The 57,671-nt window shown below is 59.1% G+C and carries 41 protein-coding genes and 2 pseudogenes (1 of these 43 running past the window's edge); 17 read left to right on the forward strand and 26 right to left on the reverse strand.

The genetic code is table 11. The features are described from left to right. The first annotated feature begins 605 nt into the window (after window positions 1-605). Window positions 606-1,058, forward strand: coding sequence for a DUF7832 domain-containing protein (locus AAC645_RS15570; protein WP_340317347.1), 453 nt, complete (start codon window positions 606-608; stop codon window positions 1,056-1,058). Between the two features lie 108 nt (window positions 1,059-1,166). On the opposite strand, the gene AAC645_RS15575 is transcribed toward AAC645_RS15570, so the two are convergent. The 12 genes from AAC645_RS15575 to AAC645_RS15630 all read right to left on the reverse strand — a co-directional run bounded on the left by AAC645_RS15575 (window position 1,167) and on the right by AAC645_RS15630 (window position 15,171). Continuing rightward, complete coding sequence (locus tag AAC645_RS15575) at window positions 1,167-1,577, reverse strand: hypothetical protein (protein WP_340317348.1); 411 nt, start codon at window positions 1,575-1,577, stop codon at window positions 1,167-1,169. Between the two features lie 918 nt (window positions 1,578-2,495). Continuing rightward, window positions 2,496-2,795 carry a putative quinol monooxygenase gene (locus tag AAC645_RS15580; RefSeq protein WP_340317350.1) on the reverse strand — a complete coding sequence of 100 codons (300 nt, stop codon included), beginning with the start codon at window positions 2,793-2,795 and terminating at the stop codon, window positions 2,496-2,498. A gap of 55 nt (window positions 2,796-2,850) precedes the next feature. Continuing rightward, window positions 2,851-3,243 (reverse strand): EthD domain-containing protein, encoded by a 393-nt coding sequence (locus tag AAC645_RS15585; RefSeq protein ID WP_340317351.1) that lies wholly within the window; start codon window positions 3,241-3,243, stop codon window positions 2,851-2,853. A gap of 51 nt (window positions 3,244-3,294) precedes the next feature. Further along, a complete protein-coding gene (locus AAC645_RS15590) occupies window positions 3,295-4,521 on the reverse strand; it encodes an aromatic ring-hydroxylating oxygenase subunit alpha (protein ID WP_340317352.1) in 1,227 nt (408 codons plus the stop codon). A 197-nt stretch (window positions 4,522-4,718) separates the two neighbouring features. After that, the gene (locus tag AAC645_RS15595; protein ID WP_340317353.1) at window positions 4,719-5,771 is read right to left on the reverse strand and encodes an NAD(P)-dependent alcohol dehydrogenase; all 1,053 of its coding nucleotides are present in this window, start codon (window positions 5,769-5,771) and stop codon (window positions 4,719-4,721) included. Window positions 5,772-5,862: 91 nt separating this feature from the next. Continuing rightward, the gene (locus AAC645_RS15600; RefSeq protein WP_340317354.1) at window positions 5,863-8,109 is read right to left on the reverse strand and encodes a TonB-dependent receptor; all 2,247 of its coding nucleotides are present in this window, start codon (window positions 8,107-8,109) and stop codon (window positions 5,863-5,865) included. Window positions 8,110-8,263: 154 nt separating this feature from the next. Further along, window positions 8,264-9,727 (reverse strand): acyl-CoA reductase, encoded by a 1,464-nt coding sequence (locus tag AAC645_RS15605; protein WP_340317356.1) that lies wholly within the window; start codon window positions 9,725-9,727, stop codon window positions 8,264-8,266. A 1-nt stretch (window position 9,728) separates the two neighbouring features. Further along, on the reverse strand, window positions 9,729-10,994 hold the full coding sequence (locus tag AAC645_RS15610) for a phenylacetate--CoA ligase family protein (protein ID WP_340317357.1): 1,266 nt from the start codon (window positions 10,992-10,994) through the stop codon (window positions 9,729-9,731). Between the two features lie 295 nt (window positions 10,995-11,289). Next, the gene (locus AAC645_RS15615) at window positions 11,290-12,222 is read right to left on the reverse strand and encodes a GlxA family transcriptional regulator (protein WP_340317358.1); all 933 of its coding nucleotides are present in this window, start codon (window positions 12,220-12,222) and stop codon (window positions 11,290-11,292) included. A gap of 130 nt (window positions 12,223-12,352) precedes the next feature. After that, the gene (locus AAC645_RS15620) at window positions 12,353-12,487 is read right to left on the reverse strand and encodes a hypothetical protein (RefSeq protein ID WP_340317359.1); all 135 of its coding nucleotides are present in this window, start codon (window positions 12,485-12,487) and stop codon (window positions 12,353-12,355) included. A gap of 293 nt (window positions 12,488-12,780) precedes the next feature. Then, entirely contained in the window at window positions 12,781-13,299 is a 519-nt protein-coding gene (locus AAC645_RS15625; protein WP_340317360.1) for a hypothetical protein, read from the reverse strand. 93 nt (window positions 13,300-13,392) lie between these two features. Beyond that, the gene (locus AAC645_RS15630; protein ID WP_340317361.1) at window positions 13,393-15,171 is read right to left on the reverse strand and encodes a chloride channel protein; all 1,779 of its coding nucleotides are present in this window, start codon (window positions 15,169-15,171) and stop codon (window positions 13,393-13,395) included. A 130-nt stretch (window positions 15,172-15,301) separates the two neighbouring features. On the opposite strand from AAC645_RS15630, the gene AAC645_RS15635 reads away from it, so the two are divergent. The 5 genes and pseudogenes from AAC645_RS15635 (at window position 15,302) to AAC645_RS15655 (ending at window position 19,015) form a co-directional block, all read left to right on the forward strand. Continuing rightward, on the forward strand, window positions 15,302-15,766 hold the full coding sequence (locus AAC645_RS15635) for a MarR family winged helix-turn-helix transcriptional regulator (RefSeq protein ID WP_340317362.1): 465 nt from the start codon (window positions 15,302-15,304) through the stop codon (window positions 15,764-15,766). A gap of 244 nt (window positions 15,767-16,010) precedes the next feature. Then, window positions 16,011-16,208 (forward strand): annotated as a pseudogene (locus AAC645_RS15640) (glutaredoxin); the annotation flags it as partial. A gap of 57 nt (window positions 16,209-16,265) precedes the next feature. Continuing rightward, window positions 16,266-16,730, forward strand: a complete 465-nt coding sequence (locus tag AAC645_RS15645; RefSeq protein ID WP_340317364.1) for a four-helix bundle copper-binding protein — start codon at window positions 16,266-16,268, stop codon at window positions 16,728-16,730. 145 nt (window positions 16,731-16,875) lie between these two features. After that, entirely contained in the window at window positions 16,876-17,745 is an 870-nt protein-coding gene (locus tag AAC645_RS15650; RefSeq protein WP_340317365.1) for a mechanosensitive ion channel family protein, read from the forward strand. A gap of 82 nt (window positions 17,746-17,827) precedes the next feature. Continuing rightward, window positions 17,828-19,015, forward strand: a complete 1,188-nt coding sequence (locus AAC645_RS15655) for a cation:proton antiporter (protein ID WP_340317366.1) — start codon at window positions 17,828-17,830, stop codon at window positions 19,013-19,015. Here the strand turns inward: AAC645_RS15655 and AAC645_RS15660 are convergent. After that, a complete protein-coding gene (locus tag AAC645_RS15660; protein ID WP_340317369.1) occupies window positions 18,999-20,345 on the reverse strand; it encodes a chloride channel protein in 1,347 nt (448 codons plus the stop codon). The two genes, AAC645_RS15655 and AAC645_RS15660, sit on opposite strands and share 17 nt — an antisense overlap. A 713-nt stretch (window positions 20,346-21,058) precedes the next feature. On the opposite strand from AAC645_RS15660, the gene AAC645_RS15665 reads away from it, so the two are divergent. Further along, entirely contained in the window at window positions 21,059-21,691 is a 633-nt protein-coding gene (locus AAC645_RS15665) for a tyrosine-type recombinase/integrase (RefSeq protein WP_340317370.1), read from the forward strand. 440 nt (window positions 21,692-22,131) lie between these two features. Beyond that, a complete protein-coding gene (locus tag AAC645_RS15670; RefSeq protein ID WP_340317371.1) occupies window positions 22,132-22,899 on the forward strand; it encodes a glutathione S-transferase N-terminal domain-containing protein in 768 nt (255 codons plus the stop codon). A gap of 665 nt (window positions 22,900-23,564) precedes the next feature. Here AAC645_RS15670 and AAC645_RS15675 read toward each other — a convergent pair. The 5 genes from AAC645_RS15675 to AAC645_RS15695 form a co-directional block, all read right to left on the reverse strand. Continuing rightward, on the reverse strand, window positions 23,565-24,311 hold the full coding sequence (locus tag AAC645_RS15675) for a TetR/AcrR family transcriptional regulator (protein ID WP_340317372.1): 747 nt from the start codon (window positions 24,309-24,311) through the stop codon (window positions 23,565-23,567). Between the two features lie 30 nt (window positions 24,312-24,341). Beyond that, window positions 24,342-25,142, reverse strand: a complete 801-nt coding sequence (locus AAC645_RS15680; protein ID WP_340317373.1) for an SDR family NAD(P)-dependent oxidoreductase — start codon at window positions 25,140-25,142, stop codon at window positions 24,342-24,344. A 23-nt stretch (window positions 25,143-25,165) separates the two neighbouring features. Further along, window positions 25,166-25,675, reverse strand: a complete 510-nt coding sequence (locus AAC645_RS15685) for a nuclear transport factor 2 family protein (RefSeq protein ID WP_340317375.1) — start codon at window positions 25,673-25,675, stop codon at window positions 25,166-25,168. Between the two features lie 21 nt (window positions 25,676-25,696). Then, window positions 25,697-27,874, reverse strand: coding sequence for a TonB-dependent receptor (locus tag AAC645_RS15690; protein WP_340317377.1), 2,178 nt, complete (start codon window positions 27,872-27,874; stop codon window positions 25,697-25,699). 79 nt (window positions 27,875-27,953) lie between these two features. Beyond that, on the reverse strand, window positions 27,954-29,114 hold the full coding sequence (locus AAC645_RS15695; RefSeq protein WP_340317379.1) for a Gfo/Idh/MocA family protein: 1,161 nt from the start codon (window positions 29,112-29,114) through the stop codon (window positions 27,954-27,956). An 817-nt stretch (window positions 29,115-29,931) separates the two neighbouring features. Between AAC645_RS15695 and AAC645_RS15700 the strand changes: the two genes are divergently transcribed. After that, a complete protein-coding gene (locus tag AAC645_RS15700) occupies window positions 29,932-31,962 on the forward strand; it encodes an elongation factor G (protein WP_340317380.1) in 2,031 nt (676 codons plus the stop codon). 1,083 nt (window positions 31,963-33,045) lie between these two features. Here AAC645_RS15700 and AAC645_RS15705 read toward each other — a convergent pair. Continuing rightward, entirely contained in the window at window positions 33,046-33,714 is a 669-nt protein-coding gene (locus AAC645_RS15705; RefSeq protein WP_340317381.1) for a TetR/AcrR family transcriptional regulator, read from the reverse strand. Window positions 33,715-34,410: 696 nt separating this feature from the next. Here AAC645_RS15705 and AAC645_RS15710 point away from each other — a divergent pair. The 3 genes from AAC645_RS15710 (at window position 34,411) to AAC645_RS15720 (ending at window position 40,461) form a co-directional block, all read left to right on the forward strand. Next, window positions 34,411-36,621, forward strand: a complete 2,211-nt coding sequence (locus AAC645_RS15710) for a TonB-dependent receptor (protein WP_340317383.1) — start codon at window positions 34,411-34,413, stop codon at window positions 36,619-36,621. Between the two features lie 319 nt (window positions 36,622-36,940). Next, window positions 36,941-39,202, forward strand: coding sequence for an arylsulfatase (locus tag AAC645_RS15715; RefSeq protein ID WP_422785846.1), 2,262 nt, complete (start codon window positions 36,941-36,943; stop codon window positions 39,200-39,202). A 323-nt stretch (window positions 39,203-39,525) separates the two neighbouring features. Next, entirely contained in the window at window positions 39,526-40,461 is a 936-nt protein-coding gene (locus tag AAC645_RS15720; RefSeq protein ID WP_340317424.1) for a formylglycine-generating enzyme family protein, read from the forward strand. A 189-nt stretch (window positions 40,462-40,650) separates the two neighbouring features. On the opposite strand, the gene AAC645_RS15725 is transcribed toward AAC645_RS15720, so the two are convergent. The 4 genes from AAC645_RS15725 to AAC645_RS15740 all read right to left on the reverse strand — a co-directional run bounded on the left by AAC645_RS15725 (window position 40,651) and on the right by AAC645_RS15740 (window position 48,638). Further along, a complete protein-coding gene (locus tag AAC645_RS15725) occupies window positions 40,651-42,261 on the reverse strand; it encodes an FAD-dependent oxidoreductase (RefSeq protein WP_340317384.1) in 1,611 nt (536 codons plus the stop codon). A 313-nt stretch (window positions 42,262-42,574) separates the two neighbouring features. Then, window positions 42,575-44,005 carry a GH1 family beta-glucosidase gene (locus AAC645_RS15730; RefSeq protein ID WP_340317385.1) on the reverse strand — a complete coding sequence of 477 codons (1,431 nt, stop codon included), beginning with the start codon at window positions 44,003-44,005 and terminating at the stop codon, window positions 42,575-42,577. Then, window positions 44,002-46,026 (reverse strand): glycoside hydrolase family 17 protein, encoded by a 2,025-nt coding sequence (locus AAC645_RS15735; RefSeq protein ID WP_340317386.1) that lies wholly within the window; start codon window positions 46,024-46,026, stop codon window positions 44,002-44,004. The genes AAC645_RS15730 and AAC645_RS15735 overlap by 4 nt, the downstream gene beginning before the upstream one ends. Then, window positions 46,023-48,638, reverse strand: coding sequence for a glycosyltransferase (locus tag AAC645_RS15740; RefSeq protein WP_340317387.1), 2,616 nt, complete (start codon window positions 48,636-48,638; stop codon window positions 46,023-46,025). Before AAC645_RS15740 ends, AAC645_RS15735 begins: the two co-directional genes overlap by 4 nt. Window positions 48,639-49,101: 463 nt before the next feature. Here AAC645_RS15740 and AAC645_RS15745 point away from each other — a divergent pair, with 463 nt between their 5' ends. Further along, on the forward strand, window positions 49,102-49,974 hold the full coding sequence (locus AAC645_RS15745) for a LysR family transcriptional regulator (RefSeq protein WP_340317388.1): 873 nt from the start codon (window positions 49,102-49,104) through the stop codon (window positions 49,972-49,974). 743 nt (window positions 49,975-50,717) lie between these two features. Here the strand turns inward: AAC645_RS15745 and AAC645_RS15750 are convergent. Then, complete coding sequence (locus AAC645_RS15750) at window positions 50,718-50,951, reverse strand: hypothetical protein (protein ID WP_340317390.1); 234 nt, start codon at window positions 50,949-50,951, stop codon at window positions 50,718-50,720. A 487-nt stretch (window positions 50,952-51,438) separates the two neighbouring features. On the opposite strand from AAC645_RS15750, the gene AAC645_RS20490 reads away from it, so the two are divergent. From AAC645_RS20490 to AAC645_RS15765, 4 genes are all read left to right on the forward strand, one after another. Further along, window positions 51,439-51,792 carry an SDR family NAD(P)-dependent oxidoreductase gene (locus AAC645_RS20490; protein ID WP_422785847.1) on the forward strand — a complete coding sequence of 118 codons (354 nt, stop codon included), beginning with the start codon at window positions 51,439-51,441 and terminating at the stop codon, window positions 51,790-51,792. A 185-nt stretch (window positions 51,793-51,977) separates the two neighbouring features. Then, window positions 51,978-53,447 (forward strand): phosphotransferase family protein, encoded by a 1,470-nt coding sequence (locus AAC645_RS15755; RefSeq protein WP_340317392.1) that lies wholly within the window; start codon window positions 51,978-51,980, stop codon window positions 53,445-53,447. A gap of 51 nt (window positions 53,448-53,498) precedes the next feature. Further along, a complete protein-coding gene (locus AAC645_RS15760) occupies window positions 53,499-54,584 on the forward strand; it encodes an aminoglycoside phosphotransferase/choline kinase family protein (protein WP_340317394.1) in 1,086 nt (361 codons plus the stop codon). Then, complete coding sequence (locus AAC645_RS15765; RefSeq protein WP_340317395.1) at window positions 54,581-55,606, forward strand: zinc-dependent alcohol dehydrogenase; 1,026 nt, start codon at window positions 54,581-54,583, stop codon at window positions 55,604-55,606. The genes AAC645_RS15760 and AAC645_RS15765 overlap by 4 nt, the downstream gene beginning before the upstream one ends. Window positions 55,607-55,755: 149 nt before the next feature. On the opposite strand, the gene AAC645_RS15770 is transcribed toward AAC645_RS15765, so the two are convergent. Both AAC645_RS15770 and AAC645_RS20495 read right to left on the reverse strand, forming a co-directional pair. Next, window positions 55,756-56,007 carry a hypothetical protein gene (locus AAC645_RS15770; RefSeq protein ID WP_340317397.1) on the reverse strand — a complete coding sequence of 84 codons (252 nt, stop codon included), beginning with the start codon at window positions 56,005-56,007 and terminating at the stop codon, window positions 55,756-55,758. A gap of 276 nt (window positions 56,008-56,283) precedes the next feature. Then, window positions 56,284-57,671 (reverse strand): annotated as a pseudogene (locus AAC645_RS20495) (DUF3604 domain-containing protein); it runs 483 nt beyond the window's last position.

Genomic DNA, 57,671 nt, shown 5'->3' on the forward strand with positions numbered 1-57,671 from the left:
TGAGCCGGCAGCGACCCGATCGCCTGATCCGCGAGCAACGTCCGATCCTGCCACGAGCCGACTTCTTCAACACAATCGACCCACTTGCAGACGTTTGCCGTTTATGGGAACTTCCGCCATGGCCAGCCTTCTCGGGGTTAATCCACTCCTCTTCTATCCTTCCCTCGCCCTCGTATGTGCGGCGGCAGCCTCATTTCTCCTCGTCCAAATCAAGGATCGAAAGTGGCGGTGGCGCTGCCTTGTGCTCTTGTGCCTACTACCTGTTGCGGCATTTTTTGTAGCTCGCGACTTAAACGGCTGCGCCCCCGGACATACGAATATCGCAATCGAAAAGCGGCAAGAATGTTGGGGAACATATGGCTTCGGCGGCGTCCTGTATTTCACCATTCTACTACCCGCGTGGCTGGTGGCCGTCGGAGTTGGAGTGATCCTCCGCCGCCTATCCGCAACGTGAAGGTCCGCCGTCCATCCTTTCTCACCAGAATGGATGAAACGAAAGCGGTCGACCCAAGCTGGTCGTAACGCGCAGGACTAAGAACTGCTGATTGCAGACGTTCGCGAACGATGGCACGTCGCTCCGACCATATGTGGGAAGGTGGAGACCGGTGCAACTAGGAGATGCTGAAACTGGCCTTTTGGAAGACTGCCACGAGGACTGGCGGGCGCTATGGGAGGTCATTGCCATATTCGTCGCATGGTGCGTGCTGAACGGAATGGCAAGCGAACTACACACCGACGATAGCGCTGAACTTCTGGCCAAGCTGAAGGCTCGCAACATCAGTCCGGCCCAGTGGTTTATTGCCGCCTGTGACGAAAAATTCACCGAGGAAGACTTAACTAAGGAAGGCAATGCGTTCGCGGCTGCCTACTACGGCGCTGGAGGCGATCTGGCATCCGATCCCAATGCCTACCTCGCCGACTACGAGAAGGAATTCTCGGAGACTGAAAGTCTGTACGATGTTTCTGACACTTGGGAGAGTTATGACCGGATCGCTCCAAAAATCGCTTTGAGGCTCAAGAGGCGGCCGAAACCGCCCTGGTGGAAGCGCTGGTTCTAATGTCCGCCATCCACCCTTTAAGACATAACGCACCAGAACGGATCAAACGGCAGGGGCTGACCCATAGCGCGACATTTCGAGGCGCTTCACGCTCTACGGTAATCCACGTCAACTGGGGCCTGGATAGGCCGCCTTGGCCTGTGCTTCGCTTTCCTTCTCTATGTCGGAAGCGTGCTTAGCGAGGGTAGCGGGAAGTGATCCGGCTTGGCCCTTCCACGGGTTCGTGCTGATGCAATAGCCGCTGAAATTGCCGCATTGACGGACTTCGCCGGTGCGGCTGTCGACCACGACGATGATCTCGCTATCGTCACCGAGCGTTGCCGCCTTCGGGTTCTTCTGGCCTGCGTTCGGCGGCTCCTGGCGGACGAGGTGTTCCCATAAGCCGTTGGCCGAGTAGATGCCGATGCCGAAGTAGCGACCTCCCTGGCGTGTGTCGCGCTCGGCGTCGACGACCGCCTCCCTCTGGCATCCGGCGAGCGCAATCGTGGCGAGGACGAGCGCAGCTACAGATTTCTTCATCGATTACCCCTCCCGAGCAGGCTGCATAATAACCGGGCAATGTCCGCTAACCACCCCTTTCAGATATAGCGCACCAGAATGGATGGAACGGCAGCGATCGACCCACAGTCTGACGGTCGGCGTAGCCTCGACGTCACCCGGAAGCGGTCGCTTAGTCGGCAGCGAGATGCTATTTAACCCGCTGAACAGACGGTGCATCCACCGCTCGGCCGAGGGAGTGCGGATATATGCGACTGCGGTCCACGGCTTTGCTATCAGCCGCAATCGGGGCTAGCGTATGCATAATCTTCGAGGCATGGTTTGCGCTCATCGATTTTGGCATTCTGCTTGGCAGCGAAGCTTTTCTTTATTCAAGATTATTTCTTTGGCCAAGCTCCATCGGGTTTCTTGGGACCGCTGCCATCCCGAATTGGTCGGCGGATGTGTTTGAAATTACAGCCATTCTCGCAGCAATCAACGTGGTCATCTATGTTCTGGCCGGACTATCAGTGCATGGACTGATTGCAATGTTCTCGTCCGCAAGGAGGGGGGCTAAGCGGTTCGGTTAGGCAGCTATCCCCTTCCGCGGCCCAAAAGCTGTCTGTCTCAAATCCTGAAGAGTTTCGGACGCCGGCAGGCGTACGAAACTCTTCAGGGAACCTGCCTGTACGCTTTCAGGAAGGCTGATAGCCAAAGCGGACTCCCGTGGACCGGCAGGGTCAATATGCCGGCTTGGCTCTGGGCAATCATATGGCGTCGGGTGGCTTGACCGGACGTGCGGCAGGAAGCGAAGCAGGGCGGCTTCCAGCACCTGCTTCGCCATGATCCGGACGCACCTGTGTATTACTGAAATGAGCTCCGGTGGCGGCTGTCGGTGAGGGTTGGGTGACGAGCCGACAATCCGAAGGAACTGCCTCTGAACTCAGCAGCCGGAGCTCGTCAAACAATCTTGACGGGCCAGCAGTCGACCTGCGGTGGCCCAGCCAAGGTCGCAGCGAACGCCTCGGCGCCCGCCTCGGTCATCCGCCAGGCGACATAGGCCTGGTAATCCTCCTTGCTGTCCCACTCTTCGATAATGATTACTCGGGAAGCATCCTCGGCGTTCCGTCGCACTTTCAGGTCGCGAAATCCTTTGAATTTGCGGGTCGCTTCGACCCCCGCAGGAAAGCCCGAACAGGCAGCGTCGGCGACCTCCGGTTTGAATTGGATGACCATGGTGATGATGACCGGCTCGCTCATAGTGTCTCCTCTTGGTTAATCCGCCGGGATGCCCGGCCTCAGGCCAGCATGTCGTCTAGCTGGCGCCATTTAGTCCCTTCCCTTGAAAAAAGGTCGCAAGCCCATAACGACCCGCGCCGCGATCGGTGAATTTTTCTTCGTCTTCCGATATCTCGCGCGCGAATTCGGGATCCTGCGCCACCTTTATCAACTCGTCCCGTGCGGTCTCGTCCTTAATGGTATATATGCTGACGGCGTCATAGTCGCAGCCTGGGGTGGTTTTAGCGGGATCGGATTCTGCTCCACGTAGAAAATCATATAGATCGCTCGGATAGATACGAATGAAGCCGGACATGAATGGGCCGATCCATTTTTCGTTGAGCGGAATGTGCACATTTTCATAGTGCGCCACGAAGTCTTCGTGGCTCATGCCCCGCTTGCGCTTCATGAAAACAACCATTCGTTGCATGATATGATCTCCTGTGTCGGTTTGGAACCGCTAGGCCCCCTCTCGACAGAGCTATGCCATGTCGTAGGAGCTCTGCCCTTCGCCCAGGGCTTCATCGCCCAAAGCCTTGCGCATAGTCTGGTGGAGGTGATGAATACCTATCTCGTTGCGCCCGAACGTGAGATGCTCCTGTGCGCCTGAGAGCAGCGTCTCTTGCGAACCTTGGACCACGGGATAGTCTTCGTCGCGGACGGTCTGATGAGTCAGCGCCGACCAGTTCCGGGTTTCATCCTCGATGGGCGTGCCGATGAAGGCGGTGCTGACCATCGTGCGCGAGATTGTGATCGATGTCTCCGGGCTGTTGCCGGGCAGGACCTGATTGATGAAGATTCGCTCTACCGGCTCAGCCCCGGCCTCTCGGGCGCCCGAAAAGGCCGTATCGCTCGCAAATGCGAAGAATGTGCTTGGGAAAAAGGTAAAGGCGAGCTGCACATAGCGCTTCAGATCCGCTGTCGATGAGGGATCGCACTTCTCGATCCCCAGGGCCGGCGTCATCGTCCACGTGTGAGGGCCGTATTTCGTCCAGCTCAGAATGTTGGGATATACAAAGCTGCCGAAGCTTTTGGCATGCAGGCTGATGAAATGATAGGATTCCAGATAGCCTTCAAGAGCCAGCTTCCAGTTCGCGGCGGGTAGCTCGATCTGGTTGACGGTCTGCAAGCGGTCGAGACGACATTTCGCCAACAGATTTTGCATCTCCGGTCCCAGATGCTCATCAAGATTGAGCGCCATCCCCGGAGTGAGCATGCCCCAGATCAGACCCGCGCGTTCTTCTACGGCAAGCTCAGTCAGGCCATAACAGCTCTTGTCGACATCGCCGAAGAGCCGGTTCTCAGGCAAGGCGAGGAGCCTACCGTCCAGCCCATATGTCCAGGCATGGTAGATACAGGTGAAGCGCGGTTGCTTGCCCTTGCCTTCCTCGACCACCTTGGCGCCACGGTGCCGGCAGGCATTGATGAACAGTCGCACCTCGCCCGATTTCAATCGCGTCAGGAGCATCGGCACGCCGACGCGGGTCATCGCCCAATAGCTGCCTGGTTCGGGCAGCTCGCCCGACAGTGCGAGCATCAGGGGTGTCGTCCGGAAGAATCTGACTTCCCGCTCCCAGCGGTCACGATCCGTATAGTCCGTCACGGGCACCTTGAGAATGGCGGGCGCAAGCGTCGGCTCATTGCGCCCGATAAGATCCATAAGGTCATCATAGTAAGAGCGTAGCTCTGGGTGATTGAAATCAGTCATGTCCTAACCTCATCATAATGCCTGTGCGTCGCACCGCTGCACACGCCATAAAGGTCTAAAGTATCCACCCATGGCGGTTCGGCGAGTGCATCGGGAGGGATTATCTTCTTGGAAATCCGCTCATCCATAAGCCACCTGCGTATCTTTCGTTCAACTCCTGGAGTTCCAAACCTCGGGCGCCGTGCCCCGAAGAAATATCAAGCCGCGATAGTCGAGTTGTCGATCACGAAGCGATATTTCACGTCGTTCTTCTGCATCCGCTGATAGGCATTCTCGATGTGCTGCATCGGGATAATCTCGACGTCGGCGACGATCTCGCGCTCCGCGCAGAAATCGAGCATCTCCTGCGTCTCGGCAATACCGCCGATCATCGAGCCGGCGATTTGTCGCCGCCTGAAGATGAGGTTCACAACATCGGGCGAGGGGTGCCTGTGCTCGGGGGCGCCGAGCAACGTCAGCGTCCCATCGCGCTTGAGCAGCGATGTATAGGCGTCGAGGTCGTGAGCCGCCGCCACGGTGTCGAGAATGAGGTCGAAGCTGTTCGCGTGCGCCATCATCTCGTCCAAGTTTTGCGACATGACAACTTCGTTGGCGCCGAGCGCGAGCGCATCCTCGCGCTTGCCTTGCGAGGTGGTGAAGGCGACGACGTGGGCGCCCATAGAACGGGCAAGTTTGACGCCCATGTGGCCAAGGCCGCCGATGCCTATGACGCCCACCTTTTTGCCCGGGCCGACATTCCAGCGACGCAGCGGCGACCAGGTTGTGATCCCCGCGCAGAGCAGAGGCGCGACCGCAGCGAGTTGCTCCTCTGGATGGTTGATCCTGAGGACGAACTTGTCGTCAACGACGATCCGCTGCGAATAGCCGCCGAGCGTGTGGCCCGGCGCGTCGGGGGTAGGAAAATTGTAGGTGGCTGTGAACCCGTTCTCGCAATATTGCTCGAGGCCCTCGTCGCACGAATGACAATGCTGGCAGCTGTCGACAAGGCAACCGACGCCGACCGTGTCGCCGACCGCGAAGGCAGTGACCTCCGCGCCGACAGCGCTAACATGACCGACGATCTCATGACCCGGTACGCACGGGTAGAGCGTGTTTCCATGTTCATCGCGCACCTGATGCAGGTCGGTATGGCACACGCCGCAATAGGCGATATCGACCTGAACATCTCGCGGGCCAGGCGCGCGGCGGACAATATCGATCGGCTCTAGCGGCTTGTCACCTGCATGGACCCCATAGGCTTTAGTGACCATGTCTTTCCTCTCTCAATGGCTTATGACCGGCGGGAAATCCGGGGCGCGGAACGAAGACGTTCGCCGCGCCCCGGGGCGATATGCCGAAGGATCAGAAATTGAATCCAACCGACGCACCATAAGTTATGGGTTTTGCGAAGACGCCGCCAAAGCCGAACGCAGTCGCCAACTTGAACATCGGGTGCCGTTCATTCGTCAAGTTATCGCCCCATATCCGGACGAAATATTTATCGCTGGCAAGATGCCACGTCATGGAAGCAGACAGGTTAGACCATGACGAGATGGAGGTTCTCGAAACAAGAGGCTGCGTGTCAAAACCATCATTATAGTAATAAGTTGTGCTCAGCGACAATCGAGATGTGTCCGATATATATATATTGTAATCGGCGCCCAGAGTCAGCGTATATTTAGGAGCGAAGATGACGTTCGCGCCAGACGCGTCGACCAGGCTAGTGGCTGCGCCGCCATTTGGTGCCGGTGCCTGAACGGACGCTCTCTCATATCTGCGATATTTAGCGTGCAGATACGAGCCGGACGCTCGCAGCGATAAATTATCAGTGACTGCGGCCGTGAAGTCGGCATCAAAGCCGTAGTGCCTCGAGCTCGCTGCGTTCGCAATATCCGAAGTCAGGGTGCGCCCGTCGATCGTCGCGACGAGAATATTCTTGTAATCATAATAGAAGGCCGAGATGTTGGCCCGGATCCGCCGGTTGAAGAACTCGCTCTTGATACCGGCTTCGTAAGCATCGAGGACCTCGGGTCGGACCGGTTGGGGCTGACCAGCCGCCGATGCTGGTTTCAGGGGATTGTATCCTCCACTCTTGAACCCTCTATTATAACTTACATATCCGAGAATATCCTCTCCGAACTTGCGATCGTAGGAAAAACGCCAGGTCGGCTTTTTGAACGTCCGCCCTGTATCCGCACTCCGGCCGGCAATTGCCACCTCCTCGCCGGCTTTGTTCACATAATAGGTCTGGTTGGTCAGCGTCTTCTTGTCGACCGTGTAACGAATACCGGCAGTGACTCGGTCGGCATCGCTCAGCTGATATGTGAGCTGGGCAAAGGCGGCGTAGGAAGTGGTGGGGATCCTAGCGTAGAAGCGGGTAACCGATGGCGCGACAAAAGGGATGCCGGAAAGGGTTGCCGGATCAAACACGCTTGAGACCCCGGAGCGCGAGTCAGTCGGGACGCTCCGCGTGACATTGCGATAATAGAACAGGCCGCCGATCCATGAAAACGGCCCGTCTCCTCTCGACATCAGTTGCAGCTCCTGGGAAGCGGCGTGCCCTCTTTCCATTTGGAAAGCGTATGAGAGAGGCGCACTTGATCGATCGCCATCGGCGACCGCCTGCGACTTCGATTTTTGATAGCTGCTGATCGAGACGACATCCACGCCATCCGCCAGTTCGTATTTTATCTTGGCAAACGCCACTTTGGACTCTGCCGACAGCTCCGGCGTAAAATCCCATGAGGACTGATAATCCCCGGTTGCAACGATAGTGCCGGCTGGGAGAGCGACATGTTGACCTTCAAAAAGGTGGACCATGTTCGGCGCATTATTCTCCGTGCGATATTGCAAGTACGTCGCTTCAACGTCAAGCTTGTCGGTTGGAGACCAGATGATCTTTGCAAGGGCTGCATATTGGTTGACGGCGCCCTCGGTGCGGCCACCAACGATATCCTTGATATACCCGTCATCCTTGCGATAGGAACCCGACATCATCACTCGTAGGGTATCCGAAAGCGGATAGGCCACGCTTGCGCGGGCTGCCACCTCGTTATACCGGCCGTAGCCGATCTCTGCCGAATATTCGGGGTTCGCCCCGGGCGCGCGCGTCGACACGCTGATGGCTCCGCCAGTCGCATTGCGGCCAAACAGAGTTCCCTGGGGCCCCTTGATGACCTCAACCCGCTCGATGGCGCCCAGCTCGAACACTGCCGCCGTCTTGGAGGCAAGATAAACACCGTCAAAATAGACTGCCACTGGATTTTCCAGGCCAAATGAAGCGATATTGGAGCCCACACCTCTGATGAAGGGCTGGAACGACGCGACAGTCTGATACGTAACGAGACCTGGTACCACCGTAGATAATTTCATTGTGCTGCTGATATTTGCCCGACTTAAACTTTCCGCTGTCATTGCGGTGATGGCGATGGGCACATCCTGAAGCCGCTCACTTCTCTTCTGCGCGGTGACCACAATGTCTTCCAACCCGCCAATCTCCTGCGCTGCGGCAGGCGCCTGAGCAGTATCCACTGCTTGCGCCGCCGCCGGTGATGCGGTCATGACGGCGACCGCACAAGCCGATCCCAATAGAATGGATTTCCTGTTCATTACATCCCTCCTTTGTTTTTTATTGACTTAATAATTCACAAATCCTGATCAGATTCGTGTGCTATCATTCTGATGATACCGAAACTAACCGGACGTATTCAGCCGCTCCCTGTCCACTAGGGTCAGGTGAATTGGCCTTCGGACCGCTTCGATGTCAGGGCCATTTCTCTGCCGATGCGGCAATGACCTCTTTGATATAGGTTTTTTCTCGAGTTTCTTCCATGATCCAACGGCACATGCGTCGCATTGGCTCAATGCCGTCCTGAGGACCTGAATGAACCACTAGGGCCGCGCCCCCCAACGAGACTATGCGCTGTGCTCCGTGCAGCGAGAGCCGATCACGCAGCTTCTTCTTGAGATTTTCGGGATATATTCCGATTGTCTGGGTGTAATTCGTCACCGCCCGTACCGGGATTTCGATGTCGTCGATCGGAACGATGTTGGCAACGCGATTGTTCAGCATCGGAGCGAAGTCGACTGGCTCGTCTATTTGGGAAACGATCACCCCGCCGTCCGCTCCTCCACCGAAGATCCTGTGCCAATCACTGGTCATGCGAAGAGCGTTCACCTCATCAGCCAGTTTGGGATCGGGCCTGACCGCTGGGCCGCTCAATCTTGGCGGGAGCGCCCGTAGTTGCTCCATCACCATTTCGCCGAAGCGATTGGCCTTGTTCAGCCCTGCGTCGTCTGTGCCGCACTGGGCATAGATGACACGTGCGTTGACACAGCCTTCCTGGTTGAACACGCCAACATCGAGCGCCGCAAGCGTTGCAACATCTCGCATTGTCGCGTCGTCGACAAAGGCTTCTCTGCCGATAATAGTCGAGGATAGCTTGGGATCTAGGGTGATAAGGTCGATGCCGGGCTGCAGATATCCGGAGATGTGGCGGATGGACGCAACACCACCCCAAGCAATGATCTTCTCGATATTGGCAGGCCGATAAAGCCGCTCCTCGAGCGCCTCGTCCCCGCCCTTCCAGTAGGCAACGCTTATATGGCGCGTGATCGGGTGGTCCGGCGCCATGTCGATCATGGTGCGGGCAATTGCCGCTGCAGTCATGGGATCGTTGGACGGCGTCTTGATGATAGCGTCGCTGCGCGTGATCGCATTGCGCGTGATCGTGACCGCCGCGATTTCGGGGACGTTGCCGGCAGTGATATGGATCGCGCGGGCGCCGAATGCCCGGATGGACGCCCCACCCGCATTACCAAGCGACTGATCGACCCATCCTTCAAGATGGTCGATCCCGATTGTCCTGTCGGCAATCTCGGTCAGAAGGTTGCGGTCGAATAGCCTGTGAATCGTCGTATAGCAGTTGCGCAGGATAGCCTCGGACAGGCCAGACGTCCTTATCGACATTTCCAGAGCCTGTTGCATATAGTCATTTTTATCGAGCTGAAGCCTGGCCCCGAGTTCTTCGAGATAATCCAGTATGTCCACAAAGCTGATGGCGTATAGATCAGACATGGCCGACGGCCGACTGAGAACAAGATCATTAGCATATTTATAGGCTGATGGCGTGGTGAACGAAGTCGCCCCGCCGCGACCGCCAAACTCGACATCATAGGCTTCGATCACCTTGCCGCGGATGATCAGGGGAACCTGGAACTCAGCCATCTTAATTCTCTACCGAAGCAAGGAGGTACGCAAGGGCGTTGTCATGTGCTTCAGGGGCGCCAGCGCAACTGATCTTGTCATCACCACCCTCTTCCTCGGTGTATCGCCTGATACTTTCCTTCTGGAGCGCCGGAGTAGTGCGACCGCAGGCGCAGTAATCGTAGGACATGGTGACCTTGTCGCCGCTCAAGAAGCCACCCCAATATGTTGTCGCGCCCAGATCGAACACGCCGAAGCGGCCGGTTTGCATGCCTTCGCGTGGATAGGGAGCACCTGTTTTGGGATCGAGGATAAACGGTATCTGGAACGGGTGGAGGTGGTAATGACCATGTTCGCAAGACCGGACCGCTGCGATACATTCCGTCATGCCATAGCCCATGCGCGGATTATCGACACCGAGAAATTCAGCTATCGCCTCTTCCCAGTTTTCAGGCGGAGTGGCGCCTTTCCACCCGCCGCCGAACATGATGTTGCTATTCGGCGAAAAGACGTGGGTCATGCCCTTGGCCTTCGCGGCCAGTGCAACGTCCAGCAACTGGCCCAGCATCGTGAGCATCGCGACAGACTTGCCGCCATAAGACTGAGCGACGGTGACAATGAAATCCAGCAGCCGAGCGGACGTGTCGGTCATGCTGCGGATCAACTCATCGCGCCGAGCCATCAACTTGGGAGAGATGCGAACTTCTCCCAGTTCACCCTTTTGCCCTCTAAGCTGCAGCCGCCCACCCAGCGCGAGCGCGTCTGCGCTCATCCGGCCGTCGTTCATGGTGACGTATTTTGCCTGGTCCCCGGCGAAGACGGTTTCGACGACGCGATTGAGCATGCGCACCACTGCCATCGCCGAAGTGCGGTAACCCGGATAGATGATGGGCACGTCCTCCACCTTCGGTGCATCGGCCCCCAGTGCGTCGAACGCACCCTCATGGGACAGGCGCCAGCCCTGGACCATCAGATCCATTTCCACCATGCTGCGCGGCAGGAATGACAGCTTGCCGGATGTGCCGGACGAGTGGACGACGCGGATCGACGTCTGCTCGTCGAGCCGGTCGATCCAGTCGTCGATGGTGTCGATCCCCGTGAGGTCGACGCCAGATAGATCGACCGTGGTCAAACCGCTGAGCCATTTCGTCAGCCGATCAAATTGCGCCTTCTCCACGAAACTGGCAGGATAGGATTTGTAAACGGAATGCTGAAAGAGAAGCTTGGCAGCATCATTCACTTCGGCAATTTCTGATACGCCTTGTTCGTTTGCCAGCTTGTCAAGCATAGGCAACTTCGCTCTTAACTCAGCGAACCTCGACCTAATTCCATCGACATGGATCTCTTTTATAGCAGAACGCTCTAATGAATGAAGATCTGACAGCGATCTATAGTACAGACCCGCCCACTGATCGTCCGGATTGACATGCAATCCCCATCGCGCAGCCTGCATCATATTATCGGTCATCGTTGCCTCATCCAGATCTATGTCTCTGGATAAAGATTGATGTTGAAGGGCGCGGTCGTCAACCGGGCAATAAATGTGTTCCTAATTTAAGGGGTATGCCGCCGGAACGCTGGGCCTACTGACCGCGCCTGCCCACAACTGCACGCATCTCCTGCGGCGGAACCCCGAACGCTCGCAAGAAGGCGCGACGCATTCGCTCGCTGGTTACAAAGCCGACCTTTTGAGCAGCAGCGGCCACCGAGACATGAGGATCTGCAAGCAGCGCCAGCGCCTCCTCGACGCGGACTCGCTCGATCGCTTTCGCCGGCGTCTGGCCCAGCGCCAAGGTGAAGGCGGGTATGAAAACGCGCTGCGCCATGCCCATTCGTTCCGCCAGGTCCTCCACGCTGAGGGGACGCTGCAGGTTGACCCGGGCCCACCCCATCAGCGCCTGGAAAGCTTTTATGCTAGCTTCTTCCCTCATGCCGTATCCGGGGCGCTGAAAACTCATCAGCTCTCGGGTTGCGCGCTTGGCGACGTCATGGCCGAAGTCTTCTTCGACGATTCGCGCCGCGATCTCCAATACGGCCGCGCCCGTGATGGAGGTCCAGAACTTGCGATCCCTCACGATCAGCTCGTCACTGCAAACATCGATCGAGGGATAGCGCTCGGCCAGCTCCTTTTTCAGGGACCAGTGCGTCGCAGCACGATGGCCATCCAGCAGGCCAGATGCAGCGAGAACCATCGGGCCGGTAGATACAGCGCAGATGTGTCGGCATTGCGCGCCCTGCGATCTGATGAAGTCAGCGATCAGAGGGGAGCATTCCGCATCGCGGAAACCATACCCCCCCGTGACAAAAAGAATGTCAGATTGCTCCGCCGCGCTGAAGGAAATCGAGCTGACTTCGACCCCCGCAGATGCCCGGACCAGTCCTCCATTCGATGACAGAATTTTTGGATCGTAGCCGGGCACACCGTAGCCGCTACTAGCCTCGAAAATGGATAGCGGCCCCGCGACCTGGTGAAGCTGGAATCTGTCGAACACGACGAAGCCGACCTTGAACAGCATTGGACCACCTACTCAGTTCGATTAGCCTGCGCGGTCATCCAACACTGCACTGTCTAACCGATGCCAAGACTAGCTTTATCAGCCGCCCAGCGCCAGCCTGGCATCTGGATGCGCGTAATGAGCCGGTGACCTAAGCCAATACTGAAGCGGCAGCCATTTCCCACAGGCGCATTGCGCGCTCCAGATCATAGACCTTGGGCGAAAAGATGATCTCGCTGGCACCAAGTTCTTCAAGCGCTTGAATCTCATAAGAATTATTAAGCACGTGTCGACATCGTCGGTAACTAACGTGATCTCCAGCGCGTCCATACGCGGATGCCAAAAAGAGTGTCGGGCCCATTATGTATCGAGGCGCGCTGGCGATCCGGTCTCGCACGCGGCGGAACCCTAGGGACGGGGTGGAGAGTTAAAGGGCTTTGAAGTGGGAGATAAGTCATGGCTGACGGTTCCGGCCTGCGAAATGCCGCCGAAATCGCTCACAACAACGCCCCCATCAGCCGAATGAGAGCGCCGAGTACCGTAAGGCCCGCGAGGCCCTATTGGCCGAGGAGATCGAACTCAACCGCCGCATCGCGCGCGTCGCCGCACAGCGCCGCGCCTTGTCGTGAAGCCGACGGGAAGGTGGCGATGGGCCGCGGCATCGAGCCTTTCTTTGGGATAGGCCTCGCGGCGGATCCGCTTGGCGACACGCAGCAACTGCGCCAGGTCAGGTGCGCGTGCCTCTCCAACACAGGTGACGATCGCCGGGTAACTCCAGCTAGCCTGTGTTCGGCACGAAGACCGCACAGGATCGGCCTTGGTGAATCCCTGCCTGTGGGATTTGCGCCATTCGATGCCCGCAAACCATGCCAGGACAGCTGCCGGCACCATGAAGATCATCACCATGCGGCAGAACTCGCTGACGCGGAGTACTGCGGCGGCAAAAGGCAGCAGCACCAGCAATATCACGGGAATTCCGAGTTCCGGATGACCGACCAGTTTGAATCCGCTCCAGCAGAGCCAGCCGAACAGCGCCGCCACGAAGAGACTGCCCACGACCAGTCCGACGGATTCGAAGATGATAGCGATGAGGTTCATTGTGGCACCCTGGTCAGCGGCGCCCCGCCCGCCGACAGGATATTATATCGTATAACGATATTAATCAAGCTGTCCCGGCTGGTGGGGTGGGATTCAGTCGCTGGGTGCTGCGATATCGCGATGTCCGGCGCCGGGCCGGAAAAAGGCATGGCGGCTGCTCTCGGAATGCGCCACCACCGCTCGGACCTGCAACAGATCCTTGCGCGTTATCAGACCGACAAGGCAACCTGTGTCAGCGTCGGTCACCGGGATACGCCCCCGACCTGTTTCCAGCATGATGTCGACGGCGTCGGCGACCAGATCGCCGGCATGGACGATGGCCAATGCCGCATCGGAAATCCGGTCAGCGAGGCACTCGTCCTCATGGCCACCCTCGGCGCGCCACAGCAAGGCATCGCTGCGAGATACCAGTCCGATAGGTCTGCCCCGGGAGTCTACTACCGGATAGATGCGGTGTCGGCCGGATGCCAATATCGTCACTGCGTCGGGCACGGTCAAATCGGCCGCCAGCGTCTCGACGTCACGCACCATAACCTCCTGGACGCGCGTCATCTGATAGGGATCAATGCCATATTCCCGGGTTATGTGCTGGCCGCGCCGGGCGATCTTCTCGGTCAGGATCGAGCGCTTGAGCAGCAGCACTGTCACCGCGTAGGCGGCCGTCGTGGCGGCGAGCAACGGTGCCAGCATGCCGACGTCGCCGGTAAGTTCGACAGCGAAAATCGCCCCGGTCAGTGGCGCCCGCATGGTTCCACCGAGCATGGCCGCCATGCCCAGCAGGGCCCAGAATCCCGGTGTCCCCGGCAGGGCAAGCCCAACCAGCCAACCCAATGCGCCGCCTATGATCAGCAAGGGTGCCAGCACGCCCCCCGACGTCCCGGATGAAAGCGCGACCAGCCAGATCACCGTTTTGACGAGCAGGATTCCGAGGACCGCCTGCATCATCAGATGGCCGGTCAGAAGATCGTTTATGACGTCATAGCCGACGCCGAGAACCCTTGGTTCGACCAGACCGCCCAAACCTACGATCAACCCACCGATTGCCGGCCACCACATCCAGTGGATCGGCAGTCGTTCGAAGCTGTCCTCCAGGCTGTAGAGCAGCGTCGTCAACAGGCTCGACTGAAGCCCTGCCAGGATGCCGACCGCAGCGCACGCCATCAACCCCCACCAGGGCAGAAGCGAGTCGCCGGAGAAGGCGAAGAGCTGACCTGTGCCAAACAGCATCGGCCGCCAGCAGCTTGCGGTTACCGCCGCCGCGGCCACCGGGATGAAGCTGCGCGGCCGCCATTCAAACAACAATAGTTCCACTGCCAGCAGCACCGCTGCGACGGGTGTAGCGAAGATTGCGGTCATGCCGGCTGCGGCACCTGCCACCAGCAGCGTTTTGCGCTCGGCCGCACTGAGATGAAAGCACTGCGCGAAAAGCGAGCCGATCGCGCCGCCGGTCATGATGATCGGTCCTTCCGTACCAAAGGGGCCTCCGGTGCCGATCGAGAGAGCCGAGGCGATCGGTTTGAGCAGAGCGACCTTGGGCGACATGCGGCTTCCGCCGATCAGGATCGCCTCGATCGCTTCCGGGATGCCATGCCCGCGGATCTTTTCCGAGCCGAAGCGCGCAATAAGGCCTATGATGACCCCGCCCAGTACCGGTGCCACTACCATCCACGGCGTTCGCGCGGCTTGGGCCATGGAGCGTGACACGAGATCAATTCGGCCGAACCAGACGATGTTCGTTACCAGCGCTATCAGCTTGACCAGCATCCAGGCGGCGAAGGCGCCCCCGCTGCCAACGACCAGCGCCATTACTATCAGCGCCAACATCCTGCGATCAGCCACGAAGTCCGAGAGCGGCCGCTTACGCGCGCTCATGCTGGACTTATCTGAGGAATGCATATTGCGAGCCGTTACGCCATTGATCATGAGACTTCCTTCGAGGGCAGCGCCATATATATCGTGACACGATATTATCTAGCCTCGAAATACTTGGGCAGGAGCAGGCATGGCAGAGCAATTTCAGCGGGACGGCACAGGGCTTTCCAGGGCGGATTATTCAGCCATCGCCGCCTTCCGCTATCAGCTGCGCCGTTTTCTGGCCTTCAGCGAAGGGGCTGCCGCGGCCGTAGGCCTCCCGCCTCAGCAACATCAGGCCTTGCTCGCCATTGCGGGGCATGTGGGATCCAGTCCACCAACTATAGGGCTACTTGCCGAGCAGCTTCTGGTCGCCCCTCACACAGCCGCCGAACTGGCAGCCCGAATGGTCGAGTCGGAACTGCTCGCCAAAGTGCCATCGGCGCAGGACCGCAGGAGGATGGAGCTCTCGCTGACACCGAAAGCGCAGAAGTTACTGAGTGAGTTGACGTCGGCTCATGCGGAAGAACTAAAAACGCTCGCCCCCGCGCTCGCACGTGCGTTAGGCGGCCTCGGCACGGCCAAACCCAGCGAGCAGGGCTCGTCACCACACTGATAGGGAGGCTTTTTGCGGACGGTCCGACTGTCGCCGCAATGAGCCCGCTTTTGCGCAGCGGCGACACTGGCCTATCATCGATTTGGCTCCAAACGCCTTTACCTCCTGGCGCGCAACGGGAGTTTTCTCGGGCTTTCTTCGGTTAGAAAAACCCTCATCGCGCCTGATTACCTCAGCGACCTGCCTGTTTCGGCCTGAAGAAGCCTGTTTCTGCAGCCTGCTCCGTGTTCAAGTGATTGGAGAATGGATTTCGATACCGATCGCGATCGCGATCGCGATCGGCACGATAGGGGCCGTGTTCGTGTTCAAAGCCGTCTACATAGACCAACGGGAGCTCAAATGCGCGTGCGTGGGCGGCTCTTCCACCGTGCCGCTCGGCCTCGTGTCGTTGACCGAGAATCTGATGATGGTCGCCATGGCCGCGTGGATGCTGGTGATGTGATCCGTGCGGGTTCGGCCCACGGCAGCCGCTCCCGTCATCGCACCCGTGGAACCTTCGATGGGTCAATCCTTTCATGAGCATGGGCCGGAGGCCTTCCAGACGATGCTGGAGATACCCATGCACCACATCCAGGAGACGATTGCTTCCTACCCGCACGTGAAAGGAAGCACCAATGATGCCCGGATCCGCTGCCTAGAAGAATGCTATTCCTGCGCGCAGACCTGCGCCTCCTGTGCAGACTCCTGTCTAGCAGAGGAAATGGTGCCCCAATTGCGTCAATGCAGCCGCCTGAACCTCGATTGTGCCGATATGTGCCTGGCAGCCGGATCGCTCGCCGCCCGCCGCATCGACAGCAGCGAGCGGGTGATCGTCACTGCGATACAGGCTTGTGCCCTCGCCTGCCGCAGCTGTGCCGAGGAATGCGAGAAGCACGCATCCGCTCATGAACATTGCAGGATTTGCGCCGAGTCCTGTGGCCGTTGCGAAGAAGCCTGCGATGCGGCAGCCAACTCGATTCACTGAACGTTGATCGGTGGTCGGCCCTTCAGTCGCAGGAGTACCAGCTATGCGATCGTCCGGTGCTCTGAAACTCTTTGGCGTAAATCTGGTCGGTGCAACCCCGGAAAACGCTCGGAAGCTGCTTCTTACATTTCTATTCGTGGCCCTCATGCTCGTTCTGGGTTGGCTCGGCCGGAAGGTCGCTGGCGACGGGCGAGCGGGTCATGCAGGAGGGCGGTTCCGGTTCCGGTTCCGGTTCTGGTTAAGGCAGGCGATCAGCATCGCGGTTGCGGCGCTGCTGATTCTCGGCATCGTTTCGATCTGGTTTGACGATCCCACACGGCTCACCACAGCGGTTGGGCTGGTGACTGCCGGCCTGGCGTTTGCGCTGCAGCGCGTGATCACCGCGACCGCCGGCTATTTCGTGATCCTGCGCGGCAAGACGTTCAATGTCGGCGACCGTATCGTCATGGGCGGCGTGCGCGGGGATGTCATCGCGTTGAGCTTCATGCAGACCAAGATCATGGAGATGGGCCAGCCGCCGTCCGTCGACAGTGCGCAACCCGCGATGTGGGTCCACAGTCGCCAGTTCACGGGCCGGATAGTGACCGTGAGCAACGACAAGATTTTCGACGAACCGGTGTACAACTACACCTACCATTTCCCTTATGTCTGGGAAGAGATGCGGCTGCCGATCAGCTATCGGGACGATCGCGCGGCGGCCGAACAGATCCTGCTCTCAGCGGCCCAGCGGCATGCCGTCGACGGTAGACGGATGGGCGCCGACGAGCGCGACCAATTGGAGCGGCGCTACGGCATTCCGATCGGCGACACCTCACCCAAAGTCTATTGGCGGATCACGGACAACTGGCTCGAGCTGACAGTGCGCTTCCTGTCGCCCGATCACGGCACCCGGGAGATCAAGGACGCAATGAGCCGTGAGATCCTGAGCCAACTCGACGCTGCGGGTATCGGGATCGCTTCGGCGACCTATGAAATCACCGGCTTGCCGCCTCTCGAAGTGAAGCAACATGACTGAAAGGTCCCGCTGATGATCTGAGGCCTCGCAGCGCCTCAGGGACAGGCTGGCAGACCGATTCGCCGACGCTGGAGGGAACACAATGACGGAAAGGCCGATCGTGGGGCTGGGCCTGATCCTCCTCGTCGCATCGCTGGTTGCAATCATTTCGCGGCGATTTCGCCTTCCCTACAGCGTTGGATTGGTCACTGCCGGCATCGCGCTAGCGTTCGGCCCGTATAAGCTCGATCTGCGGCTCAGCCGGGACCTTATCTTCATGGTGTTCCTGCCGCCCTTGGTGTTCGAAGCCGCTCTCCAACTAAAATGGAAGCACTTCTGCAGGAATCTTCCGGTAACGCTGCTGCTGGCGTTCCCAGGCGTGGTGATTGCGGCAGCTATCGTCGCGGTTGGAACGCATCTCCTGCTGGGCTGGAGCTGGATGGGAAGCAGTTTGTTTGGCGTGTTGATCGCCGCCACCGACCCGGTTTCGGTCATCGCTGCCTTTAAGGAGATGCAGATAGATCGCCGGCTGAGCATGCTCGTCGAGTCGGAAAGCCTACTGAATGATGGCTCCGCCGCAGTCGGCTTTGGAATGTTGGTGTCGATCGCCGCTGGCGCTGAGGCGACCCCGCTCGCGATCGGCGGAAGCCTGTTTTGGACTGTTATCGGCGGTATCCTGTTCGGGGCACTGGTTGCCGGCCTCCTGCTGCTCGTCGCCGGTCGCACAGAGGACCACATGGTCGAGATCACGCTGACGACGATCGCCGCCTATGGCTCATTCCTCCTGGCTGACCATTTCGAGATGTCGGGCGTACTCGCCTCACTGACCGCTGGGCTGCTTATCGGCAACATGGGGTGGCGCGGGCCCATTTCGGAAAATGGACGGGAGCATGTGAAGGCATTTTGGGAATATGCGGCCTTCCTAGCGAACTCGATCGTATTCATCCTGATCGGCGGTCACGAAGTCCAGCAGCCTTTGTCCGCCTATGGACCCGCGGCGGTATTAGCGATCGCGCTGGTACTGATGGGCCGTGCCGCGGCTATCTACCCTCTATGCGCTCTTGTCGCGCGGGCTAACCACCCGATGGACATGCGCTATAGGCACGTCCTGTTCTGGGGAGGCCTGCGCGGTGCGCTCGCCCTGGCGCTGGCCTTGGCCCTTCCAGCCGCGTTGCCGGAACGCCAGGAGATCATTGTGGTAGCGTTTGCTGTCGTCGCCTTCTCCATCTTCGCGCAAGGGCTGACGATGCCGTGGCTCGTCCGTCGGCTCGGCCTTATGAAGGCTGACTAGCGTACTGATCTTCGCGCGCGAGAAGCGGCTTCAGGAACGGCTTGGCCAATCCGTGATAGAGGCGCTCGGTACAGACCAGCGTACTCACGACATCGGCGATAAGCGCCGTCGCGAACAGCGGGATGATCATGCCGCGGCTGGCGGTTGCTTCACTGATAATGATCACAGCAGTAAGCGGAGCTCTCACCACGCCAACGAAATAGCCCATCATCCCGAGCAGAATGACGGCTCCGGCTGGCTCTCCCGGAAACATCGCGGTGAGCAATTCTCCGACGCCCGCACCGACGGAAAGCGATGGAGCGAATATCCCGCCGGGCGCACCGCTGAGCGTGGTTGCCAATGCAGCGATGAATTTTTCCGGTCCGAACCACATTGAGCCTGCATGTCCTTCGACTAGGGCTTTGGTCGCGCCATAGCCTGTGCCCCATGTCGCGCCCGAACTCGCAATACCGACCACCGCAACGACCACGCCGCACACGGCGGCGAGCCAGACGGGTCTGGCTTTCACCCGCCGCAGCCCGCGCGCGGAGGCAGCGTTGAAGCCCAGCACCAGGCGCGAGAAAAGCCCTCCGGCGAGCCCACCCAATATACCCGCAATCGGTGTGATCATGAGCACGGAGCGCACGGCGAGCGTCTGCCGCATCGCGCCGAAATAGATGTAATCTCCCGCAATGCCGAGGCTCACCAGGCCAGCAATCATCACTGCCGCCATGACGAGTACGGCCACCCGCTGCTCATAGGCCGAGGCCAGTTCTTCGATCGCGAATGCCACGCCCGCCAATGGCGTGTTGAAGGCCGCTGCCACCCCCGCCGCTCCTCCGGCAATCAGCACACCGGCCGTGATCGGCACTCTGAAAAGCCGGTGAACAGCAACCATGATAGCCGCGCCCACCTGTACCGTCGGCCCTTCGCGCCCCACGGAGCCGCCCGCCAAGAGCATCGCGATCGTCAGGCTCAACTTCGTCAGGCCAGTCTTCAACGAGACGAGCGGTCCAGTGCCCGCATGCTTCGGATATCTTGCCGCGGCGATCACCTGGGGGATACCAGAGCCCCGCGCATCAGGCGCCCATCGCTTGGTGATGTACACCACCGCCGCAAAGGTCAGCGGGGTGACCGCAAGAGCGGCGTAAGGAAAACGAGCATCAAATCCGGCAAAGATATGCTGAGCCAGATCGCCGAGCTTCGCAAAGGCAATCGCCGTCAGGCCAAGCAAGATCGCCCCCAAACCGGTGGCTACGCGGCGACGGAACACGTCCAGCGTATTACCATCGGCCCAAGCCTTCTTGTTTGGCTTCACCAATGACGAGAAACGACCGATGACTTTCGCCATGCTCATCAACGCTCCCACATGGCCTGAAGGATGCACCGTCGGGCCTTTAACGGCCCATCCAACGCTTTGCTCTCCCGGCAGAGCACGCCCTAGATAGCCACCTTGCCGCATCGAGCAGAGGCGATGCGCACAGCGGCGCTGATGAACGCCAATAGCCACAAGGGCAACCCCCAGGCGCCGACACTTCCAAACTGCTGACATCAGCTATGCCACCTATCTCTATGGCTACCCGGTCCAGCTGATCATCGCTCGGACGCATCCCGACTATGGCTGGCTGGCCCAGGTGAGTTGCCCTTCTGGTCAGCTCGGCGATGGGATGGCTCGTAGAAAAACCTCTAGACCATTTCGCGGTCAACCGGGGCGTTCTGATCGAGGCATTCTCGCGGGCTGTGGCCGAGGAGAAGCTGCTGCTTGGCGCGCCCGACTTAGAAAGGCGCGCTGTGCTCCAGCGCCAAAAGGTGAGACGTTGCAATTCTCGGTTCGGCTAGACGATGGCGTGCTGACAGGCATGAACAGACGACGGCTTTTGAGGAGGCACGCCTTATGCGGAAACGACCGAAATGAAGGCGTGAGCTGCCGTTTGAACGATCCTTCGGGGAAACGGCAGCTATACCACGGGGACACCCCGAAGCTGCCTGACCGGACACGGCCCACATCCCGCCCCGCAGGGCATAGTCTCTCCTTGAGCCATTTCCGGCTCGAGGAGAGATGTCATGGGAGTTTCAGATTTCGATCCTGCCGCGCGGGAGCGCCGGCCATGGAACGTCGGTAATCAAGTAGGCGCCAAACGGCCGCTCAAGCCGCGTGACGTTTGGGCGATCCGCTTCTTTCTCGACGAACACCGGCGATTGCGCGATCGAGCGCTGTTCGACTTGGCAATCGACAGCAAGCTGCGCGGCTGCGACGTCGTGAAGATGAAGATCGGGGACGTCGTCGCGGGCGGCAGTATCCGAAATCGGGCAACGATCGTTCAGCACAAAACCGGCCGTCCGGTGCAGTTCGAGCTGATGCCTGATTGCCGCAACAGCCTGCTCGCATGGCTGCAGCGCCGAGGTGGTTGCCTGGATAACTTCGTCTTTCCGAGCCGGGTCGACTACCTCGGACACCTGAGCACTCGGCAGTATGCCAGATTGGTAGACGAGTGGGTGGTGGCAATCGGGTTGGACGTCCGCGAGTATGGCACACATTCGTTGCGCCGGACAAAGGCGTCGATGATATACAAAGCGACTGGCAATCTCCGGGCCGTGCAGATCCTGCTGGGCCACAGCAAGATAGAGAATACGATACGCTACCTTGGGGTGGACATCGATGATGCCCTCACGTTGGCTGAGCGTACCGAAATCTGACAAGGCAGCCCCTCGTGCAAAGCGAGGGGCTGATTCTGGGCCGGAAGCTGCCAGGACGTTTTTGGTTGAGATCAAGCGGAAGCAGAACTTCGTTCAGAGTCGCTGACTCTTGTTCGGTAAGCGGCAGCAATCACCGCTGACTAGTCGCTAAGTTCGGCGAGATGTCCGATCATGTTTGCTGATCGACCGGATTCTTTCGTCGACGATGCTCTGAGATAGCAGACGACTACCGTCTTCCAGGACCCGTTCCGACCGGCCAGGACCATGGCTGGGAGTTAGTCCGCCGACATCCGATGCGTCCTCCTTTAACAAGAGCGACGCCCATTAAAGGGAATCAGCTGTTTCCGAGACATCTGCTCTGATATGGAGCTCCAAGGACCACGGTCAACCGGTCGGCGCTCGCGCGTGAGAGCTTTCTGATAGTTTCACGAGGGGATTTTATGTACGAGCTTTATTTCCATAAATCACCAAATACCTACAAGCCCGCAATCATGCTGGAAGAGCTCACGATAGAATATCAGACACGTCTCGTCCAAGTTGGCAGAGGCGAGCAGTTCTCTCCATCTTTCGTCGAGATTTCACCTAACAGCAAGGTACCAGTACTTATTGATAACGAACCTGAAGGAGGTGGAGAGCCGATCGTTCTTTTTGAGTCCTGTGCAATCCTTCTTTACCTTGCCGATAAGCATCGCCGCCTCATCCCGAGCTCACCGCGAGGGCGTGCCGACGTGTTGAAGTGGCTGTTCTGGCATGCTGCGTCACAGAGCCCGATGAATGGCCAATGCGCGCATTTCCGTATGTTCAGCCCCGAAACGACCTATGCAGTCGAACGCTACTCGCGCGAAGTCCGGCGGCTCATGGCAGTCCTGGAAAATCGCCTTCTGCAAAGCCCGTTCGTCGGAGGGGCAGAGTATAGCATCGCCGACATTGCCTGTTATCCGTGGCTGGACAAAGCGCGCCTGGCCCTGGGGCTGGAATCGTTGGACGAATTTCCTAGTGTAGCGATATGGTGTAAGGGGATTTCGGAAAGGCCGGCTATCCAGCGCGCTGTCGATCGATTCGAGCGCGACGAACAGGGCGGTACCAATCTACAGGAATTTGCAAAGAATATGTTCGGCCATAATGCAGAACAGGCCGAACGTGCAGCACGGAACGCACGCGAGACCATCAACCGCATGGGGCTACACTTGGCGGATGATAAAAATTAGACACAATAGATACAATCAATTCGGAGATATCTGTTTTAGCTCCACAGGATTGAACTACTCGGCAATGAGTATAGATCTACGCCAGAAATTTGATCAATGGGATGATAATTTTCTTTGTAGCGCAACCCGTCAATTGGAAGACGCAGCCCTCCGATACCCAGTTGGATGGTTGCGATGCTTTTCCTTCGTGGTATTCGTGCGCGGAGATGCTATTTCGCGGCTTGCCTGGAGGACAGGAAAAACCGACTTAGCATGATCACGATTTCACTTGGTTGTCGCAATGATCATAAACATGGGGTCAACTGAATCACAAGCGTGGTGCTGCGCCGGAATTGGCAACCGGCACGCGCGACGATGCCGGCCACAACGCCCCCGCTCCACATAATGCTGGAGACACCGCTGAACTGTCCATCGGTACGATTGGTACACTGAGCGATCAGTCGTCAATGACGTGGCCTGATCCGAACTCCATCGCCCAAGCGCTCCCCGATCTGTAGTGCTCGATTGCGGTCAGGCCGGTTGGTGTTCGTGCGGGCGCGACCTGAATCGCTTGTTGGCCGGGCTACCCTAAGAGGCCCGTGCGTTTCGCTAATGCGCGATGGCGCATCGTGAACGTGGCCATGTTTGCTGTCACGCAATTCACCTGAAAGGTTTCACTCCCTTTTTTAAGGACCCTTGGTGGTCGCGAGGATCCAATCGCGGAAACGATCGCGATCCTCTGCTCCAACGACCCCCAGCAGAAGAACGCCCGTCGCCATTGCGAGCTGTACCCGGAGGTCACTCATGGAAATGACGTCGTCTGCCCAGTCGCGGATCGTCCCGGTAAGGGATCGCACCATGACATCAGCCAGATTCGAAATCTGCTGTTCCGCTGCGATCATCGTGCGATCATATGGGAGAAGGCGAAGCCACTTTCGGTACGCGCGCGATATGCTGAGGTTGACTTCATTCCACGAAGGATCCTCCGCACAGCCCGCATTTACTATGTGGATAGCCTGACGGTAATAGCCTGGGTCATTTGAGATCGCAGCAAGCGTGACTTCGGTATAGGTAAGAATAGGATCGAGGCAGCGTCGCTTCGCTCGATCTTCCACCACCTCCATCTTGCCCTTTAGCGCTTCGAGAATAGCGGACAGCATCAGATCCCGCCGGCTCCCCACAAGATGATAGACCGTGGGCGGCGTGACGCCGCTGCGCGCCGCCAGTTCTCGAATCTTGATGCAATCCGGCCCGCCTTCGGCGACGATAGAGCGTGTCGCCGCTAGAATTTGGGCGCGCCGGCGCACCTGCGACTGGTAGCGGGTCTGACCTTTTCTCGCGACGAAAACAGGCTCGATGGCACTGCGAGGTGCAAACACCGGAGTCACTGCCTCGGACGCTGTCAATGGCCCCGCCGCGTTGGTCGCTTTCATGGCTTCACTCCCAGGGCCACGTTCTCCAGATCATGCGCTGGTTGGCTTGATCCCCTTCTTAGCAAACTCCTCGCCCCAGTGCGCTGCTAATTTTGATCTCTCGGCAGGTGGCATGGCTTCCATGGCCGCTACCTGGCCAGCGATCTCCTCCGAGACCCACACCGGGCCATCGGCAATCTTGTCGAGCGCGGTTTCCGCAACGTCGGCAGGATCGGCGGCGCCCTCAAGCTTTCCATAGGAGCGTATCATGGTCGGCGTGACGGTCGGCCCTACGACCGGACAGAGCAGGTCGATATTGTGCGCCTTGAGTTCATGCCAAAGCCCTTCGGCCAAGTAACGAGTATAAGCCTTGCTCGCCGAGTAGAGGGCGAAACCGGGGCTCCCGAAATAGCCAGACATCGATCCCATGAGGATGATGCCGCCGCGTCCGCGCGCCACCATCCGGCGGCCGAAATGGTGGGTCAGTTGCGCTTTTACGACGAAATTGCGGTTCATTCGCTGATTTACCCACTCCTCGTCATGCTCGAGGAAAGGGCCGTATGAGGGTTCGGATCCCACATTGAAGATGAACAGCCCGACGTCCAGATCTTCCGTCGCCGACTCGATCGCCTTTGCGGCGGATGGTGACGATAGATCGACCGCCAGCGTCCGGATCATGACCTTCGGATGCTCTTTCTCGATTTCCTGGGCCAGCGATGAAAGTGTTCCCTCATTGCGGGCGATCAGAACAAGGTCGAGCCCGCGCTTGGCTGCCGCTCGGGCAAAAGCGGCACCAATCCCATCCGAACCGCCTGCTATCACCGCGCATGGCCCATAACGTTCGACAAACATCTTCAGCTCTCCTAGATTTCTGTTCAGGCGGCGCCGATGGCGCCAAGTGTGGCATATGAGGGGTCGGTCAGATCTCGTGCACCCCAGCCCATCATGGGAGTCACCGGCTGAGTGAACGCGAAGTCGTGGACATATTGGCGGCGGTCGATCGCCCAACGCCCATCGCGATGGGACCACTCATCCAGATAGCGCCCGCGTCCCGTCGTCAGGACCTGCTGGCCTTCTTCCCGATGCAAGAGTGCGACGGTGACGTAGGTCTCACTGAACGCTCGTTCGCCGTTCCAAGAAATCAGCGTGTTCGCGATCTGGTGCGACTGCCCGTCCATGGGCCGATGATACTCGCAGACCCAGTCGATGAACCCACGGCCGGTGCCCTGGAAAATCGGTCCATAATCAGCCAGCCCGTCTTCGTGCCAAACCGTATAGCCAAGCGGGGCGTCGATACGGTCCATCGAACGGCAGTATCGGCGCAGAACCTGATGCATCTCATGCTCGGCTTCAACTCTGTCGAGGAATTTAGCTGACATGGACATGTACTCTCTCCGTGGTGGCCATCAGAATTTGAATCCCACCGTTACGCTGTAGATGCCAGGTGCGCCCGCCGAATAGAAATCACCTGCGTCGACGGATCCGCCATAAATCTGATATTTCTCACCAAAGATGTTGTCACCGCGAACCGAAACACTCAGGCCCGAATCTTTGGAGTTCCAGGTTAGCGAGGCGTTCACCAGGGTTGCTGCGGGTGCCCGAATGCGCCCAGCCGGCTCCCACGGAAAGCTGTCACGGTAGGAGAGCCGGGCATCCGCGGTGAAATCGCCGGCACTACTGGGCACTACCAGTGTCGCACCGACGTTGCCCGAGAAACGCGGCGAGCGGATCAGTTGCCGGCCGGAAGCGTCGATGCCATAGAGACAATTGCCGCCCGAAGACGGGGCGCCGCTGGTCACACCGGGGCAGAACTGGCCGATAACGGCTGGCCGGTAATCGGGCGCGGCCTTGAACGAGGAGTAATCGGCATGAACATAGGCACCTGCGGCGCTCAACGTCAGGCCCGGCAGAACCTTTGCTGTCAGTTCGCCTTCGACGCCCTTGATACGCGCTGAGGCAGCGTTGATGGTCTTGGTGGTCAGTGCGGATATGATCCGTACCTGCAGGTCCCGATAGTCGTAGTAGAACGCCGACATATTGAACCGCACGCGATCATCCAGGAGATTGGTCTTGATGCCGATTTCGTAAGCATCGATCTTTTCCGGTGCATAAGCGGGCTGGTTTGCGGGCAGAATATTGAAATTGCCGCTTTTGAACCCGCGATTATACCCAGCGTAGAACATTACATCGTCATTGACATGATGATCATAGACGATGCGCCACGTCGGCTGTTTCCACGAGGCTTTCAGGCCGGGCAATCGATTGAGGCCGATCAAACCGGAGACGGTACGACGATCAGAAGTGTAGCGCCCGCCGAGTGTAAGCTTCCCCTGGCCGAACATGGGAATTCCTACTTCACCGAATGCCGAATAGGAGTTGGTCACCAGTTGGGAGACGAAGTGCGCGGCAAGGATCTTGCTTGGTCCGGCAAGCACTGACAAATCGGCGCCAGCGTTACTACGGAAATAGAACAGGCCGCCGATCCAACTGATCCCATCGCTAGGTGCGGATGCTATACGGAGCTCCTGCGAGAGCGTCTTGGTCGTGTAGATAATATCACCGACGGTGATCGGTGCCGGCCCGATGTCATTATCAAAGATAAAGTGCGAGCGATCCCAACGTGCGGCCGAAATCGAGGTCAGGCTTGCGCTGCCCAAATCCTGATCGACCGTCAATGACCCGCCATAAGCTCTCGTCTTGCGGCTGAAATCCACGTTGTGCTTAACATCGTAGTAGCTCCCGGAATAAGTCGAGCGGCCAACGCCCGTCGCGCCGGGAACGATGTTGCGGTTCAGGCCACGCGTATCATCGATGTCCGAATAGTCCGCCGAAGCCGTTATGTTGGTATCGCCGCTCTTATACTGCCACTTCGTACGTACCGTGGCTTCATTGTTGAAATTCGCATCGTTGCCGGTGATCAGGTTCTTGCCGTAACCGCGTTCCTGTCGGCGCACATAGCCGGTAACATCGGCCGCCAGCCCCTCGGCTATCCCGGTTGTGGCGTAGGTGCTGACTTCGTAGGTTTGGTAATTGCCCGCGGTGAAGCTCATTTCACCGCCAGATGTCGATGAAGGATCACGCGTGACGACGTGGATGAGGCCGCCGGTGGCGTTGCGGCCGAACAAGGTACCCTGCGGCCCCTTCAGAACTTCCACGCGCTCGACATTTTTGAGGGCGGCGTTATTCGACCAGACACTCTGCATGTAGACGCCGTCGACATAGGTCGAAACCGGCGATTCCTGGCCCGAGGCGCTGTCGGTCGCGCCCACACCACGTATGAAGATGGAACTGCCGCCAGCCGACCGGCCGATCGTTATGCCGGGTACGATATTAGGCAGGTTTTCGATCTGCCGGACGCCAGCCCGCTCAAGTGAGCTGTTATTGAAGGCCTGTATCGAGATCGGCACGTCCTGAAGATTCTCGGAGCGCTTTTGCGCGGTGACGACAATCTCTTCAATTCCGGAGTCTTGAGCTGTGGCGGGCGTTTGCGCTTGAGCTATCGCCTGTCCGGAAGCGCCGCCCAGAATCAAGGCGGCAACGCTCATCTTTCCGTACAGGTGCCGGAATTTCCCCATCTTCGACATATATTCTCTCCCCTCTTGTTTTCTGTTTGCCGAGTTGCTCGGCATCTTGTCATGATCGAATGCGGTTGATTTCGCGTCTTCATCTGCCGATCGTCACTCGCTTTCCCGATCGCGCAGCCAGCGCGACGGCATCGAGAAGACGATGGCGCTTGGCGGCGTCGTCAAACGTCGGGCAGAGCGCCGTACCGTCGCGCATATCTCGCGCCACACGCGCATAGGCCTGGGTAACATTGGCGGCGAAGCCGCCCGGCGCGTCCTGGGGCGCCAGGTCGTAAGACGCCGGGATGGGCAGCGGCGTGACGTCGGACTCGTTGTGGCGTGCACCGGCGAGGTAGAGATCGAGCATCTCGACGAGACCGCCCACACCGGTGATCTGTAGGTCACCCTCCGTGCCGTTGATCTCCCACAGGAGGTTCGTGCCTCGCGACGATCCGCCGCGAAAATGCAGGCTTGCGACCGCACCGCTCTCCAGGTGTCCATGCACGGCCAACTGGTCGGCGACGCCCGTCGGAAGCGTTTCTCCCTTGCCGATGGCGGCGAATTGGGGTGCGCCGCCGATCGGCAGCGACATGCCTTCCTCGAGCAGTGTGTAGGAAGGGCGGCGGATCGTCTCAATCGCCGAGACATCGACGAGTTCGCCAAGACAATAACATAGCGCATCGATGCTATGGCCGAAAGGAATGGTGAGCATGGTCGCGCCATTTGCGGGATTCTGCGTGTAAGCATCCCGCTGGTCGACGACGGCGCCCCAATTGATCCCGGACGCGATCATCGATGTGGACAGAACTTCTCCGACATAGCCTTCGGCCACCAAGTCGCGGACGTAATTGATGAGCGGCGAAGACCGGGCCTGCAGGCCAACAAAATTCCGGACGCCCGCCTTCCTCGCTGTCTCAGCCATCAGTTCTGCCTCGGCGACGCTGTTGCCTAGCGGCCATTCGCAATAGACCGCCTTGCCCTTCTGAAGGGCCGCCATGACGATCTCGAAGTGGCTGGGGACCTTCACCGCGACGGCAACAAGATCGACTTCATCGGCCGCAATCAGGCTCTGATGGCCCTCATAGGCGCTTGGAACGCCGAAATGCGCGGCTGCCGCCTGTGCGCTTTCCATTCGGGTGGTGCTCAACGCCGTGACTTCAAAATCGGGTAGAACCTCCAATGCAGGCAGATGTGCCAGCGCTCCCCAGCTTCGTCCTGGCGTGACCCCAACCATTCCCACGCCTATTTTATCAGCAACCATCACAAACTCCTGAGCTGCACGAACCGGCTACGCAGCGACTGCGCGGGGCTGCTGCCTTGATTGATCACGATCCCTTCATGTTGCGGCACTCAGACCGCGTAGAAGGGCGCCGCAGATGCTCCCAGAACGACAGCCACCTTGTCTTCAAATCGACCCACGCATGTCCTTTCCCATTTGAACTAGTGTTGTGTGCCGACAAACCGCCGCCCTTCACAATGGCGAACTGTTTACTGGCTACCCGGGCTGTTAAAATGGAAAGGGAAGGGCCCTGCGGAGAAGGTGGGCGACGACATGTTCCACGGAAAGATCTACGACATGGATCCGTTGTCTCGTCCATCGCGATATCATCCCTTGCTCGAGACGCTCCCTGGTCGTCACATCGGACTATCCCGACAGTCCGGAATTGGGACCTGCGCGCGGTAAGCTGTTGTTGAGATCGGCGAATTGCATCGGCAGGTTCGCGCCCCATTTTTGGCCTTCAGTCGCGCTCGCCGGAATCCTGGAAGCCGCCATCGACCGGACTATCGGCTCGTGGCCGTTATTGGGACAAAGCCGCCATCCAGGACCAAGACACTCAACGGCCGGATCTGTCAGGAGCGGACACTGTCGAGTCGACAGTAGATCGGCGCTCTAAAAGCATTTCTGGCCGGAGGCCGCCATCGCTGAAGCAGGGTAAATCCCGTTTTAGGAGCCACCGCACCGGCAGGGGCATTTGGATCGCTCGATCGATCTTGCGTTCGGGCGCGTGGAGGTCGATCCTCGCAATTCCAGCGGACCATTCCCAGCAAGGGAAATAGGCAGGCAGGAGAAGATCGAGATGGAAGGGACTGTCCACGGCACCAGAGCTATCGCAATCGTCGGGCCCGCCGGCACAGGCAAGACGAGCCTCGCCGAGGCCATGCTGTTCGCGGCGGGGGCCACCGTCCGGTTGGGCGCGGTCGATGCCGGCAGCAGCGTGGGCGACGCCAGCCCGGAAGCCCGGGCGCGGAAAGGCTCGACCGAGCTTAATCTAATGCGCTTCGAATGGATGAAGGAAGGCTATGCGCTGATCGATGCTCCCGGCTCCGCAGGCTTCGCGGCGGACGCGGAAATGGCGCTGGCCGTGGCCGATCTGGCGCTGGTGGTGATTGATCCCGATCCGGCGCGTGCGCCGCTGGTCGAACCGACGTTGCGACGACTGGAAGCGCTCCGCCTCCCGCACGCGCTTTTCGTCAACAAGATCGATCAGGCGAGCGGCAGCATCGAGGATCTGCTTGCCGCGCTCCAGCCCTTGAGCGCCACGACGCTGGTGGCGCGGCAAATCCCGATCAGGGCCGGCGAACGCGTAGCCGGCTTTATCGATCTCGCGCTGGAGCGGGCTTATCATTATCAGCCGGGCCGCCGCTCGACACAGGTCCCGCTGGCCACTCATCTGCGGAGCGATGAGACCGAGGCACGCTTCCACATGCTCGAACAACTGGCGGATCACGACGATGCGCTGCTTGAGCAATTGTTGAACGACGAGGCGCCCAGCCCCGACATCGTCTTCGGCGATCTCGCGCGTGAGACTGCGGCGGGGCTGATCGTACCGATCTTGTTTGGCTCGGCGCTCAATGGGTTCGGCATCCGCCGCCTGCTCAAAATGCTCCGCCATGATACGCCCGTCGCCGCGCTGACGGAGGATCGACTTGGTATCGACGGTGCAGCAGCGCAGGTCTTCAAGGTCACACATGGCAGCGCGGTCGGCCGGCTGGCGCTCGCGCGCGTCTTCGGTGCGCCGCTCGCCGAGGGAGCCGAACTGTTAAGCCCCGACGGGAATCCGATGCGTATCGGCTCCTTATTCTCGCTGCATGGAGCGGCGACCACGAAGATCAACCACGCCGAGCCGGGCGACATCGTGGGCATCGCCAAGGCGGAGGCCGTCCAGGCGGGTGACCGGCTCGGCTCAGCGGGGCGCCCACATGCCGTCGCACATGGGGCGCAGCGGCCACTAGGCAATTGCGCGCTAGCCATTACCGTCACCGACCATAAGGACGAGGTGCGGCTGTCGACAGCGCTCAATCGACTGGTGGAAGAGGATCCCGGCGTGGGCTGGGGGCTTGATGAGGCGACGCAGGAGACGCTGCTCCGCGGGCTCAATCACGAGCATCTGGCCGTCGTCCAGGCACGCCTGAAACGACGTTACGGCGTTGTCATAACGGCGCGTCAGCCGGCGGTCGCCTATAAGGAAACGATCCGCAAGACGGTGACGAAGCATGGCCGCCACAAGAAGCAATCCGGCGGCCATGGCCAGTTCGGCGATGTTATCATCGAGCTCCGCCCGATCGAGCGCGGCGACGGCTTTCGGTTCGAGGAACGGATCACCGGGGGCGCGATCCCCCGGCAATGGATCCCGGCCGTCGAGCATGGCGTGCGCGATGCAATGATGCGCGGGCCATTCGGCTTTCCGGTTGTCGACGTCGCGGTTGCACTGCTCGACGGTTCCTATCATTCCGTCGACAGTTCGGAACTCGCCTTTCGCACCGCCGGTCGGATCGCGATGGCGGAAGCTCTGGCCGAGGCCGCGCCATATCTGCTCGAGCCGCTCGCACACGTTACCGTTCGGACGCCGAGCAGCGCCGTTTCGCGGATCACGTCTGCGGCGACCGGCCGACGCGGCCAGGTGCTAGGGATAGCGCCGCTGGAAGGCTGGTCTCGCTGGGACGTGATCGAGTTCCTGCTGCCCGAAGCTGAACTTCCCGGACTGGAGCCTGAACTACGATCATTGAGCCAGGGCATGGCGCACTACGAGACGCGCTTCGACCATCTCGCGGAACTCAGCGAAAAGCTCGCCAGTGTGATAATCCAGCACACGCCCAAACCCGCGTGACCCGAAATGGCTGGGCCCGCGCCACATGCGCCTTATGTCCCGTGGCTGCGATTTTTCGAGCTATCGTTGCGCGATCACGCGCTTGAACGGGAACGCGTTCGACAAGACTTATCGCAGAGGCCGAACGCGTAAATTCGCAGCGACGAATTACTTTTCAGCCTAACCGTGTGCATAAAAACGCAAAAGCGGAGCTCCACCGCTACCACGGCGCTGATCGCTCATAAGCTGCTTACGCTGTTCGATGCCTGTTTGCCATCAACAACGACCGGCAGCTTCCGGAAATCATCAGGGTTAGACTGAACGGCGTAGTTTTGGCCCGTGGCCCTTCACGATAGGTGAACGGCCGCATCTGTTGGGAGCAGGCGCATGACGGCCGGTAACCGAATGGCCGGGTTTGGTCGCGAGCGGCCGCTTCGGTGCGATCGGCCGATAGCGGCGGCAACACGCCCGATGGCAGTCATTCCGGCTCAGCCAAGCGAACTCCAGAACCGGACGTTCATTAGGCGCTTCCCTTCCATTTCAGGCGCGCCTTGGCGCTATAGAAGCGGATCGACGATAGGACCGGTGCAGGAGACCAGTTGTAAACCGGCTGCTCCATCCGCGCTTGCTGTGGTCGAGGCGTGGCGGCCTTGTCATCATGGCGATGGCCCCGGGTGTGACGTGTCCTCATCATTGCTTTTGTGTTGGGCCGTTCTCTCACGACTTTCCGAGGCCGGCCAAGCCAGCACCTGCCTCGTCTGTTCTTACTCAACGCCCTCTTGCTTCACCGTCTGATGGGTGCGCTAGTCATGAAGGTTTAATGCGGCCGTCTTAATCGATTTTGCCTCGCCGTCAAGAGACAGAGATAAACTCATGATGGGCATGTCGTCGGACCGGCGCCAGCTCCCATGCGGCCCAACCCCTGGCATTTTGGCGCTGAAAGGCCAATGGCCCGCTGCCGAGCACGGCCATGGCCAGCGAAGGGCGAAAACCAATTCTGGAGCCGAGCGGCGTGGCCCTCACATGCTGAAGCGACGAGGGAGTGCCGAGAGCAAATATGGCAAGATGATACGACATGTCTTCTCTAATGCAACATTACGCGTATCAATCCATCCAAAGGCCGCTCACCCTGTCACCTATAAATGAACGAGCCAAAATTATTGCTGCACTATCTCTAACTAATTCTTCCACTATATATTTAAACCCGTTTGAGCCGGCATTTTCAACATATGGATCTACTGCACCCGCTGCTATAAATCGCGTAAGTAACCGTAACCGGGTGCTCCACTTTTCATCGGAGGGCTCGTCGCACAGCCTCCTCAAATTGATCAGTATTTCGTCCGTAAATTCTCCCAATGGGGTATTGGATAGCCACGACGGTCCAAATAGGGGGCTGCTCAATACGGCGTTTAGAAATCGGGCAAATGTATAGGTCCCCGACTCGCTCCGCACCTCAAATATTGGACACACTATAGAAAACAAAATCTGAAAGAGATCGCTGTTCTTCGGAGTTGTCTGCCAATTTTCGAATAATCTCCTACGACGCAAGTCGATTCTGGTTCGGCGATATTCGACAATCGCGCGCAACAGGGTGTCTTTATCGCCAAAATGATACTGAACCACAGCAAAATTGCGCTGCTCCGCTTGACTTCCAATTCGACGCAGAGAGACTCCCTCCACGCCGTGCAAGCCGAACAACTCTTCGCCGGCAAGGATGACCTTCTCCTTCGCGTCCGCCCCCCGGGTCGGGGCATGTGCAGCTTTCTTTTGCAATTTCTATCCCCTGTCGTCGCAGATTTTTCGCCCAGGCGAAACATAGTTAAAGGCGATCTTAATCAATCAGGCATGCTGCGCAGTGGCGTCTCACCGGTCGAGGCGATCAGCCTGTCCTGCCGCTCTTCGCCCAGGCGGCAGGTCAACCCGCCCCGCCCCACCGCCAGCGATGCGCTGCCGATCTGGCTCGAGCCAACTCGATCAGGTCCTGCCGCGCTTCGATCCTCAGAAATTCACACCAAATCATGCCAGCGTTTTAGAATGATTCGCCCGCCTACTGGCAAGACCTAATACGCACCGAAAGCATTTTCTCGATAACACCGGGTGTAGAGAAGATAATTGATCGTGCTGCCAAAAACGCGGCCAATCTAAGTCGCCCACTCCGGGTCGTGAGCGCCGCGATAGCTGCCCAAAGCCCACGTTCAAGAAAGGCTTCTATGGCAGCCCAGGCATGGCAGACAGCGCGCCAGCGAGAGGGCTCCCCACGAGTCGATTCTTGTCCCTTGACGAGCGTTCGCGGCTGAATTAAAACGAGCGCATTAGTTGGACATGGTCGCCCTGTTCAAGGCACTGATGGCCTGCACGCGCCATTGGCGCCCGATCTGGGCAACTGGCGCAGGCGGGCGATACCCAGTCGAGCCGATATGAGGCTCGCGGGAAGTCGGTATTATATTTTCACAGGGAGGATAATGAATCATGCGCAACGATCGCGTTTTTTTGCGAAGGCTCATGGGGGCAACCTCAGTGGCCGTTGCACTTTTCTCGAGCGCTTCAGCTCTCGCTCAGAGCCCGACGGTATCTGCCGCTGATGCTCCTCAGGAAGGCGGCATCCAGGAGATCGTCGTGACCGCGCAGAAGCGCGCGGAGAACCTCCAGAAAGTTCCGGCGACCATTACTGCGCTCAATAGCGAGGCTTTGGAGACACGCCAGATCAACAACGTCGCCGGCCTGCAAAGCGAGGTGCCGTCGCTGGTCGTCGGTGAATATTACGGTACGAGCCTGATCACTCTGCGCGGCATCAGCACCGGCGTGACTTCGGGCGCGGAGGATCCCTCCGTCGCAACGCACATCAACGGTATCTATCAGTCGCGTTCGCGCTCGGTGGATTCGGCAATGGCCGATCTTGAGCGAGTCGAGGTGGTGTCGGGCCCGCAGGGAACCTTGTATGGCCGTAACGCCACCGGCGGCGTCATCAACTACATTCTGAAGCGTCCCGGCAAGGAGTTTCAAGGCGAGGTGTCCGCCCGGGCCGGAAACTTCGAGCGCTTTGGCGGGCAGGCTCGCGTCAGTGGTCCGGTGTCAGACAGGGTCGGTGTCTTGGTTTCCGGAATTTTCGATAAGCAGGCCAAGGGCTTCACCAGGAATCTTCGACCCGATGCGCCGCTGTCACGGTTCGAGACCAACCGAACCTACGGAGGTCGCGTTGCGGTTGACGCCGACCTTGGCGTCAAAATCGAATTGGACGCGATCTACCTCGACACGCGCACCACGCCGGTCGTGTCGGCATTCGCCCCGGCCACTACCCCGGTGTTCCAGGCGTTTCTCGCCCCGCAGTCGTTCAGGCCGCACGAAACATTCTCGGAGCTGAATTCCCGGACGCATACCAAATATTTTCAAAGCTCCGCGGTGATGACTTTGAACATTACCGACGACATTTCTTTAAAGTCGCTCACTGGCTACCAGACGTTCCGGGACGATATGCTGATCGACCTTGACGCCAGCGGTACTGCCAGCATTCCTGTCCACCAGAGGCTAAACAGCGAGACCTTTACGCAGGAGTTCAACCTAAACGCAAATTGGCTGGATGGCAGGGTGAAATCTGTCTTCGGCTTGTTCTACTATAACGACGACTTCCTGGGGCGGTCGCTAACCGACTTCAGGCTTCCGGGGTTCGGCGCCGTGTTCGACAGTTACAACAAGATTCTGTCGAAGTCTTATGCTGCCTTCACTGACCATACCTTCTCCGTCAGCGACCGCTTCCGTTTGCTGGGGGGAATTCGTTTCAACCGCGACGAGAAGACATCGAAGCAAACGCGACGCGTCAGCGGTGTTGTCAACTGCCCGCTGGTGCCGGTCGACAGGGATTGGGAAGCGTGGACGCCCCGGTTCGGCGCGCAATTTGACGTTGCCGATGATGCGATGTTGTACGGTCAGTGGTCCCGAGGGTTCAAGTCGGGCGGCTTTGCTTCAAATAGCTGCCGCGACGAGTTCGATCCTGAAAAGATCACTGCTTTAGAAGCTGGGATCAAGACGAGGCTGTTGAACAACCACGTGCGCTTCAACCTCTCGGGCTATCACTATAAGATTGCGAATTTGCAGGTGCAAAAGATAGTCGGTGTCGGTAACTTGCAGGTAGATAATGCCGCAGCTGCCAAGATTTACGGGGCTGAAGTCTCACTGACCGCGCTGTTGGCCGAAAATCTGCAGCTTGATGCCGCGGGAATGGTGCAGTCGGCGAAGTACCAGGATTTTGAGAACTGCAACGAGACAGCGTTCGTCGGAGCGTGTAGCGCGTCCGACCCGCGGCCCCTTGCCGATCGATTTACCGACGTGTCGGGCAACTGGCTGAACCGGGCGGCGCCCTATTCGCTGAACGTCGGGCTTCAATATCTGTGGAAAATGCAGAACGGCGGTAGCCTGCTGCTTCGCGGCGAAACGTTCTTCAGCGGCAAGCTTCACTTCAGCGAGTTTGAACGGCCCGACGCTGTACAGGGCGCCTATGACACCCAGAGCCTGTTCGTCACTTACACCTTTCCTGATAACGGCTTGATACTGCGCGGTTACGTGAAGAATATCGGCAATAGGAACTACAAGGTTTCGTATCTCTACCAGTCGGCCGTCAATCAAGGCCAGGGAAACTGGGCACCACCGCGTACGTTTGGCGTCGAGGGGACGTTCCGTTTTTGACCGAGGATCTCACATAGGACTCTTCCACCAGCCGCCACCGATAATTCGGTGGCGGCTGGTGTCGCGCGGAAAGAAGCGAGGTTGCTCAGGTGGCGGAACTGCACGTGGGCTGCGGGGCAGCACTTGGCAAGCAGGCTAGGGCTAATCGGCACCGCTGGATCATAGACGATCGATGGAGTTGCCGGGACGAGCGTCTCCGGGTGCGACGCAGTTCGCTGGACGCCAATGGATCGCGTCGAGGCAGCTATGCGCTGGAACAATTTGAGCTGGAGAGTATGTGATGGCCCTTCGCCAATTCGGACCGTTGGCATGCATGTGGATGGCCCTGCTAGGGCCGGGCACGGCTAGCGCCCAAATTTCCGGCTCAACGCCTGCGATAGGCGACGGGACATCTCAAGCCGCCTCGGGCTGGCCTCAGACGCCCAAGGCTCCTATCGGCGCCCCCAATGTCCTGATCATCATGACTGATGATGTCGGCTTCGGCGCAAGCGGAACTTTTGGCGGTCCGATACCCACGCCAACGCTGGATGCGCTCGCCAAGGAAGGCGCGCGATATAATAATTTCAACACGGCCGCGATCTGCTCGCCGACCCGAGCGTCGCTCCTGACCGGTCGCTATCCTCATAATGTCAACATGGGCGTGTTGACCGACTTTCCGACCCCTTATCCCGGCTATACCGGCGTGCTGCCCAAATCGGCGGCGACCGTGGCCGAGATCCTGAAGGAGAGCGGCTACAATACCGCGATGTTCGGCAAGGCGCATATCACGCCACCCTGGGAACTCACCCCCGCAGGTCCGTTTGACCGCTGGCCGACCGGCTTGGGATTCGAATATTATTACGGCTTTCTCAACGGGGACGCGAACCAGTGGCAGCCCCGGCTTTTCGAAAATACGAGCCCGATCGAGCCGCCGGCCAACGACCCCGATTATATCCTCGATAAGGATCTGGCGAACCGCACGATTTCGTGGATTCAGCAACAACATGCCGTGGCACCGGCTAAGCCGTTTTTTGTGTATCTCGCCAGCGGCACCGCACACGCGCCAAACAGCGCGCCCGCCGAATGGATGGCGAAGTTCCGAGGCAAGTTCAGCATGGGATGGGACCTCCTCAGGAGAGAGACCTATCTCCGCCAGAAGAAAATGGGGATCATTCCCGCCGGCACTGACCTCCCGCCCCGCGGCTCTGAAATCCCCGCATGGGATTCTCTTTCCGGCGAGCGCAAGCGCGTGGCTGGAAGGTTCATGGAGGCCTATGCGGCGCAGCTGGCTTATTTTGATGCCCAGGTCGGCCGCATAGTCGCGGCGCTGCGCGAAAGCGGCCAGCTGGACAATACGATGATAGTCTTCATCCAGGGTGACAATGGCTCTTCCGGCGAAGGGGGGCCGGAGGGGCATCTAGCCGAACAATCATGGATCACGGGCAATCCGCCCGACGACCTTGGCTATGCGCTTCAGCATATCGACGAGATCGGTGGCCCCAAGACATATAATATCTATCCGGCGGGCTGGGCCTGGGCAATGAACACCCCTTTTCAATGGTACAAGCAGGCCGCATCCCATTTCGGCGGTACACGCAACGGTCTGGTGATTTCCTGGCCCGGACATATTACATCGACGGGTGGCGTGCGCCCGCAGTTTTCGCATGTCTCAGACATTGTTCCGACGATTCTTGAGGCGACGGGCGTTTCGGCGCCAAAGCAAGTCCAAGGTATCGACCAGCAGCCGATCGACGGCATCAGCTTGAAATATACCTTCACCGACCCTGCGGCTCCGTCGAATAGGCATACACAAGTATTTGAGATGGTCCAGAACGCGGCGATCTACAATGATGGTTGGGTGGCTGCTACACGGCCCATATATTTGCCCTGGCAGATGAAGGATCTTCAGAAGACGGCGAATATTCAGGATCGACAGTGGGAGCTTTACAATGTCGCCCGGGACTTCAGCGAGGCGCATGATCTTGCCAAGGCGCAACCGGCCAAGCTAAAAGTGCTGCAGGATCTGTTCCTCAAGGAGGCCGCGGCCAACCAAATCCTGCCAATCCATGCGCATGGTTTCGATCGGCCCAGAGCGACGGCCGGGCGCACCGATTTCGTCTATCGCTCTGATGTCGAAAACATCCCTGCTGAAGCGGCGCCTCCGGTGCTGAGCCGTTCCTTCACCATTGACGCAACATTCACGGTAACGCAGGTCCGCCAGTCGGGGGTTATCGTTGCCGCTGGGGGACGTTTCGGCGGCTATAGCTTGCATCTCAAGGATGGCAAAGTCACCTTCAGCTACAATGCCGTGCCGCCTTATCTCTTCAGCCTGTCGGCGGAGAATGCCTTGTCCCCCGGGATTCATAAGGTATCGGTCGATTTCGCCCATGCAGGTAATAACCTCACGCCGGCGGCGATCGTCACGCTCAGGATTGATGGCCAAGTGGCAGCGAAGGGCAATGTGAGCAGGTTGCTTAGAGCTATGCCACTCGATGAACCATTTGGTGTTGGCACGGATAGCCAGACCCCGGTTAGCGAAGACTATCAGTCTCCCGCCCGTTTCGGTGGACAGATTCAGGAAGTTGTCATCAAACTCAGATGACCCCGGCGAGAAACGCAGTGGCTAAAAATAACCTGATCGACAAAATACGTCGGATGATGACGATCGATAGGATGAAGAGTATGACTGTGGACCATTGGTCCTCCGCTCGGCATGTTTTCCCCTGCTTGTGGGGTGGTCGGGATCACCCACCGACGGTCTTTTCGATATGGTAGCGAAGCTCAGTATGGCGCGTCTGCGATGCAGTTGCTGATGAGGAGGGCCACTCTTCTCGGTGTCGGCGGGCCATTAGCCAGATGAAAAACCATCACGTAGGGAGCCGCGTGCAAGGCAAGGGCGGCGCGTCGGCTACCAGACTCACCGGAATGGTGTTCGTGCCAGGCGGCGCGTTCTCAATGGGCTCGGAAAATTTCTATCCCGAAGAGGCGCCAATCCGCCGAGTGGCTGTTGATTCCTTCTGGTTGGACGAGACGCCGGTCACCAATCGGCAGTTCGCCGATTTCGTGGATGCGACCGGCCATGTTACCGTTGCGGAAATCGCGCCTGACCCGAAGAGTTACCCTGGGCTGCTTGATGGCATGGATCGCGCTGGGTCGCTCGTCTTTCGAGAGCCAGCAATGCTAGCAAGAGCGGTTGAGCCGCAGGACTGGTGGCACTTTGAATTCGGTGCCTGTTGGAGGCAGCCGTTGGGCGCCGACGGCGACCTCGACGCTCTCGATCTATGGGACCATCCGGTCGTACATGTCGCTTATAAGGATGCCCTCGCTTATGCGAAATGGGCCGGCAAGGATCTACCGACAGAGGCTGAATTCGAATATGCTGCACGCGCCGGCCTCGACGGAAAGGACTATGCGTGGGGGGATGAACTGGCGCCTGATGGCCAGATGATGGCCAACTATTGGCAGGGCATGTTTCCTTTCGCCAACCAATGCCTCGATGGCTGGGAGCGCACTTCACCGGTTAAAACTTTCCCGTCGAATGCTTACGGTCTTTTTGATATGATCGGAAACACATGGGAGTGGACTCGCGATTGGTGGAGCGACGGCGCAGAGTTGCGCAAAAAAAGAGCAAGTAGGTCATGCTGTACTCTTAGCAACCCGCGAGGCGGTACGCTAAACAACAGCTTTGACCCTGCCCATCCCGACCTCCGCATCGGAAGGAAAGTCATCAAGGGAGGCTCGCATCTCTGCGCAGCCAACTACTGCCAGCGGTATCGCCCAGCCGCACGGCACCCTGAAATGATGGACACTGCAACCACGCATATCGGTTTCCGTTGCATCTTCCGTGAGAGCAATCGATAATCTCGCGTTGTCAGCAGCATTCTAGCGGCTTGCTTCTGAGCCTTCCGGGTGCGGCCGGCTTAGAGCCGTGATGGCCTGCTGGATCGTCTCCCACGGAGCGGTGTAGGTTTGACCGCATGCCCGCACCGATCCTCGGCTAAGGGCGGCCTCACAAGATCTGCACGGAACGCAGATGAGATACGCGCTGTCTCAGCCCCGCACATACTCCCAGACTTTGGAGATGACGACCGAGCCTTCGCCGACGGACGAAGCAACTCGCTTGGTCGAGCCCGCCCGTACATCGCCAACGGCGTAAATGCCCGGCCGAGAAGTTGCGTAGGGCGACATTGCCCCGACCGCCTCGCCAGTAAGCACAAAACCTTTGTCGTCCAGTGCGACCAGGCCCGATAGCCAGTTCGTGTTCGGCGCGGCGCCGACCATCACGAACATCGCGCAGGTCTCCAATGTCCGGTCCCCGCGCGGGTTGCGGATCGTCACCGCCTCCAGCGCCTCGTCGCCGTGCAGTTTCGCGACACGGGCGCCATATTCGATGGTGACGGCTGGATCGGCTTCCAGCCTGCTCGACAGATAATGCGACATGGATGTCGCAAGCGTATTCCCGCGAACGAGCAGCCGCACATGCCTTGCCACGCGGCTGAGAAACATCGCAGCCTGTCCGGCCGAGTTCCCGCCGCCAATCACCACGACCTCTCCATCGCGACAGAAGCGCGCCTCGTTCTCGGTCGCGGCGTAGTAGATACCGGCGCCCTCCAGTTCGGCAAGTCGATCAATAGGCAGACGGCGATACTGAACGCCTGTCGCAACTACGACAGCGGTCGCGCGGATGCGCTGACCGTTCGGGAACGTCGCGCAAAAGTCGCCGTCAGCCAGCTGTTCGAGCGACGAAACCCGACGCGGCATGACGAAGCGTGTCCCGAACTTCATGGCCTGGATTTCGCCTCGCCAGACAAGATCGGCGCCAGAGATGCCGGTCGGAAAGCCCATGTAGTTTTCGATCCGGCTCGACATGCCCGCCTGTCCGCCGATCGCGGTGTCGTCCACGACTAGCGCCCGCAGCCCCTCGGCACCGGCATAGACACCGGCCGCCACCCCCGCCGGGCCCGCCCCGACGATCAGCACATCGAATGAATCCTCCTCCGGCAAGTCCTGGTCGAGCCCGAGCAGACGCGCAACTTTTTCCGGGGAGGGATCGGCGACCACCAGGTCACGGCCGAACACGACCACAGGGGCTTCGGGCCCGGTCCCGCAGCTGGCCGCGACCGCGGCGGCCTCCGCGCTCCCGATCGTATAAGAACGGTACGGCACACGGTTGCGCGCCGCGAACTCGGCAACTCTCCTGATAGCACGGTCGCTCTCCTCGCCGACCAATACCAGCATGCCGTCGCCCGACTCGAGATGCCGCCGCCGACGCGCCGCCAGCACGGTGATGATGATGTCCGACATCTCCGGGACGGCGGACATCAGCCGCAGCATCTCGCGCCGCGGAACCTCCACGACCACCGTATCGCTCGCCGCCCGCATCGGCATCGACCAGCTGCCGCCGGAAAGGAGCGAGATCTCGGCCATGAACTGGGTGGGACCGAGCGTCGAGGGCACCAGCCGCTCCCCCGTGAACGGGTTCATGATCTCGACCTCGCCTTGCTCGACATAGACGAAGCGATCGGCCAAGGCGCCTACCTCGGCCAGCAAGGCACCCTTCTTGTACTGCCTCCTCGTCCCCGCAGCACGGATGGCCGCAACATGGGACGGCTCCAACGGAATGCGCTGCATCTCGCGCAGGTCACGCCCGATCGTCTCCATCAGCGGTCTCCCATCCAAGCCTTCGCTATCGTACGGAGTTGAGGGCTGCAATGGATCGGCCGACTTAGTCCGATGCCGAAGAGATTGTCGGGCTTATTATAGCGGACATCGAGGCGCGATGCTGGGTCGAGGTTGACCACGAGCGCGTTCCTTACGTGTGAATTTGCAGTTCGGCAGCCTCCGCCGGAGCTGCGCATCCGGTCGATCAGCTCCACATGTTGCGGGATAGCCAAACCCAAAGCCATCAGCCGACCACGATTTACATCGGAGTATCTCTTGGGCCACTCGCCGAGATGGAATTTGTGGCCTCAGCTCAGACCAAGGCATTTCGGCGTATCAGTTCGCCATACCAGGCCGCGCTGAGCTTCGGACTCCGCGCCTGGGTCGCGTAGTTGGTGTAGTGAATACCGAAACGCTTGGTGTAGCCCTCGGCCCACTCGAAATTGTCAAGCAAACTCCAGAGAAAGTAACCCTTGACCGGATAGCCCTCGGCCGTCGCGCGCTGGAGATGGCGCAGGTAATTGCCTAGGAACATGAGGCGGTCGGTGTCCTCCACGCGGCCGTTCAGCGGCTTGTCGTCGGACGCCGCGCCGTTCTCGGAGATGAAGATTGCTTTTGGCTTCCACAGCTCGGTCACGAAGCGGGGGCCCCAGTACAGGCTCTCGGGCGCGATCATCAGCCAAGCGAGGATCATGCGCGGGTACGAGGCGGGGGGCGATATGACGGTGAAGCCCGCGGGCGAGTCCGGTGCAGCCGTGACATAGGCACCTGTGTAGATATTGATCCCAACGAAATCGAGCGGGCTGCCGATCACACCCATATCGCCGGCGGCAATTTTCGGTGCACCCGCGCCGGCCTCGGTGAGGTAGTGGTCGGTGTAACGTCCCTCCATCACCGCAGTCAGATAGCCAGCATTCATTTCTCGCATCGCGTTGCGCGCGGCAGCGATGTGCTCAGCAGAGCCGATCGCCGGAATGGTGACAATGGGATTTTCCGCCAGACCAACCTGGACGTCTGGACGAGCGTGCGCCCGGATCGCCTGCGCGCCGAGGCCGTGGGCGAGCAGGGCGTGGTGGCGCACCTGGTTCACCTCGGCGACCGGCAGGCGCAACCCCGGGGCGTGCAGGCCGTGCTTGTAGCCGAGGTCGACGAACGAGCTCATCTCGTTGAGTGTTATGAAGTGCTTGACGCGGTCAGAGAGCTTTTCAGCCATGAAGCCCGCATAGTCGGCGAAGGCGTAGGCCGTGTCGCGCGACTGCCAGCCGCCCGGAAGTGCCATCGGCAGATCCCAGTGGAAGAGTGTGACCCAAGGCTCAATTCCGTTGGCGAGCAGGTCGTTGACCAAGCGATCATAGTGATCGACGCCTTTTTGATTGGGACTCCCGCGGCCTTCAGGGAAGATCCTCGGCCACGCGATCGAGAACCGATAAGCTTTCGCGCCAAGCCCCTTCAGGAGCTGGGTGTCCTCCCGGTATCGGCGGTAGCTATCGCAAGCTACGTCGCCCGTGGCACCATCGGCGATGTTCCCCGGCGCATGAGAGAAGACGTCCCAGATGGACTGACCACGACCGTCTTCATTCGCGGCGCCTTCGATCTGGTAGGCGGCCGTGGCGCACCCCCACTTGAACCCGGTCGGGAACGGCGCGCCGGCAGCGGCCTTGACAGGAACTGCGCCCGTTGAACCGCCCAGCGTGGCTGCCGCGCCTAACGCCACACCAATGTCACGTCGTGTCAGTTTGATCATTGCCCTTCCTGATGCGAACCGCGGCCCAAATGAGGCCGCCACAAATTTAAGTGCCTCCAAATCCCCCCTGCACCAAAGCGCGCCACGCGACGGATCTGTTTCAAAATCGCAATTGGCTCCCTGCCCGCCGCCGGCGCATCCAAGGCGATGGCGGCAATAGCGATCGCGAATGAGCCCAAGGTCAGATTCCAGTTGGCGACAGCGAGTATTCCCAGGTGGATTGAGCCGACGGCGATTAGAACGCTTCTGCGCCAGAGTCCCCAAGAGGCCAGTAAGAGGGATAGCCACCCCAGGACCTGATAACGGCTTAGCGCGCTACGCCAGCATATCAGGCTCTCCGGGTTCATCTGGCATATCAAATCGACTTGGCGCTGCTCCATGTCCCAGAACCCGACGGCGCAAATCAGCACGGCAAAGGAGGCTAGAATTCCCAGCATTCTCCAATATTCGGCTTGGCGCCGGCTAAGGAAACTGTACGCAAGATATGGCAGCGCGATCAGAATAACGCCGGCAAACCACATGTTGATCTGCACATTCCCATAGCCGTGGATCATCGCAGTCTTTGTAGCTGCCAAGACGTTGAGAAGAGCGATGATCCAGGAACCAAAATTCTGGCCCACTGTGCGGAATTGATCCCGGGAAATAGCGAGCGGCGACAGTGCGATCGGCACCACGAAGGCCCAGATCGCGACGTCGTGACAAATCGGGTCGCAGGCAAGGCGCAAATTCTCCACAAACATTGAGAAAAGAGCAACCTTCATGCACGCTTGTGCGTCGCGCGTAAGACGACCTTTATTCCGCGCTGTGGCTAATCCTAAGCTGAAAATCGATGCGATCACAACTTGAAAGACTGCCGCAAGCCCTGTGACAAATGCGCCAGTCAGATCATATATCTGGCGCCACAATAATACCGAAGCCATGCTGGCCATAGCGATCAGAACGCACAGCATGACGATCGCGTTCGGCCTAAGCGAGACTAGCTGGATTCCATATCGCCGCGCCACGAGAAATGCGGTGCCGATGCCAGCGACCATGATCCCAAGGCTGGCCCAAGCGTGAGTGCGCCACAAAGGATCCTCACGCACCTGCCCGTCCAGGCCGACCTTCAATTGACGGTGAACATCGAAGATTCCCCATGTACTTCCGGCTACCCCTTCATCTCTGGCCTTCCATGGCTGATCGAAGGCTTCGACGACATTGAAGATGATGTGGCGCTCGCGCGCCAAACGGGCGAACTCCGTCAGGAAGTCGGTCTGGAAGGCTCGGCCGGGCACGCTCTGAAACTTGGAGGTGCCAAAGGTCGGCCAGCCCACTTCGCCCACGATCACTCGGCGTTCAGGGTATAATTCCTGTATCTGGTTTAAATATGTCGCCACACCGCGCGCAGTCCTTTTTGCTGTCCCGGTCTCGAATCTGCTGTCCCAATAGGGCAGCAGATGGACTATTACCTCTTCTGCGTGGTGACCCATCTGCCGATCCGTTTCCCAGACAAAAGGGACATCTGCATAGGCGACCGGCTGGGCAATTCTAGCTTTCGCCTCATCGATCAGCTTCAGTAGATTCGAGATGGAAATATCCTGCCTAGTCACGGCTTCGTTACCGACGATCACGCGCCTGACCGTCGTTGGGAACTGTCGCGCAAGCTGGATTCCACATTCCAGTTCCCGTCGCGTCGCCACCGGATCCCTGCTCACCCAGATGCCCAGCCACACCGCCATTCGCTGCCGTTCAGCGGCGCGGAGCACCGGAGCGCCGAAATCGCACGCGGAATAGATCCTGATCGATCTGGTCACGCTGGACAGAAGCGCAATGTCATGCTCGATCTGCGCAGTCCTCGGCAGGTCGCTTGGAGACTGATCCGCCCCGAAAGGAGCATAGGAGAGCGATGGATATTGGAGACCGGCGGCCGCGGTAGGCACGTTTCGCCCAACCCAGGCCCATGCACCAATCAGAAGTGCCATCATCGACACGATGCCGGCGGCCCAGACCAGACCCCGTCCGTGGAATGTCTGCGAATTCACAACAGCGCCTCTCGAACGACAAGGCTTTTCTGACGGGCGCTCCAGACCTGAGCGATTCCGACCGCAACTGCGGAAGCATAGGGCAGTGACTGGCAGGCTAGAGTAAGAGCGAATAGATCAATGTCGATCGCTCGCTGCCGGTTTGTCGCAACGAGGCTCATAGCGGCCAGGATCTGGGCGGCAGCTAGAAACGCGTCGGGGCGTAATTCCGCCAGAGAACGTTTTACATCCGTTTGAATGTCCCTCCCTTTGGCCGTCACGACAAAGGGATGTTTATGCCGGCCGAAAGCTCTTGTTACTGCCAAGCCGACCGGCATTTGTAGTGTCATCGACATGATGGCGCTCTTGAGACTTGTCGCAAGCGAAACGCCAGGACGCGACAACTGTATGAGGACGCCATGTCCAAGGCTGGAGGCGGCAAGCAGCAGAACCGCGCCGCTGATCACGGCTGGAGGCGGCAAGCCTATGCCAAAAATGGCCAGAGCCGCTGCCCAGATGACGCCGAGAACAGAGAGGATGAAGAAGATCCCGTCCCCGATCCAGTGCGCCCAACCGGCGAGAAAATGATATCGCTGCCCTATTGTCAGAGGGCTCTTCACCGAAAGGATGGCGCGCCAGTGCTTGCGCAATATGCCCATGGCACCGAAGGCCCAGCGGAAGCGCTGGCGCCGATAGGCGGGAAGATCGTCGGGCAGCAGACCGGCCCCGAAGCGGGTTGTGGTATATATGTTCCGCCACCCGGCTAGCAGCAGCCTCAAGCCCAGTTCCGTATCTTCGGTGATGCAGCTTTCGTCCCACCTGCCGACCTGCTCAAACGCAGAGCGCCGAACCAATAACATCGTTCCGTGGGAGATGATGGCGTTGTGCTCGTTGCGCTGGACCATACCTACATCGAAGAAGCTGCCATATTCCGCATTCATGCCGACATCCCACCAATGGCGACCGATCGCCCGATGGTCTTGCGGCACTTGGACCGAGGCGACGTCGGCAGCGGCGAAGGCTTTGACGGTGTGGCGCAGCCATGCGGGATCGACGACGTAATCGGCGTCTACGATGCCGATAAGGCTCGCCTGCGGAGACATGGAGTCAAGCGCTCGGTTCAGAGCACCAGCTTTGAAGCCCTCAACCTTTTCTAAGTCGACCAGGATGAACCGAGGACCGAGATGTTTACATAGATAAGCAACGCGTTTAACCAGGCTGCGATCGCTATAGTTATTAAGGATGACAAGAACTTCGTAGTTTTTCCAATCGATACGGGCGAGGCTGCTCAATGTTTGTCTCACGACATCGTACATCTCATTGCAGATCGGCACATGGATCGAGACGAAGGGTATGCCTGCCAGGCCGACTGGATAGTCTTGGCGCAGCAGCTGGACAGGAGCTGCGCCCAGCAGGCGCTGGCTCGCCTCACGGACTCGGTCCGCGACAAGGAGAACAAGGATGCCGAGCAGCGGGAGAAACAAGAGCGTCGACAGCAACTGGGGCAGGCCCAGATAATAGTCGAACAGCGAGAGGAACATTGTCGCAGCGCCGTAGCCGATGGCTTGTGACAAAGGGCCCGAGACAATCGCCTGAAGCAGCGTTGGCCGATCAACGTTAAAGATAAACATAACCGTTACCAAACCTGTTAGGATTCCCAGTACGAGCTTGATTTCTCGATATGGGTCAACAGGAGCTGCGCCATTCCAGAGAAACTTTGGAAGATTATCTCCATACAAAATGCCCCAGTTTTGGCCGACCCCACCTTCGTTGCTCTTCCATGGCTGATCTTTTGCCTCCACGATGTTGTAATCTATATGTCGTTTAGCGGCTATATCCGCGAAGCTCCGCAGAAGTCTTGCTTCGGTCTGCAGCCCGGGAACAGCCCCGCGATAGTTCAATCCTCGCGATGGCCACCCGAATTCGCCGATCGTGATGCTCTTATGTGGAAAGCGCCTGGATAGCGCCGCATAGTGATCGAAAGCAGCGGCTATGGCTGCATCCGCCGGCACCCCTTCCCAATATGGGAGTATATGGGCGCTGATCACGTCGGCGGCGCTTGCGAGTTCCGGATTGTTCATCCAGTTGTCCCAGGTCTCGCCGGTCGTCACCGGCTTTCCCGATCTTTGACGCACCTCCCTCATCAGGGCGGCAAGTTCGCTGGGTCGGACCTCATTGCGCACGAGCGTTTCGTTGCCGACATATATGAGGCGGACGTTTGGCGCGGCTCGCGCGACGGCGATCGCACGCTCGACCTCGCGCCTAGTCTGCTCTGGCATCCCCTTGTGCACGTCGATGCCAAGATCGACCTGCAGCCCATATCGCGCCGCAATGCGCGGTATGTCGGCCAACTCACCGCCGACGCCATATGTCCTTACTCGATGGCTAAAACGAGCAACCTCGCGAAGATCATCATCAATCTCCTTCAGAATTGTCGGATTTTGTGCCGCGCTTGAATCAAAGCTGTCAAATGCGGAGGACGACGGATTGTAGCTGACCGAAGCCAGGCGCGATTTGACCGTCGGCGCCAGCGGCGCGATCACCTCGACGTTCAGCCGTATCCAGACGTGGAGCATTACAGCTGCCACGACCGATAGAGTCATTGCGAGGTACGGAATGAGATTTTTGCTCACGAAAAAGCTCCGGTTTCTTGGCCAGCGCGAAAGCGCTTTGCATAGTCGAGCGAGGCGCTGACCAGGTGGCCGCAGCGCCGTGTCGACAAGGGGAGGTCGGTCGGCCGCGCAAGCGCTCCGCCGTCCCGATCGCTAGTGCGATCATGGTCCACGTCAGGCAGGTACTTGAGAGGGTGATGGGCTGACCAATGTGAGTCGGCAGGGCCCACCTCCGCCCACCCGAACTCCTATTCGGGTCGTGAAGTCCCCCGACTGTTGATCGTTGCGATCACTATCTCGGGCGGCTTGGCGTAGTAGCGTCTCGAGCTGCGGCGTTTTGAGAAGATGGGTAATAGGAAGCCGAACTCGATGATTAACTTATACGGGGAATAAGGATCGACGGTGAGGAATTTTTTTCCTAGTCTCGGTTCCGCCCAGGCAACAATCAGGAGCGTCGATGCGAGACCGACTGGACGGGGTTGCAGTGTTTGTCGCGACAGTAGGGGCAGGAAGCTTTGCCAAATCGGCTCAGCGTCTGGCCCTGACCCGCTCGGCCATCGGAAAGGCCATAGCGCGTCTTGAAGCACGCCTTGGCGCGCCCTTGTTCCGTCGCACGACGCGCAGCCTGACTCTCACGCCGGACGGTCAATTATACTACGAGCGTTGCGTTCGCGCTCTGGAGGAGTTGCGCCAGGGCGAGGCAATGCTGGCATCGGGACGGCTTGAGGTCAGCGGCAAGCTCAAGGTTGCCATGCCCGTCCTGTTCGGAAGCCACTGCGTCGCGCCCATCTTGTTAGAGTTGGCGCATGATAATCCTGGGCTGCATCTTGATCTCCGCTTCAGCGATTCGATGGTTGATCTGGTTGCCGATGGTTACGATCTCGCTGTGCGCATTGGCGTTCCCGGCGATCAGCCAGGGCTGATGACGAAACGGGTGGCGGGTCTCATGAAGACGGTTTGCGCTGCGCCGTCCTATGTATCTTTGCGCGGAGAACCTAGCGCGGTTGTCGACCTTGCCGATCACGAAGTCCTAATCCTTCGTTTGCACGATAGGCCTTACTTTTGGGATCTTCACGATGCCTATGGGCCCATACCGGACCTGCCCTTGGCCGGGCGGTTACAGTTCGACAATCATACCAGCATGGTCGACGCAGCCCTGCGCGGGATGGGGATCGCCCAACTGCCGGAATGGCTCGTCCGTCCGCATGTGGAGGCGGGCCGGCTTTTGCCGCTCCTCGAATCGTTTTCGGCACCGCCAACGGATACATATGTGGTTTGGCCAGCAGTCCAGTTCGAGCCCCTGCGACTGCGAGCGGCGATCGATGCCCTGGCCGCCAAACTAGTGTCGCGAATCTGATTTCGCTATAGCTTGGAGTCAATTTGGCGCACGATTGTCCCTGCGGGAGGAATATACCCGTAAGGAGCACCATTTCTTTGTAGAAATCGGCTGAAATAGCTCTGTACTCTTGGAAATGACTATTACGCGACCAACAAACACATCGCGTGTCTGCCGACGTTTTGACCAGGGGCCTCAGGGGAGGTTTTCGGTTATGACGAGATCACCCGCCAGTAACTTCGATCGCTACCGCTTGCCTATCATGCACACCGAAATTGCACCTGATTACCTCAGCGACCTGCCCTGTTTCGGCCTGAAAACAGCCTGTTCTGTAGCCTGCTCCGCGTCCGGGTAGTTGTGGAATTTAGGCGCGGTTACGGATACTTACGACGATGGCAAGTCGCCGCCATCATGCCGGATATCGCGTGGAACCTGTAAAATGGCCTGAAACAGGCTGACGAAGGTTGAGACCAATCCGCTCCAGACTGCCTCGCAAGCCATTTTTTTCACTGCGTAGCGGCCGTTCCGAAACGGTCCTGGAAGAGCTGAATTCTCCCCTATTTCCCGTGGGTTTACACCGCCCGGCTGTGCGCGCAGAGGACAGAGACGCTTTGGCCAAGGGCCGTAGCGGCAAAGGGCCCGAAGTCTCCGCCCCCCACTTTCCTGACACTGGGATTGCGCCGGGCAGGCTTCGATGCGCCACCAACAAAAATGGGCGGCGCCGCGACGCCGCCCTTGGCTCTTGGCTGTACAGCTGCTGGAGGTCAGCCAAATCCGAGCATATGCTTTTGCTGCGCCCAGTCCATCGGAAGATCGGACGTCGGCAGCAGCTGGCGGACCAACAGGCCTGCGGGCTGCGATCCTTCGGAGATGGCGGTGGTGATCTCGGGGGCGAGGAAGGCGAGGCGCGCCAGGCGCGCCAGGCGCGCGATGTGGTTGCGTGCCTGGTATTCCATCTGCGGCGCAATGGCCGGCGGCTTACCATTGAGGCCCAGCATCCGCTTTGCCTGATGCGCCTTCCAACGGTCCGGTGTCATGAGGTCGCAGTGGTGGCAGATCCGGCTTCACGCAAGGAGTTGGTTGAAGCCCCCGCCCCCCAAGCTCACGCAATTCCTGCAATGTCGCACGATCCGGACCGCCCGGAATTGGCGGCGCAAATCCAATAGCCGTCGTCTATTCAGCCCGTGACACGGCGACCGCTTCGCGCCCTACGCGTGCGGGCGGAAGCGAGATCCCGGGCCTTTACGCGGCAGGGCTGTCGGCGGTCGGGCTCATTCCAACGGCTATATAAGCGGGATATCGCTGTCCGACGGCATATTCTCGGGTCGCCGCGCCGGCAGAAATGCCGCCGCTGTGCCGGGCGCGTCGGCCCTGCAGGCCATTTGGAGAGCCACACCGACGAGGATAAGGAATTATCCGTAAGCGACTGGGACAGGCTGTGCATGAAATAGAGATCCAGGCGATGCGACAGTCGGCGGTGGTGCAATAGTGAACACATCGTCGGCTAATGGACGGCTCGGCAGCCCATATTGCTCCGAGTATGTCGCTTCGAAGCATGGCGTGCTGGGCCTCACTCGCGGCGCTGCATACGAAGCTGGCACCGCGGGGGTTCGCGTAAACGCTGTCTTGCCGGGTGTGATCGGCACCCCCATGGTCGGCGAGTTCACAACCAATCCGGACCCTAAGCCGCTTTACGACGTAGCACTGGTACGGCACTCCATCGGTCGCGTGGGTGAACTGGAAGATGTTGGATATGTGGTGAAGTGGCTGCTTTCAGACGAGTCTGGTTCGTCAATGGCGCGGGTATCTCGGTGGATGGGCGGTACATGGCGGGGGTGACCTGCGATAGCATAGTGCACGGAGACTTTTGCGAAGCCGATTCCTCTACGCTACTAGCAAGCGATGAACTGGAGTAATTCTGTGAAAGGACATTCAACAGATTTCAACGGAGACCCGGTTGCCTTTTCCCAGCGAATTGGTCGCCGCCCGGGTGATCGGCGCTGATGCAGGTTCCAGCCCGACGTTTGACCAAATCGCTCCGGGAGTACCTTGTCCGCCAGCTCGCCGGCAATGTCGGTTACGGTTCCAACGAAGAAGCGGCGCTGGCTGCTGCGCGCCTGCTGGAGGACTGGAGCGAAGAGAGCGGCGAGCGCGATCGCGCCTGCTATGACGAGTTGGAGGGGCTGCTCGTAGATGTTGCCCAAAGCCTCAATATCGAACTTGCACCCGAAATCGCGAAGATTGGAGATGATCTTGTCCGGTCCATCCGCAATCTCGATTTTGACCGGCGGCGGGATCTGGTGGAGCAAGGCGAATGCGCGCTCCTGACCCGTCTTTCGGAGTTTTCGAGCGCGCTGTCAGCGGAACCCAGTCTTGATCCCGCCGGGCGCCAGGGCGCGGCGCTCGCCATTGCTGCTTGGGACTGCCGCAGGATTGGGACTCGGGCGGGGCGCGACAGCCGAGTAAGCGCAAACGAGGACCGTTCGATCACAGCGCCAAAGCTGGAGATCTACCTTCGCAATCACTTCTCCGATCCGGACCTGACCCTGCGCGACTTCGCCTCCATTGCGGGCGGATTCGGTAAGGAGACGATCATCTTTGCTGCGTCAGGGCGCGAGTTGACCGGCGAGTTCGTGCTGCGGCGCGATCGTTCCAGCCCGATCCTCGACAATGATTGCCACCGGGTCAGCCAGGAATTTCCGGTCCTTTGCGCCGTTGCCTCGCGCGGATTTCCCGCGCCGGATGCGCTGTGGGTGGATATCGAGCATCGCCTGCTTCCGGGCGGCGACTTCCTGGTGATGCGCCGCTCCCCGGGCGCGACCTGCGGCGATATCTTTGGCGGGCCCAATGCGCTGTCAGCCGCGATCCAGCAGAACTGGGCCGAGGCCGTGGCGGACCTTCATACGCTGCCCCAGCTCAAGGAATTGGGCGACCTGACCAATTCCATCCGCACCGAGCTATGGGATATGCCGCTGCAGGAGGTGTCGCGCTGTTATATCCGCGACTATTACGATCATTACCTCGCCAACAGCCCAGCTCCCCTGCCCTCACTGGCCGCGCTCTATGCCTGGCTGCTGCCGAATGTCCCCGATGCCGGCATGGGCCGGCCGGCGCTGGTCCACGGCGATCTCGGATTGCAGAACCTGCTGCTCGATGGCGATCGTCTCAGCGCCGTGCTGGACTGGGAAATGGCGCATATCGGCGATCCACTGGAGGATCTGGCCTATATCCGCAATACGGCCTCCAACAACATCGACTGGGACTATTTCCTCAAAATCTACGAGGAGAGGACCGGGCGGACCGTCGCGCCCGCGCATCTCCATTTCTACAGAGTCTGGGGCCACGTCCGCAATGCGACGGCGGCCGCGATCGGTTCGGACCGCTACAGCAACGGCGCGCTCGAAGACTTCAACATCGCACCGATGGGCTTCTTTTACGTGCCACGGTTTCTCGACGAGGCGATCCGTCTGATCGAGGCGGGCCCCACTTCATGAGTTCAAATAAAAAATCCATAAATAAAATCCATAAAACAGGAGAACTTCCCAATGTCCATGGACATTCCCCGTATGCTCGAGGACGTCAACAAGGAATGGCTAAACGAAGCTTTGACCACGCGGTTTCCGGGGATGAAGATCGCCTCCGCCAAAGTCACTGATTTCCTCGGGCACAAGCAGAACAAGACCCGCGTGCACCTGGAATATGAAGGCAATGCATCGCCTGACTATCCAAAGACCGTGTTTGTCAAAGGTAGTTTCCGCGATGGCCCGATCGGGGACGAGATATTGGGAATGGATACAGGAAATGCCCTCGAAATCCCGATGTATGATGAGGTTCTTCCTGACCTCGATGTGAAAAGGCCCGATTGTTTCTACGTTCACTGGGATCCGAACGCCTGGGAGGGCGTTCTCATCCTGGAGGACCTTGAGTCAAAGGGCGTCACCTTCCTCAAGGACAGGCATTACCTTGATTATGGCCAGGCGGCAGCCTTCATTGACAGCATGGCGCGCTTTCACGGGCAGTGGCTCTCCAGCCCCGAGTTCACAGAAGGTGGGCGCTTCGGTCCATCATCGCCGATTGCCGATCGCTCGGTGATGGTAAACCGTGAATATCTCGATCACCTCGTCAAGCCGCATCGCTGGGACGAGTCGATCGCGTACCCACGGGGCGCAGCCCTACCGCTCCGCCTCCGCAACGCCGACCGCATGTCTGTTGCCTACGAGCAATACAAATCCATCACCTCGAGCGTCTCGCGTACCATAATTCACGGTGACTCCCATCTGGGCAATTTGCACATGTATCCGGATGGAACGGCAGGCTGGCACGACTGGTGCTCGCGCATCGAGCCCTGGGTCAATGAGTTCGCCCTGTTCGTCGTCGTGAACCTTGACAGTCTTCATCGGCGCGAATGGGAAAAGCCCTTGCTGGCGCGCTATCTGAAGGTGCTGGGCCAGCGCGCCGAGGCGCCGAGTTTCGAAGAAGCCTGGTTCTTCTATCGGTGCGCCGCCATCTTCCCGTTCCTGATCTGGCTGGGCAACGGCCTGTGGCAGCCCGAGGAGATCAACACGCAGAATACCGTGCGGGCAGCCAATGCAATGCTCGATCACGACACGTTCGGATTGCTCGGGCTATGAAGGCCGCAGTCTTTCGCGAGGTCGGGAAACCGCTCTCTTTAGAGGATATTCCGATCCCCAAGCCGGGGGCCCATCAGGTGCTGATCGAAGTCGGCCGCTGCGGCTTCTGCGCGACCGACGTGGCGATGACATCCGGCGTGGGGATGAACTTCCCCCTCGGCGCTGCCGTCGGTCATGAATATTGCGGTAAGGTGGTGGAACTCGGGCCGGACGTCACCCGGCTGCGGGTGGGCGATATCGTCGCCGCCATGCCCGAGGGGGGCTGCGGCGTATGCCCGGCCTGCCTCGCAGGTCGCCCGATTGACTGCGCCGAAGGCTTCACCATGATGCTGGGAGGTTTCGGTGAATATACTCTGGCGGACGAGCGCTTCTCGGTGCGCCTGCCCGCGGGATTGTCGCTGACCGACGGGGCGCTGGTGGAACCGATGGCGTCGGCGCGCCGCGGGACGCAGATGGCCCCCATCGACAAGGACAGCCGTATACTGGTCCTGGGCGCGGGGGCGATGGGCGGCGGCGCAGCTTACTGGAGCCGGCTTCGCGGTGCGCGCAAGATCGCGGTAAGCGCTCGCTCCGCCTGGCGTTCGACGCTGATGAAGGACATGGGATCGAGCGATTACCTGCTAAGTAATATGCTAGGCGAAAAGCTCACCGCAGCCTTAGGTGGTGCGCCCGATATAGTATTCGAATGCACCGGCGCGCCCGGAATGTTGGCTGCGGCAATAGACGCCGTCGCGGTTGGCGGCACGGTGGTTTGCATCGGTATCTGCACCTCTCCCGACAGCCTCTACCTGCCGCAGGCTTCATACAAGGAGGTCTCGATCCGCTTCACCTCCGCCTATTCGCTGACCGATTTCCAGGCCACCGTCGATGCGTTCGACGGTGGCGCGGTGGAGCCTCGCGCGCTGGTGAACCACGTGATCGGGCTGGACGACGTGCCGCAGCATCTCGAAAACATGCGCCAGGGCATCCATAGCGGCCACAAGGTCCATGTGGATCCTACGATCAGGAGCAGCGATGGCTAACTCCCCAACCAAATTGGGGCCCATTCCAGAGATAGCTTGATCTCAATCCGTGATGTGGCGCTCGACCTTCCCCATGCGGGTCGCCCGGCACCGGTTGTTGCAATGGTCGTAGCCGAGCAGGTGCTATCTGCAATCTGCCTTGAGTTTGATCAACGCACCTGACGATAGTATCTGCACTGAATATTCCAATTATCGAACATCTCGTCAACCGAGCATCCGCCTTCAATCCATTCCCTTACGGCATTGTTGGGATGTTCGTTTCGCAATATCGAAATAAGGCTGAGCTTCCATCGCGTTATGCGCTGGTCGTGCTCGGCGAAGGCGGCTCCCAATCCCTGCAGGAGCAAAATTATTCCCTGCTCGGGGGTCAGGGAAAAGGCGCAAGAAAGGTCGTTATTCAAAGCATCCATCCTGGCGGTCCGCATGAATACGTGGAAAACCTCAGTTCTCCCGCAAATCGGCACTTTGCACGGATTTTATGGGAACGTTGGAGCTGGAACCTAGTGATCCTGCTTGCAGGACGCTGTCCCAATCCTTGAGAACTCGAACAATTCGTTCGAAGGCGCACGCACAGGGCGCACCCATTTTTCAAAGACTTAGCTAAAAAAATCTGCAAGTTCGGCGTCACCATCCAGGATTGTACCAGATCGGCGAACTGAAGGCGCGATCCTGCACTGTCATCGGGATGTGGCAGGCATATGGATACGGTAGAACTTAGCGTCATAGGCGGTCCAGCGCGGCGTCGGGATTTCCAGAACGCGCACATAATAGAAGGCGCGCTGGTCCGGGTCGAAAGCCGGATCCGTCCAGACGGTGGCGAGTTCGGGATCACCGATGCTGTTGGTGTAGGTCGCATTGGCCACATCGACCGTGCTGCCTACCGGCGGCGCCTTGCGGGTCCTCGGATTCACCTTGCGGCCATCGGACAAAGCGACGTCATATATTTTCTCGTGCGCCTGGCCCTGTGCGTCGAGCCAACCCTTGATGACCTGGATCCGGTCGAGATTGGCTTCGTCGGGGTCCTTGCTGGCCGCAATCATGAAGCTCGGGGCCTTGGCCCCGGCATGGCGCACCAAATCGCGGCCCATCGGGACACCCTTCTCATAACCGATATGAGCGTAATCTGGTCGCAAGACGTCGGATTTCGCGAAGTTCCATCCGCCAAAGACACGTAGCTGTATCCGCGAACCAGTGGTGGCATAAACTTCCCGCCTTTTAATGCGTCGAAAATCGCCTCACGCGTATTCTCCTTCCCATACTGCCGTAAGGCCCGAGGCCGCCAGCCGCCAATTTTCCCGGATATTCTTCACCGGCGCCATGGCATGACTGTATCGTTCAGGTGAAGGTTCGGAATTGCGAAACTGTCCGATGAAATTGTCCTCGCTTGTCGTGGTGAGCCCATTATGCTGATCGGTGCCGCCGACCAGCCCGAACTTGAATGGGTTCACCCCCAATTTCCGCTCATATTGTAGCCCGCTTTCAAGGCGAGGCGTGCATATTCATAGGGCAGCATCCAGGGCTGCTTCGCAGTCGCAGTGAAATTGCCGAGATCCCAGATTTCGAAATCGGCGAATTCGTCGGTGGGGGACAGGGTCGGATGAGCCTCGCTTGTACCCTTGATCTGGGCGACTTCGACGACCGGCTCCCACCGCGCGCGTTCGCGTGCATAGGCAGCCGTGAGTGGCTGGCCGCCAAAGGTTTCGGGTGCGAACATGCGTCCGTTACTGATGTTCCCGTTATGGGGGATCGCCAACGCTTGACCGCCGGTTTTGACCTCATATGCTCTCAGGAACGCCCAGAGCTTTTCGGCATCTGTGCCGTCGAGAGCGGAGAAAGGCACGATTTGCGTAGCCTTGGCCGCGCCGTCGCGAAAGATCACGTTGCGATGCAGATTGTCGCCAGATGGCGTGGACGACCATTCATATCCGATAAACGCCGTGAAGTGACCCGGATTATTGAAACGGTCTGCGGTCTTTGCGACATCCTGCCATATTGACTGCGTTAGCTCGGCAGGCACCCTAACCACTGAATGGAACTGCGAATAAATACTCAATAATTTCTTAGC

The organism is Rhizorhabdus argentea (genome assembly GCF_037861105.1).
Lineage (GTDB): Bacteria > Pseudomonadota > Alphaproteobacteria > Sphingomonadales > Sphingomonadaceae > Rhizorhabdus > Rhizorhabdus argentea.

What these genes read in the sequence shown, in the direction of transcription:
- AAC645_RS15765 (WP_340317395.1), top strand. Translation starts at nt 54,581, where the DNA reads ATGAAGGCCGCAGTCTTTCGCGAGGTCGGGAAACCGCTCTCTTTAGAG.
- AAC645_RS15635 (WP_340317362.1), top strand. Translation starts at nt 15,302, where the DNA reads ATGGCAGAGCAATTTCAGCGGGACGGCACAGGGCTTTCCAGGGCGGAT.
- AAC645_RS15595 (WP_340317353.1), bottom strand. Translation starts at nt 5,771, where the DNA reads ATGGTCACTAAAGCCTATGGGGTCCATGCAGGTGACAAGCCGCTAGAG.
- AAC645_RS15615 (WP_340317358.1), bottom strand. Translation starts at nt 12,222, where the DNA reads ATGCTGTTCAAGGTCGGCTTCGTCGTGTTCGACAGATTCCAGCTTCAC.
- AAC645_RS15715 (WP_422785846.1), top strand. Translation starts at nt 36,941, where the DNA reads ATGGCCCTGCTAGGGCCGGGCACGGCTAGCGCCCAAATTTCCGGCTCA.
- AAC645_RS15665 (WP_340317370.1), top strand. Translation starts at nt 21,059, where the DNA reads ATGGGAGTTTCAGATTTCGATCCTGCCGCGCGGGAGCGCCGGCCATGG.
- AAC645_RS15750 (WP_340317390.1), bottom strand. Translation starts at nt 50,951, where the DNA reads ATGCTGGGCCTCAATGGTAAGCCGCCGGCCATTGCGCCGCAGATGGAA.
- AAC645_RS15720 (WP_340317424.1), top strand. Translation starts at nt 39,526, where the DNA reads ATGGTGTTCGTGCCAGGCGGCGCGTTCTCAATGGGCTCGGAAAATTTC.
- AAC645_RS15655 (WP_340317366.1), top strand. Translation starts at nt 17,828, where the DNA reads ATGACGGAAAGGCCGATCGTGGGGCTGGGCCTGATCCTCCTCGTCGCA.
- AAC645_RS15580 (WP_340317350.1), bottom strand. Translation starts at nt 2,795, where the DNA reads ATGAGCGAGCCGGTCATCATCACCATGGTCATCCAATTCAAACCGGAG.
- AAC645_RS15630 (WP_340317361.1), bottom strand. Translation starts at nt 15,171, where the DNA reads ATGAGCGCGCGTAAGCGGCCGCTCTCGGACTTCGTGGCTGATCGCAGG.
- AAC645_RS15650 (WP_340317365.1), top strand. Translation starts at nt 16,876, where the DNA reads ATGCTCGTTCTGGGTTGGCTCGGCCGGAAGGTCGCTGGCGACGGGCGA.
- AAC645_RS15670 (WP_340317371.1), top strand. Translation starts at nt 22,132, where the DNA reads ATGTACGAGCTTTATTTCCATAAATCACCAAATACCTACAAGCCCGCA.
- AAC645_RS15675 (WP_340317372.1), bottom strand. Translation starts at nt 24,311, where the DNA reads ATGAAAGCGACCAACGCGGCGGGGCCATTGACAGCGTCCGAGGCAGTG.
- AAC645_RS15660 (WP_340317369.1), bottom strand. Translation starts at nt 20,345, where the DNA reads ATGGCGAAAGTCATCGGTCGTTTCTCGTCATTGGTGAAGCCAAACAAG.
- AAC645_RS15600 (WP_340317354.1), bottom strand. Translation starts at nt 8,109, where the DNA reads ATGAACAGGAAATCCATTCTATTGGGATCGGCTTGTGCGGTCGCCGTC.
- AAC645_RS15610 (WP_340317357.1), bottom strand. Translation starts at nt 10,994, where the DNA reads ATGCTTGACAAGCTGGCAAACGAACAAGGCGTATCAGAAATTGCCGAA.
- AAC645_RS15760 (WP_340317394.1), top strand. Translation starts at nt 53,499, where the DNA reads ATGTCCATGGACATTCCCCGTATGCTCGAGGACGTCAACAAGGAATGG.
- AAC645_RS15590 (WP_340317352.1), bottom strand. Translation starts at nt 4,521, where the DNA reads ATGACTGATTTCAATCACCCAGAGCTACGCTCTTACTATGATGACCTT.
- AAC645_RS15625 (WP_340317360.1), bottom strand. Translation starts at nt 13,299, where the DNA reads ATGAACCTCATCGCTATCATCTTCGAATCCGTCGGACTGGTCGTGGGC.
- AAC645_RS15680 (WP_340317373.1), bottom strand. Translation starts at nt 25,142, where the DNA reads ATGTTTGTCGAACGTTATGGGCCATGCGCGGTGATAGCAGGCGGTTCG.
- AAC645_RS15700 (WP_340317380.1), top strand. Translation starts at nt 29,932, where the DNA reads ATGGAAGGGACTGTCCACGGCACCAGAGCTATCGCAATCGTCGGGCCC.
- AAC645_RS15695 (WP_340317379.1), bottom strand. Translation starts at nt 29,114, where the DNA reads ATGGTTGCTGATAAAATAGGCGTGGGAATGGTTGGGGTCACGCCAGGA.
- AAC645_RS15585 (WP_340317351.1), bottom strand. Translation starts at nt 3,243, where the DNA reads ATGCAACGAATGGTTGTTTTCATGAAGCGCAAGCGGGGCATGAGCCAC.
- AAC645_RS15710 (WP_340317383.1), top strand. Translation starts at nt 34,411, where the DNA reads ATGCGCAACGATCGCGTTTTTTTGCGAAGGCTCATGGGGGCAACCTCA.
- AAC645_RS15730 (WP_340317385.1), bottom strand. Translation starts at nt 44,005, where the DNA reads ATGATCAAACTGACACGACGTGACATTGGTGTGGCGTTAGGCGCGGCA.
- AAC645_RS15690 (WP_340317377.1), bottom strand. Translation starts at nt 27,874, where the DNA reads ATGTCGAAGATGGGGAAATTCCGGCACCTGTACGGAAAGATGAGCGTT.
- AAC645_RS15645 (WP_340317364.1), top strand. Translation starts at nt 16,266, where the DNA reads ATGGGTCAATCCTTTCATGAGCATGGGCCGGAGGCCTTCCAGACGATG.
- AAC645_RS15725 (WP_340317384.1), bottom strand. Translation starts at nt 42,261, where the DNA reads ATGGAGACGATCGGGCGTGACCTGCGCGAGATGCAGCGCATTCCGTTG.
- AAC645_RS15605 (WP_340317356.1), bottom strand. Translation starts at nt 9,727, where the DNA reads ATGGCTGAGTTCCAGGTTCCCCTGATCATCCGCGGCAAGGTGATCGAA.
- AAC645_RS15575 (WP_340317348.1), bottom strand. Translation starts at nt 1,577, where the DNA reads ATGAAGAAATCTGTAGCTGCGCTCGTCCTCGCCACGATTGCGCTCGCC.
- AAC645_RS15685 (WP_340317375.1), bottom strand. Translation starts at nt 25,675, where the DNA reads ATGTCCATGTCAGCTAAATTCCTCGACAGAGTTGAAGCCGAGCATGAG.